Source organism: Jannaschia sp. M317 (assembly GCF_025141175.1).
Classification (GTDB): Bacteria; Pseudomonadota; Alphaproteobacteria; order Rhodobacterales; family Rhodobacteraceae; genus Jannaschia.
On record NZ_CP081155.1, the window covers coordinates 109,672 to 164,708 of the forward strand.

Sequence of the window (55,037 nt, forward strand, 5' to 3'; positions counted from 1 at the left end):
AGGTCGGGTCCGACATCCAGACCGTCGCCTCGGGCGCGGCCATCTGGATCAGCTCCAGCCCCTGACGGATCGCACCGGTGCCGCCCGGTGTGGCCACGGCGGCCAGCCGATCCGCAGGCCGGGCCGCGCCCAGCACGAGCGACGACAGCGTCTCGGCAAAGGCCGGATCGCCCGCCAGCCCGGTATAAACCTTGGTGTCCTGGGTCTCGACCAGCTGCCGCTCGGCGGCTTTGACGGCGCGCATCACCGGCGTCAGGCCAGAGGCATCCTTGTAGACGCCGACACCCAGGTCGATCTTGCCGTCGCGGGTGTCCTCCTTGAAGGCGGCCATCAGGGCCAGGATCTTGTCGGGGGCTTGGGGGGTCAGGGCGTTCAGCATCACGCGTCTCCGGTGGCGATCTTCAGGTCGGGATACATGCCCCACTCGGCCCAGGAACCGTCGTAGAGCGCATGGTCGGCATGGCCCAGACGGGCCAGCGCAAGGTTCAGGATCGCGGCGGTGACGCCCGATCCGCAGGTGGTGATCACGGGTCGGTCCAGATCGACGCCTGCCGTCTGAAAGGCGGCGCGCAGGCCAGAGGCCGGTTTCATCGTGCCGTCCTTGTTCAACAACTGCCCGAACGGCAGGCTGCGCGCGCCGGGGATGTGGCCCGCGCGCAGGCCCGGACGCGGTTCGGCCGCATCGCCGCGGAACCGTGCGGCGGCGCGGGCATCGACGATCTCGGCCTGGCCCAGCTTGGCGATCTGCGCCACTTCGGTGACGTCGCGCATCAGGTGCGGCTGGGGGGCGGGCGTCATGTGGCGGTCGCGGATCTGCGGCAGGTCGGCGGTCACGGGCCGTCCCTCGGCCACCCATTTGGGCAGGCCCCCGTCCAGCACCGCGGCGCGCTGCCCGAACAGGCGGAACAGCCACCACAACCGGGCGGCTGAAAACAGGCCGGCACCGTCGTAGATCACCACCATATGCCCATCGCCCACGCCGATCCGGCGCATCCGGGACATGAACTTTTCCAGCGGAGGGGCCATATGCGGCAAGGCAGAGCGTCCGTCGCTCACCTCATCCAGTGCGACGAAACGCGCCCCCGGAATGTGCGCGTCGCCGTAGTCCGCCAGCGGGTCGCGTCCAGCATCCGGCAAATACCAGGACGCATCCAGCACGCGCAGGTCGGGCGACGTCAGACGGGCGGCAAGCCAATCGGTCGATACCAGCGTCGCCGGATCGTCACCCTCGGGGATCGTCATCTCTGCCATTCGCGCCTCCTCCGTCATGCCGGGCCCACGCCACGGGGTGGCGGTCGCCCCCATCGGGGCGCGCCGTCGGATCGGGGCTTAGCCCCAAGGGCGCGCGGTGTCCATGAAAGGACGGCCCGAATCCATGCAAACAGGGTTGCCAGCGTGCCATCCGAGGCCTAAGAGGCGGCCTTCAACGCGGGCGGACACCCTTGGAGGCCGCCCCTCTTTACATATTGGAGAATTGACATGGCTGGTGAGATTCCGGATCTCGTAGCTCTGGCACGGACGGGGACAGGCAAGGGGGCCGCTCGTCAAGCACGCCGTGATGGCATGGTTCCTGGCGTCGTTTATGGCGGCGGCGCGGACCCGATGCCCATCCAGGTGCCGTTCAACGACCTGCTGAAGAAACTGCGCGCAGGCCGCTTCCGCGCGACCCTGTGGAACCTGAAGATCGAAGGCCAGGAAGACGTCCGCGTCATCTGCCGCGACGTTCAGCGCGACGTGGTCAAGGACCTGCCGACGCACCTGGACCTGATGCGCCTGCGCCGCACGTCCAAGGTGAACCTGTTCATCCCCGTGGAATTCGAAGGCGTCGACGGCTCGCCGGGCGACAAGAAGGGCGGCGTCCTGACGGTCGTGCGTCCCGAAGTGGAACTGCGCGTCACCGCCGGCGACATCCCCGAGAAGATCGTCGTAGATTGCTCGTCCATCGAGATCGGCGACACGATCACGATCTCTGCGGTCACGCTGCCGTCGGGTGCGACGTCGGTCATCGACCGTGACTTCGTTCTGGCCAACATGCAGGCCCCGTCGGGCCTGGCCTCGCAGTCGGACGACGACGAGGTGACCGAGACCGAAGTGATCAACCAGACCGACGACACCGTCGAAGGCTGATCCCTCCGGATTGCAATGCAGGGTGCCGCGACCAAGGGTTGCGGCGCCCTTTTTTGTGGCCCCTGTTCCGCCAGCCAAATCCTTCAAAGGATTTGGTCAAAGTCTTCGAAGACTTTGATCCCCGGTCGCGTTGTCGCCGATCCCCGCCTCCCCTAGGCTCGAACATTGAGGGAGGATCATCATGTTCGAAGGTTTCGACGACCAACGCATCGCGCTCGACACCGGGGTCTCGGTCCGGGTGCGCACGGCGGGTGATGGCCCGCCGATCCTGCTGCTGCACGGCTACCCGCAGACCCACACCTGCTGGCACAAGGTCGCCCCGCATCTCGTGGCCGATGGCTTTCGCGTGATCCTGCCGGATTTGCGCGGCTACGGCGATTCGGACAAACCAGACAGCACGGCCGACCACGCCCCCTATTCGAAACGCGCGATGGCCGCAGACCAGGCCGCGTTGATGACGGCACTGGGCCACGACCGGTTTGCCGTGGCAGGCCATGACCGTGGTGGCCGCGTCGCGCACCGTCTGGCACGCGACCATGGCGCGCGGGTCGCGGCGGTCAGCGTTCTCGACATCGCGCCCACGCTCCACATGTACACCCAGACAGAGATGAGGTTCGCCACCGGCTACTACCATTGGTTTTTCCTGATCCAACCCGCGCCCCTGCCCGAACGCATGATCGGTGCCGACCCGGAATTCTACATCCGCAAAAAGATGTCCGGCTGGAGCAAGGGCAACACGCTGGCGTTTTCCGACGAGGGCATGGCCGAATACATCCGCTGCTTTTCGGACCCGGCCTGTATCCACGCCACTTGCGAGGATTACCGCGCCGCAGCCACCATCGACCTGGACCACGATCACGCCGATGCCGGGCGCAAGCTGGCGATGCCCGTGCAGGCGCTCTGGGGTGAAAAGGGTCTGGTCGGACAGCTTTACGACGTGCCCGCCGTCTGGCGCGATCATGCCGAAACGGTCGAGGGCGCGGCTCTGCCCTGCGGCCATTTCCTGCCGGAGGAAGAGCCGGAGCGCACCGCCGGGGCGCTCTCCGACTTCTTCCGTCGCACCGCCACCTAGACGGCGGGCCGCCCCCCCGCCTTGGCGTAGGCCATGTCGATGACCCGTTGGGTGCCCGCCGCATCCTCCAACGTCCAGGGAAAGGCCTTTTCGCCGCGCAGCGCGGCCCCGAAGGCTTCTACCTGCATCACGTATTGGTTCAGCCCCGGCCAGCTGCGCCGGTGGGTGACGAAATCGGTGCCGCGCCATTCGACGACGGCCTCTCCGAACTTGGCCGCGTTGAACGGCGCCGTCAGTCGGATCAGCCCCTTGTCGCCGTGAAACAGCATGAACTGTTCCGGCAGCAGGCGCATGGAGTTGACCCAGTGGGCAGTGAAATCCGGGAACCGGGCCGAAACCCGCGCCAGCACGTCGCAGCCGTCCTCCCATTCGATATCCGTATGGGTGATCGCCTCCGGCTCCGCGCCCGTGGCCCAGCGCGTGCAGCCGTAGGTATAGACGCCGATGTCAGGCAGGGCCCCGCCTCCGGTCGCCGCCGAATTGCGGATGTTCCCGGGATCGGCGGAGTTGTCGTAGGTAAAGACCCCTTCGACATGCCGCAGCCGGCCGATGGCGCCGTCGGCGATCAATTCGCGGACGCAATCCCACTGCGGATGATGGACGATCATATAGGCCTCGGCCGCCAGCAACCCGGTCCGGTCGCGCGCTGCAATCAACGGGGCGATCTCTGCCTCGGACATGGCGACGGGTTTTTCGATCAACACCGGCTTGCCCGCGTCCAGCGCCTTGATCCCCCATTCCACATGCATGGTATGCGGCAAGGGCACATAGACCGCATCAATTTCGGGATCGGCCAACATGGCATCATAGCTGTCGTGAACCCGCAGCCCCGGCGCAAGCGCGGCAAAAGGCGCGGCCTTATCCGGTGACCGTGTGGCCAATGCCGCCAGAACGTGGCCGGAGGCGGCGTGAATGGCGGGGGCCATGGACCGGCGCGCAAAGTCGGAGGCACCCAGCACCCCCCATCGAATTGGATTTGTCATCTGCATACTCCCTTTCGGGAGACCAAAATCTGAATTTCAGATTTTGACCAGAGTTTTATCTAAAACTCTGGCGCGGCTATTTCAGCTGACTGTCCTTGCTGCCACGTCGGTTGATGCCGCCGCGCGGCCGGGCGGCCCGGTCGCGGTCCATGGCGCAGTCGACACACAGCTTCACGCCCGGCAGGGCCGCGCGGCGGGCCTCCGGGATCGGCTCCTCGCAGTCGGCGCAATGGGTCAGGCTTTCGCCCAGTGGCGCCCGCCGGGCCCTCAGCCGTGCCAGTTCATCGTTGATCGAGGCTTCGATCTGTTCGCCTACCGCACCGTCGCGCGCCCATCCGCCTGCCATGTCATCCTCCATCGTTGGGACCTCAACCCGGCCCCCCCCACCTTGGTTTCATGCCTCCAGCTTCAGAACCGCGTCAAAGCCGCCATAGATCATGCGTTTCCCGTCAAAGGGCATCTCCATCATGTCGGGCGCGAAATCCGGTGACATCATCCGGGCGTTCGCCGCCTCGTAGGTCGCCTTGTCCGGCCATTCGATCCAGGAAAACACCACCACTTCGCCCTCCTCCGCCTTTACCGCCATCGGAAAGGACGTCACCTCGCCGTCGGGGACATCGTCGCCCCAGGTTTCGACCTGTGACAACGCCCCCATCGGCTTGAAGATCACCTCCCAGGAGTCGCGCGCATGGGCGATGAAGGCGTCTTTCCTGTCGGCGGGCACAGCGGCGAGAAAACCGGCGTAATAGGACATGACCTTAACCTCCTGGTTGCGTGCCAGCCTGCGATGGCCGCCTGAGTCGGTTCAACGAAAAAGGCCGCGCCCGGATCGGGCACGGCCTGTTGTATCGCCTGGACGTCGGGGCTCAGGCCGGGACCATGCCCTTTTCCTTGGCCAGTTCGCGCACACGCTTTTGCAGCTTTTCAAAGGCGCGGACCTCGATCTGTCGGATACGCTCGCGGCTGACCCCGTACTTGGCCGACAGATCCTCCAGCGTCACCGTTTCTTCGGACAGGCGGCGTTGGGCCAAGATGTCCTTTTCCCGGTCGTTCAGCACATCCATCGCGTCGGTCATCAGACCGATCCGGGCATCATACTCGTCCCGTTCGGCAAAATCCCCGGCCTGATCGGCGTCATCGTCCGCCAACCAATCCTGCCACTGGGTCGACGAATCCCCGTCCGAGCCGACCATGACGTTCAGCGAGGCATCGCCCCCCGACATCCGTCGGTTCATCGAGGTGACTTCCTTTTCGGTCACGCCGAGGTCAGTTGCGATCCGGGTCACGTTCTCGGGGCGCAGATCGCCTTCTTCCAGGGCACCGATGCGGTTCTTGGCCTTGCGCAGGTTGAAGAACAGTTTTTTCTGCGCGGATGTCGTGCCCAGTTTGACCATCGACCAAGACCGCAGAACGTATTCCTGGATCGCGGCGCGGATCCACCACATCGCATAGGTCGCCAGGCGGAAACCCTTCTCGGGGTCGAATTTCTTGACGGCCTGCATCAGGCCCACGTTGGCTTCGGAAATCACCTCGGCCTGCGGCAGGCCATAGCCGCGGTAGCCCATGGCGATCTTGGCCGCCAGGCGCAGGTGCGACGTCACCATCTGGTGCGCGGCGTCCGTGTCCTCTTCCTCGACCCAGCGCTTGGCGAGCATGTATTCCTGCTCCGGCTCCAGCATGGGGAATTTACGGATTTCCTGAAGATAGCGGTTGAGGCCCTGCTCGGGAGACGGGGCCGGAAGGTTGGCGTAGCTGGCCATGTGTTGCACTCCCTCATGTTAATGGGCTTAACACCCGTTGAAGTCGATGTGGGCACCACCAACCCCGGTTTCAAGTAACATTTGTTACGACACCGGCGCGGCAGCGGTCGGAAACCTGTTTATCCCCTGCACCCTCGCAACGAAACGGCCCGTTTGGCGGGAAACCTGCGCAAAAACGCACGCAACTCCCGACGATGTACGCTCAGGAAACGCAATGCCCGCCGAAAGGTTTCAATTTCGTCAAGACGCCGCCCGCAGGTTGGCCAGCAGCGCCGCCATATCGTCAGGCATCTGCGCATCGAACGACAACTCGACCCCGCTGACCGGATGCACAAAGCCAAGCGTGGCGGCATGCAGCGCCTGACGCGGAAAACCGGCGACCGCCTCCACCGCCGCGTGGCCACGCGGCAAACGCCGGTGCCCGCCATAGGTCGGGTCGCCGATCAGCGCGTGACCGGCATAGGCCATGTGCACCCGGATCTGATGCGTGCGCCCCGTCTCCAGCCGGCATTCCAACAAGGCCGCAACGCCCAGATCCTCCAGGCGCCGGGCGCGGGTGACCGCATGACGCCCTCCGGTCCAGAAAACCGCCTGTTTCTGGCGGTCGGTCCGGTGGCGATCCAGACGGGTCGTGATCTTGAGCGTATCGCCCGCCTCCCAGCTGATCCCGCGCAGGCCGCGCAGGCGGGGATCGCCCGCGTCGGGCACGCCGTGGCAAATCGCGAGATAGCGCCGCTGCGCGGTATGCGCCTCGAACTGCGCGGCCAGCCCGTGATGCGCCGCGTCCGACTTGGCCACCACCAACAGGCCGGACGTCTCCTTGTCGATGCGGTGCACGATGCCGGGGCGGCGTTCGCCCCCCACCCCGGACAGCGCCCCGCCGAAATGGTGCAACAGCGCGTTCACAAGCGTCCCCCCCGGCGAGCCGGGCGCCGGGTGCACCACCATGCCCGCAGGTTTGTCGATGACGATCAGGTCGGCGTCTTCGTGCACGATGCTCAGGGGGATGTCCTCGGCCCGCGTCTCGGGGTCTTCGGCGACCGGAACACGCACGGCGATCGCGCCCCCCTCGGCCACCTTGTCGCGGGCGCCCGCGACGGTGCCATCGACGGTCACGCGCCCCTCTTCCAGCAGGCGGGCCAGGCGCGACCGGCTCAGGTGCGCCTCTGCTGGCACGTCGCGGGCGATTGCCTTATCCAGACGCGACGGCGGTTCCGCCCCGATAACAAAGGTGACGATGGTGTCTGAGGACATGGATGAGGTTCCCGAACCGACCAACCTGCGATTTCTGCGCATTCTGGTCACGGTGCTGACGGCGGTGATGATCGTGGGGCTGTTAACGGTCGTGACGCTGCTTGTCACCCGCTTGCGCGCACCTGCCCCCGTCGCGGCAGAGGCATTGGCCCTGCCCGACGGCATTCAGGTCCACGCGGTCACCCAGACCCCGACCCGCTGGCTGGTCACGACCACGGATGACCGCCTGCTGATCTTCGCCCCCGACGGCACCCTGCAGCGCGAAGTCCCCCTGACCCCCTAGCCCAGCAGCGGCGCGACCGACGGCCACAGGCTGGCCACCAACAGCCCCGCCATGGTCCAGTTGAACGCCTGCAACCGCGCGGGCGAGGTCAGGAACCGTCGCATCTGCACCCCCAGCAGCAGCCAGAAACACATGGCCGGAAACCCGATGACCACAAAGGTCAGGGCCACCGGCACCACGGCCCAGGTGCCCCCGGTGGTGTAAAGCGTCACCGCCGTCAGGGCCATCGTCCAGGCCTTGGGGTTCACCCATTGAAACGCCACCGCCTGCAGGAACGTCATCGGGCGCCCGTCTGTCGCGGCCTGCGCCGGGGGCGCGGCATGGGCGATTTTCCAGGCCAGCCACAGCAGATACAGCACGGACACGACCGCCAACGCGGGCTTCAACACCGGCACGGCGTCGAACACCTGGGCCAGTCCCAGGCCCACCAGCACGATCATCGCGCCAAATCCGCCGGTGATCCCCATCAGATGCGGCAAGGAGCGGGCCACACCGAAATTCGCCCCCGAAGCCATGATCATCAGGTTGTTGGGCCCCGGCGTGATCGACGAGACAAAGGCGAAAACGGCGAAGGCCAGCAGCAAGTCATATGTCATGGCGCAAGGTTTACGCGGCTCTTGGGGGCATGTCCTTGCAAAGATCCGCCTGAAAAAGATAATATCGCAAGATATGACGCAGATTGACGACATTGACCGCAATATCTTGCAAGTTCTGTCCACGGACGGTCGCCTGACCAATCAGGCGCTCTCGGCGCGCGTCGGCCTGTCGCCCTCGGCCACCCTGCGGCGCGTGCAGGCGTTGGAGGCGTCGGGCGTCATCACCGGCTACCGCGCGGTTCTCGACCCGGATCGCATGGGCCTGGGGTTCACCGCCTACATCACGGTCGGCCTGAACGATCATTCCAAAAACGGGCAGGATGCGTTCGAGCGCGCCATCGCCAGCGCGCCCGAGGTCCGGGAATGTCACAACATCACCGGTGCCGTGGAATACCTGCTGCGGGTCGAGGCCCGTGACCTCGCCGCCTACAAACACTTTCACACCGATGTGCTGGGCGTGCTGCCCCAGGTCGCGACCCTGCAGACCTATGTTGTCATGGGCAGCCCCAAGGACGAACGGGCCTGATCCCTGTCGGTCAGGCCACGTCCCACGTCATGATCTCGAAGCTGGTTTCCGTGGACACCTCCAGCCGGATCTGACCGGCGGCGAAATCCTCGAACTGGGCGACCATGTTGTTATCCCGCACCAGAATGACGGAGGCCACGTCAGAGTTTTCGTCGCCCGCGACAACCCGTTGGACCACCAGATCGAAGCTTGCAGCCAGATCCTGCGCCGAGCCGCTTTCGCGATAGAACAAAAGCGTGTCGCCAGCGTCGGCATCAAAATCCATCAACCGGGTCACGGCCGAAAACTCATCGGCAAGCAGGAACGTATCGGCCCCCGCACCGCCCCAGACCCGGTTCGAGAACCCGAGCCCACCAAACAGGAAGTCGTCGCCGCCGCCCCCGAACATCCGGTCGTCGCCGGCCCCGCCTGAAAGGGTGTCGTTACCGGACTGACCCGCGATCACATCGACGCCGGTGCCGCCCATCAGCACGTCGTTGCCGCCCATGCCGTTGATTTCACCGTTGCCATTGACCGTATCGTTGCCCGCCCCGGCAAAGACCCGGACCGGACCGCCCGTGCCGTCGATGACGTCATCGCCATTGCCGCCGTTGATCGTATCCACGCCAGAGGCGAATTCACCCGCCCGGATGACATCCTGGCCGGGACCGCCGTCGATCCGGTCGACGCCCGGACCGCCGTCGATGCTGTCATCGCCTTCGCCGCCGATCAGGGTATCGCGCCCTGCGCCACCGTCCAGCGTGTCATTTCCGGCCTCGCCGCGGATGTCATCGTTGCCATCCCCGCCGGACAGGTCGTCGGCCCCTTCGCCGCCGGTCAGCGTATCCTGGCCTGCGTCGCCCGTGGCCGTGTCGTCGCCAAGCCCGCCGCTGATGGCGTCATTGCCATCCCCGCCGGTCAGGCTGTCGTTGCCTTCGCCACCATCCAGCGTGTCGGGACCGGCCAGACCGTCCAGCGTATCGTCCCCGCCCATCCCGGACAGAAAATCGGAACCGGGGGTGCCCGTGCGTGTTTCGGCGGTGTCGTCGCCGACCAGGCGCGGCAGGTCGATCTCGAAGGTGACAGTCGCGGTGTCGCTGTCACCCGCGCCATCGGACACCGTGTAGTCAAAGCTGTCCTGCTGCCCGGTCAGCGCCAGCAGATCCAGCGCAGAACCATCGTAGGTGATCGTGCCATCCGCGCCCAGCGTCACAACCGCCCCCAGAGCCGACGTGGCCGAAACCCCGGTAATGCTCAGGGTCGCCCCGGCGTCGCCGGTGTCGTTGGCCAGCAACCGCTCTGCCGCGATGGTCAACGTTCCCGCGGCCACATCCGTCACGCCCAGCGCCGGGTCGGACAGGAAGGACACGAAGTTTTCGGCATACCTCTGGAAATTGGCATTGATCCCTGCCGCCGCGTCGATCGGCTCCAGGTAGAAATCGAGCGGGATCGAAGAGTAATAGACCGTCCCCGCGCCCAGACCGTAGCTGAAGGTCACGATCTCATCGGGATTGGTGCGGGTCAGAAAGGTCTCCGCCCCCTCCGGCAGGCTGCCGCGTGGGGTAAAGCCGTGGGTGCTCGAACTGCCTTGGTCGAGCGACGCATCCGTCAGACCGGTCGCCAGGGGGTGCCCGTCGTCCTCGAACTCGATGGAACGTTCGTCGGAAAAATCCCGGACGAAACCGATCCCGCCCGTCTCCGGCAGGGCTCCGGCTGTGCCGTTTCCGATGCCGCGGTCATGAAAGACCAAGATCAACCCCGCTTCGATCGCCGCCTGCAAGGCCGGCAGGCCGTCCCGCCATTCAGTACCGTAGCCGTTGTTGTCCTGGTTGTTCACCATCAGCACGTCGATGCCCATCAGGCTGTCGGCGGTGATCTCGGTCAGTTGTTGTCCGGTGGCCCCGGCATCAGCGATGATGTCGGCCTGCTCGCCCCGGCCTGCACCGCGCAGATCGTAGTATCCAACCGTATTGGCTTGGGGGATGTCATCTATCGCAGTTACGGGCATGGTAGGGCCTTTCGAGGCAAATTCTGAAATTTGAATACGATAGCCCAACGGTGCGGGCCGCTCACGGATCTGTCAATCGACCACGGCAGGTGATCCGGCAAGATGGCGCGACTTCGGTGGAAATCCGCCGTCGCCGGGCCGGGACCGGCCTGTCACACAGTCGTCACCAGCCTGTCACCAACCTGAAATCCGCGCGCCCTACCCGACCCGAAGGAGATCGGCCGCCCCGATCCCATCTGACCTTTTCCGCAGGAGAGCCCCATGAAAAACCTCGATCACCTCAGCGCCGATGACTGGGACGAACTGCACTCGCCCCGCCCTGAACAGACCCAATTCGACGATGTGGTCGCCAGCGCCGTGTCGCGCCGCGGCTTTCTGCGCGGCGTTTTGGCCGTGGGGTCGGGTGCGGCGGTCATGGGCACCGGCGTTTCGGCGCTGATGTCGTCGACCTCGGCCGCGCGCGCCGACGGCCATGCCCGTTTCGCCTTCGACGCGATCCCCGCGCAGACCGACTATACCGTCCACGTGCCCGAGGGCTACGAATGGGACGTGCTGGCCCGCTGGGGCGACGCGCTGTTCTCGGACGCCGAAGCCTTCGATCCGCAGACCGGCATCACCGTCGCGTCGTCTGACCGCGTCTTTGGCGAAAACACCGACGGCATGGAGGCCTTCGTGGTCGACGGCCGTCAGCTGATCGCCGTGAACCACGAATATGCCAACGTGAAGACGAACCTGCCCTGGAAAGGTGACGCGGAATTCACCGCCGACGACGTCACCATCCTGCAGAACATCCAGGGCGTCACCGTCATGGAAATCGCCGAGGGTGCGAACGGCTGGGAAATCGTCGTCGACAGCCCCTTCAACCGCCGCATCCACCACAACACGCCGATGACCATCGCCGGTCCTGCGGCCGGTCACGAGATGCTGCGCACCTCTGCCGACCCCGAAGGCACCGTGGCGCTGGGCACGCTGAACAACTGCGGCGCGGGCAAGACGCCCTGGGGCACCTATCTGACCTGCGAAGAGAACTTCAACGGCTACTTCGGCGCCTCTGACGAGGCCTCCGTCGACACCCCGGCGTTCAACCGCTACGGCGTCAACGCCAAGGGTCGCTACGGCTATGAACTGCACCAGGCCCGCTTCGACGTCACGCAGGAGCCGAACGAGCCCAACCGCTTCGGCTGGATCGTGGAAATCGACCCCGCCAACCCCGACAGCCAGCCGGTCAAACGCACCGCACTGGGCCGCTTCAAGCACGAAAACGCGGCCTGTGTGATCGCCGAGACCGGTCAGGTCGTGGTCTACCTGGGCGACGACGAGCGGGGCGAATACCTCTACAAATACGTCTCCAACGGCACCTACGTCGAAGGCGGGCCGACCGATGGCCTGCTCGATGACGGCACGCTCTATGTGGCCAAGTTCCAGGACGACATGACCGGCCGCTGGGTCGAGCTGTCGCCGGAAAACACCGGCATGGACGCGGGTCAAATCCTGATCCACACCCGCATGGCCGCCTCGGCGGTGGACGCGACCACCATGGACCGCCCGGAATGGGTGGCCGTGAACCCGGTCTCGGCCCAGGCCTATTGCGCGCTCACCAACAACCGCAACCGCGCGGTCAAGCCCAACGCCGGAGGCGATCCGACCCCGGTCAACGGCCCGAACCCGCGCGCCGAAAACAACTACGGTCAGATCGTGCGCTGGCTGCCCGATGGGGACGATCACGCCGCCCAGGGCTTCCGCTGGGACCTCTATGTCATGGCCGGCAACCCGATCGTGGGTCAGGCCGACTACAAGGGATCGGACAACATCGACGAGGGGAACCTGTTCAACTCGCCCGACGGGATGCAGTTCGACACGACCGGCACGCTCTGGATCCAGACCGATGGCGACGATTCGAACGAAGGCGCCTACACCGGCATGGGCAACAACCAGATGCTGGCAGGCGACCCGGAAACCGGCGAGATCCGCCGCTTCCTGACCGGGCCGAATGGCTCTGAGGTGACCGGCCTGACCTGGTCGGCGGACCTCAAGACGATGTTCCTGGGCATCCAGCACCCCTCCGCCCCGTTCCCCGACGGCGAAGGCGCCCTGCCCCGCTCGGCCATCGTGACGGTCAAACGCACGGACGGCGCCGTGGTCGGCTGATCAGCCCACCACAGGATCACGCGTCGGGGCACCTTCAGGTGCCCCGTTCGCGTTCGGGCCCATTCGTGTTCTGGCCCGTTGCTTGACAGGTGCCGCATCAGCGACACAGCATGACCGCCGGACAACGGAGCCCGCCATGTGGACGCACCTGAAGACCCTTTTGCAGATCGACCGCCCAATCCTTTCGGCCCCGATGGGCGGGGCGGCGGGCCCGGATCTGGTGGCCGCCGTCTGCAACGCGGGCGGCTTCGGGGTGATCCCCCTCTGGTCGCAGCCCCTGCCAGAGGTGCGCGCGGGCATCGCCGCGATCCGCGCGCAGACGGACCGGGGCTTTGCTGTCAACCTGAACCTTGGCTTCGACTGGCAAGATCGGTTGCAGGTCTGCATCGACGAAGGCGTCGCCGCCGTCTCGCTGTTCTGGGGGCATGACCCCCGCGCCATCGAGACCGCGAAATCCGCCGGGGTGCTGGTCTTGTCGTCCGTCGGGACCGCCGCCGAGGCGCGCCAGGCCGCAGACGCCGGGGCCGACATCATCGTGGCCCAAGGCTGGGAGGCCGGGGGCCACGTCTGGGGTCAGGTCGCCACCATGGCGCTGATCCCGGCGGTGGTGGATGCGGTCGATGTGCCGGTGATCGCGGCGGGCGGCATCGCCGACGGACGCGGGCTGGCGGCTGCGCTGATGCTGGGGGCCTCGGCGGGGTGGGTCGGCACCCGGTTTCTGGCCAGCCAGGAGGCGGCGATCCATCAGACCTACCGCGAACGGGTGCTGAAGGCGGGCGAGGACGGGACGACCTGGGCGCATGACCTTTACGACCTGTCCTGGCCCGACGCCCCGCACCGCGTGCTGACCAATTCGACGACCCGCCAATGGCAGGACGCGGGCAGCCCCGCGCCCGGCCTGCGCCCGCAGGAAGGCGAGGTCCTGGGCCACCGTCCGAACGGCGACCCGGTCACCCGGTATCAAAGCTATACGCCGATCGACGGCACCACCGGCACGGTCGAGGCGATGTCGCTCTGGGCCGGTCAGGGCGTCGGGCTTGCCCGCCATATCCAGCGCGCAGCCGAAATCGTCGAGGAACTGGATCGCGACGCCCGCCGCATCATCGCCGCCGGTGCCGCGACCTTCGGCTAGCGCGCGCCCATCGCCGCCACGGGATCACACCGGTGGCACCCGGTCACATGGTCGTTGACCATGCCAACGGCCTGCATCCAGGCATAGACGATGGTCGGCCCACAGAACTTGAACCCGGCCTTTTTCAGGTCCTTCGACATCTGCCGCGACAGGGGCGTTTCCGCCGGGACCTCCGCCAGGGACGCGGGGCGCATCTGCAACGGCGCACCGTCGACGTAATCCCAGCACCAGGCCGAGAAATCCGTGATCTCCAGATAGGCGCGGGCGTTGCCGATGGTCGCTTCGATCTTGCCCCGGTGACGCACGATCCCCGGATCGGCCAGTAGGCGCGTCACCTCCGCCTCGCCCCAGCCTGCGATCACCTCCGGCTCGAACCCCTCAAAGGCGGCGCGGAAATTCTCGCGCTTCTTCAGGATCGTGATCCAGCTCAGCCCGGCCTGAAACCCGTCCAGGATCAGCTTTTCCCACAGGGCCCGGCTGTCCCATTCCGGCACGCCCCAGTCGGTGTCGTGATACGCCTCGTACAAGGGATCCGCCCCGACCCAACCGCATCTTTCCATCACGTCACCTCTTCGGAACCTCGGCCGGACCCTGCCCGTTGAGGGCCCGAACCGCAATTGACGAAGGAGGCAGACATGCCCGCCATGACCGACGCCAAGATCCTGATCCTCTCTACCCATGGGTTTGAACAATCCGAGCTGGAAAAACCCCGCGACGATCTGCGTGCCAAGGGCGCGACCGTTCACGTGGCCACGCCCGACGGCCAGGCGATCAAGGGCTGGGACGGGGACAATTGGGGCGATGAGGCCGCGGCCGACCTGGCCCTTTCGGATGTAAAGATGTCCGACTACGACGCCATCGTGCTGCCCGGCGGCCAGATCAATCCCGACCTGTTGCGCGCCAACAAGGACGCCGTGGACCTGATCCGCGATTTCGTCGACGCGGGCCGCATCGTCGCCGCCGTCTGCCACGCGCCCTGGCTGTTGATCGAGGCGGGCGTGGTCGAAGGGCGCGAGATGACCGCCTATCCCTCGATCCGCACCGACCTGAAAAACGCCGGTGCCCATGTCGTCGACAAGCCCGTCGCCATTTCCAACGGCATCATCACCAGCCGGAACCCGGACGATTTGAACGATTTCGTGGCCAAGATCGTCGAAGAGGTCGAAGAAGGCCGCCACGAACGCCGCGCCGCTTAACGGCCCGGTAACGACCTGCATGGCACCTTGGCCCCACTCAGAGCCCGAGGTGCCATGCCCCGCAGAACCTTTGCCGACGTGGTCCCCGACGACCCGCTGACCTACGCCGTCACGGAACGCGACCGCGACATCCTGAACATGGTGCGTGGCGCGCTGACGTCGGGTGAGGTTATCCTGGCCTTTCAACCGGTGGTCAGCGCCGAAACCGGGGCCCCGGTGTTCTACGAGGGGCTGATCAGGTTGCTCGATGAGACGGGCCGCATCATCCCCGCCGGCCAGTTCATCGACGTGATCGAGGCGGAGGAGCTGGGCCGTCAGATCGATTGCGTCGCCCTCAATGCCGGCTTCGACGCCCTGTCCCGGCAACCCGACCTGCGCCTGTCCATCAACATGTCTGCCAGGTCCATCGGCTATCCCCGCTGGATGCAGATCCTGCACCACTGGATCGACCGCGACCCGACCGTGGCCGAACGCTTGATCCTGGAGGTAACGGAAAGTTCCGCAATGCTCGTCCCGGAACTGGTCAAAAGCTTCATGGCCGAGCTTCAGGACAAGGGCATCACCTTTGCGCTCGACGATTTCGGGGCGGGTCAGACGTCGTTCCGCTATCTCAAGGAATTCTACTTCGACATTCTCAAGATCGACGGCAGTTTCATTCACGATTGCCACAAGGACCCCGACAATCAATGCCTTCTCAAGGCGCTGATCATGATCGGACAGCAGTTCGACATGTTCACGGTGGCCGAATCGGTGGAAACCAAGGCCGATGCGCAATTCCTGGTGGATGCGGGAATCGATTGTCTTCAGGGCTACTACTACGGCGCACCGTTGGTCCGCCCCCCCTGGGAAGGTGACAGGCCCGCGCTGCAACCGGCCCCGGCCCGCCGCCAGGGGTGATCGTCGCGATAGCGCCAACAGCCGTTGTGGCACATGCAGTTGCGCCAGCCATGCCGGGGACGCAAGGCCGCTTTTCCATCTGTTGCTGTCGCAAACCGCCCGGAATGTTTGCGAATTTTGCCCGCAACCGCTAAGGCAGGCGCATATTCGTGCGCCGGGGGACCCCACCGAATCCGGGGCCGATGCCCTGACCCTGCGGCGCAAGGAAAGGACGTCCTCTATGACCAACGTTGTGATCGCCTCTGCCGCCCGCACACCCGTGGGCAGTTTCCTAGGCTCCTTCGCCACCACGCCCGCCCACGAACTGGGCCGCGCCGTGATCGAAGAGGTCGTCGCCCGCGCGGGTGTCGACAAGGCCGACGTCTCCGAGACGATCCTGGGTCAGGTCCTGACCGCCGGCCAGGGTCAGAACCCCGCCCGTCAGGCCCACATCAACGCCGGTCTCCCGCAGGAAGCCGCCGCTTGGGGCCTCAACCAGGTCTGCGGTTCGGGCCTGCGCGCCGTGGCGCTGGGCGCACAGCACATCATGCTGGGCGATGCCGCGATCGTCGTCGCGGGCGGACAGGAAAGCATGTCCCTCTCGCCCCATGCCCAGGCGATGCGTGCCGGGCAAAAGATGGGCGACATGAAATTGGTCGACACGATGATCAAGGACGGCCTGTGGGACGCGTTCAACAACTACCACATGGGCACCACCGCCGAAAACGTTGCCGAAAAATGGCAGATCTCCCGCGAGCAGCAGGACGAATTCGCCGTCGCCTCGCAGAACAAGGCCGAGGCCGCCCAAAAGGCCGGCAAGTTCGACGATGAGATCGCCGCCTATACCGTCAAGACCCGCAAGGGCGACATCATCGTCGACAAGGACGAATACATCCGCCACGGCGCGACCATGGAAGCGATGCAGAAACTGCGCCCCGCATTCTCCAAGGACGGTTCGGTCACCGCGGCCAATGCCTCCGGCCTCAACGACGGCGCCGCCGCCACGCTTCTGATGTCCGCCGATGACGCGGAAAAGCGCGGGATCGAGCCGCTGGCCCGCATCGCCTCCTACGCGACCGCCGGTCTGGACCCGTCGATCATGGGCGTGGGCCCGATCTACGCCTCGCGCAAGGCGCTGGACAAGGCGGGTTGGTCCGTCGACGACCTGGACCTGGTCGAGGCGAACGAAGCCTTCGCCGCCCAGGCCTGCGCCGTGAACAAGGAAATGGGCTGGGATCCGGCGATCGTGAACGTCAACGGTGGTGCCATCGCCATCGGTCACCCGATCGGTGCCTCCGGCTGCCGCGTGCTCAACACGCTGTTGTTCGAGATGCAGCGCCGCGGTGCCAAAAAGGGTCTCGCCACGCTGTGCATCGGCGGCGGCATGGGCGTCGCGCTCTGCGTTGAGCGGCCGTAAGCCTCGGCATCACGGACCAAGGGGCGGGCGACCGCCCCTTTTTTTCACGCGCAGGCGCTTTGCGGGTCGACAGGCCCGAAGCCGGACGCGAAACTAAATATCAAATCATCGTCTGAGGAGGACACTTCATGACTCGCACTGCACTCGTCACCGGCGGCAGCCGCGGCATCGGCGCCGCAATTGCCAAGGCGCTTCAGGAACAGGGCGCTCAGGTCGCCGCGACCTACGCCGGCAACGACGAACGGGCGAAGCAATTCACCGAAGAAACCGGCATCAAGACCTACAAGTGGGACGTGGCCGACTACGATGCCTGCCAGGCGGGCATCGCCCAGGTCGAGGCCGATCTGGGCCCCGTCGACATTCTGGTCAACAACGCGGGCATCACCCGCGACGCGCCGTTCCACAAGATGACGCCGCAGCACTGGAAAGAGGTCATCGACACCAACCTGAACGGTGTCTTCAACATGACCCACAACGTCTGGGGCGGCATGCGCGAGCGTAAGTTCGGCCGCATCGTCACGATCAGCTCGATCAACGGCCAAAAGGGTCAGTTCGCCCAGGCCAACTATGCCGCGACCAAGGCCGGTGACATCGGCTTTACCAAGGCCCTGGCCCAGGAAGGTGCGCGCGCCAACATCACGGTGAACGTGGTGGCCCCTGGCTACATCAACACCGACATGATGAGCACGATTCCCGAAAAGGTCATGGACGTCATCGTCGGCGCCATTCCGGTCGGCCGCCTGGGCGAAGCAGAGGAGATCGCGCGCTGCGTGGCCTTCCTGACGTCGGACGATGCGGGCTTCATCACCGGCTCGACCATCAGCGCGAATGGCGGACAGTACCTGGCCTGAGGCTTTTGTACAAAACGGGGCAGACCCCCTGCGGGATCTGCCCCAAAACGTGAATACCTGGCCCGACCCCTTCCGCCGAAGGGGTCGGGCCTTTTCTTCAGGCGTGGCGGGGGGACCGCCCCAGCATGAAGCTCGGCAGACGGAAGGTCAGCAGCGCGCGAAAGGCGGCGGCACGCTCGGCGCGGGCACGGGCAAAGGCTTCGTCATAGGTGCGGGTGGTATGCGTCTCGAACATAACGGGTATTCCTTGAGTTCAATGTTTCTGTGTCTGAACTCAATATGACGGCGATCATTACTCATAACAAACGAGACTTTCCAATGCCTCGGTTAAGTTATACTTAAGCGTCATGCCCGAACGCCTGCCCCCTCTCACCGCCCTCCGTGCCTTTGAGGCCGCCGCCCGTCACCTGTCATTCCAGGACGCAGCAGCGGAGCTGTCGGTCACCCCCGCCGCCCTCTCGTTCCAGATCAAATCGCTGGAGGAACACCTGGGCGCCCCCCTCTTCCGCAGGCTCAACCGGCGGGTCGAACTGACCGAGGCAGGTCGCGCCCTGACGGAGCCTGCAACCCAAGGATTTCAGACACTTGCGGGCGGCTGGCGCGCGGCCAAGCGAACCCTGGACAGCGGCATCCTGACGGTCACCGCAGGACCTGCCTTCACCGCCAAATGGCTCGCCCCGCGGCTGTTCCACTTTGCGCAGAAACACCCGGAGATCGAGCTTCGCTTTGCTGCCACGCTACGGATGCTCGACTTTTCCACCGACGACATCGACATCGCCATTCGCTTTGGCCCCAGCGACAGCAAGGCCGACGCCGGGCTGCACCTGGCGATGCAGATTGGTGAATGGCTGACCCCCATGATGCACCCGGATCTGGTCGCCAAATACCCCACGCCCGAAAGCCTGCTGGAGGCACCGATCATTTTCGACGATTCGATTGCTTTCTTGCAGAATTCAGTCTCTTGGGCGGACTGGTTCGGTGCCAACGGCATCCGCGCAGACGACCTGCACGGCCCCCATTTCAGCCAGGCCGATCACGCAATCGACGCCGCGCAATCGGGGGCAGGCGTGGTGCTGGGGCGTTTGTCCCTGGCCGAAAGTTCCCTGCGCAAGGGCCAGTTGATCGCGCCCTTCGAACTGGCGCTTGTTCCGCGCGCATTCTTTAGCGTGCTGACGCCAAAGGGTGCCGAGACGCGGCCCAACACGCGCGCCTTTCTCGATTGGCTGGCCGCCGAGGTGGCACGCATGGACGATCACACCAAGGGGCGCCGGATGATTGATGCAGGCAGCCTGGAGCCCATGAAAAAGGCCCGCTGAAAGCGGGCCTACGGTTCATCTTGTGGGGGCGCGGTCAGTGCGTGGCCGCGCTGGAAAGCTTCTCGATCTGTTGCTTGATCGCCAGCTTGCGTTTCTTCATCTCGCTGAGTGCGACACTGTCGGAGCCCGGACTCCGTTGTTCCTCTTCCACCTGCCGGGAGAGTGTCTCGTGCTTCTTCCGCAGTTCTTGAAGGTGCGAGGTAAGCGACATGGCAGTCTCCTTTGATGTTGATGTCCTTGCAGTGCAGCACGACCGTCACGTATCTGTCACGAAAAATCGAAACGCTGCGGCGGATTGTTGCAAGGCATTCGATCTATCGCAGGGACAATGGGCCCATGTTTCGCAGGATCTCTTCCGCCTCTGGTGCGTAGCCGTCGCTGCCGTCTGCTGCATGCAGATTGAGCGGCGCGCACAAACGCAGGGCGGCGCGGGATCCCTTCACCCCCTGCACGATGACGCGTTTGGCGGGGGTTCCGGGGCGGGCGGCGACCGGTTGGACCACCAGCCCACCCAGGGCCGCGGCCATCGGCGTCACCAGATCCGCCAACCTGTCCGCGCGGGCAATCAGCGTCACGCTGCCCTTGGGGGCCGCGCGCTTGCAGGCGATTTCGACCCAGCGGCGCAGGTCCCCCGGTCGCGCCTCGCGCAGGCCGGCTTCGCGCGCGGGCGCATGGGCCGGCGACCCGGCGGAGGCCCCAAAATAGGGCGGGTTCGACACGACGTGATCCCACTGCCTGTTGCGCAGATCGGGCGGCAGGGTCAGCACATCCGCCTCTGCCACCTCGGCGGTGCCGTTGGCACGGGCCAGGGCGGCGGCGACGGGTTCTGTCTCCAGGCCCGTCAAGGTCAGACCGGGCACCCGCGTGCCCAGGCAATACATCACGGCCCCCACACCGCAGCCCAGATCCAGCACGCTTTGCCCCGCACGGGCCGGCACGGCGGCGGCCAGCAACACGGCGTCGGATCCGGCACGGAACCCTGTCACCGTTTGCCGCAGCACCAGCCGCCCGCCAAGGAACGCATCCCGCGTCTGGGTCATTCGGACACGGCGACCCCGTTGTCGGACATCGTGGCGCGCGCCAGGAACAGATCCCGGTCCGCCACCATCATCCGGCGCGGCAATATGCCGATGGATCCCTCCAACACCGACGTGTTGGCGTCCAGAACGAAGCAGTCTATACCCTCGCCGTCCAGAAGGGCGGAAGCAAATGCGATGATCGTCGGGTCGTTGGTGCGCAGAAGTTCTTTCATGGCAAACAGCTATGGGCCCGCGCGGCCCTTGTCGAGATAGGGACCCCATGACCGACGCCAAACCGATCAAACCGCACGAACGTCTTGCAGCCGCCTGCGCCGCCGAGATGGAGTCGGTGAATGCGGTCATCCGGGGACGCATGGCCTCGGAGCACGCGCCGCGGATTCCCGAGGTGACGGCCCATCTGGTCGAGGCGGGCGGCAAACGGGTCCGCCCCCTGCTGACCGTGGCCTGTGCCAAGATGTGCGGTGTCCAGGGCGACGACCACATCAAGCTGGCCGCGACGGTAGAGTTCATCCACACCGCCACCCTGCTGCACGACGACGTCGTCGACGAAAGCGATCAGCGCCGCGGGCGGCCCACGGCGAACCTGCTGTGGGACAACCAGTCCAGCGTCCTGGTCGGCGACTATCTGTTCGCCCGCTCGTTCCAGTTGATGGTCGAGACGGGCAGCCTGCGGGTGCTCGACATCCTGTCGGGCGCGGCGGCCACGATCGCCGAGGGCGAGGTCCTGCAACTGACCGCCGCGCGCAATCTGGCAACCACGGAGGCAACCTATCTGCAGGTGGTGCGCGGCAAGACGGCGGCGCTGTTCGAAGCGGCGGCCAAGGTTGGCGGCGTGGTTGCAGGGGCCCCCGAAGACCAGGTGGAGGCCCTGGCGGAGTTTGGCGACGCGCTGGGGGTCAGCTTTCAGATCGTGGATGACTGGCTGGACTATGGCGGCGCCGGCGACAGTATCGGCAAGAACCTGGGCGATGACTTCCGCGAGGGCAAGCTGACCCTGCCGGTGATCCGCGCCCTGGCCCGTGGCGACGACGCGGAACGGGCGTTCTGGAAGGCCGCGCTTGAACAGGGCAAGGCCGACGACCTGGACCGCGCCCGCGCCATCCTGGCCCGACACGGCACGCTGGACGAAACCCGGCTGGAGGCACTGGCCTGGCGCGACCGCGCCAAGGCGGCGCTGACCCGCCTGCCGCCATCCGATCTGCGCGATATGCTGGGCGATCTGGCCGATTACGTGGTGGCCCGCGCGCATTGACGGGTCAGGCGGCCTGAAGCCCGCCCTACGGCCTTATGATTGCTGGCGGTTGCGTTCACACGTCGGCCGCCCGGCGATCCAGTCAGGACAGGCGCGTCGCGCGCACCCACCATCCCGGCCGCGCAAGGTGGCGGGCGGCGCGGGCGGCGGCGGCTTGGGTGGGATACAGACCAAAGCAGGTTGCCCCCGATCCCGACATCCGCACGACGCCGGCATCCGTCTGATGCAGGGCCGTGCGAACCTCGTCGATGCCGGGGGCCACGGCCATCGCCGGGTTTTCAAGGTCGTTGCGCTGTCGCCGCAGCCAATGGATCAACGCCTCTGCATCGTGCCAGCGCGGCAGGTCCCCGTGGCCCATGTTGTCGGGCGAGGCCAGCCCTGCGAACACCGCACCCGTCGGCACCGCAAGGCCGGGATTGACCAACACCGCGTGCACCTTTGGCATCGACACCGCCGCAACCCGATCCCCGATCCCCCGCATGTGCGCTGCGCGCCCAAGCGTGCAAACCGGCAGATCGGCCCCCAACGTCAAAAGCTGCGCCACGCCGGGGTCCGCCCCCACCCCCCGCAGCGCGGCGGCGGCATCGGCGGAGCCACCGCCGATGCCCGCCGGATGGGGCAGCTGCTTGTCCAGGGTAACGGCCCGCGGCTGTCCGACCAGGGTCAGCGCGCGACGGATCAGGTTTCGGTCGTCGGTGGGCACGCCTTTGGCAAAGGGCCCCGTGACCCGTAGGTGGTCGCCTGGCGCCAACACCAGACGATCCCCCACATCCGCAAAGGCCACCAGCGAGTCGAGCAGGTGGTATCCATCCGCCCGCCGTCCCGTCACATGCAGCGTCAGGTTGATCTTGGCGGCGGCAAAGACCTCTTCGGTCCCGGAGGCCGGCATATCAGTCCTGCGCGGCCTTCAGGGGGCCGGCACCGCCTTCCTCTTCGAGGACGACATCCAGACCGACCTCCAGCTTGCGGCGGATGCGGACGGCCTCGTCTTCTTCGGGGTCGAGCGACAGCGCGCGGTGCCACTGAAACTCCGCCTCTCGCTTGCGGCCAACAGTCCAGAGAACGTCACCCAGGTGATCGTTGATGATCGGGTCGAGCGGTTCAAGTTGGGCCGCCCGCTCCATCGGGGCCACCGCCTCCTCATAGCGGCCCAGGCGGTAGTAGACCCAGCCAAGCGAATCCGTGATGTAGCCATCGTCCGGCCGGGCGGCGACGGCCCGTTCGATCATGTCCAGCGCCTCGGCCAGTTTCACCCGCTTTTCCACCAGGCCATACCCGAGGTAGTTCAGAACCTGCGGCTGATCCGGGTTCAGTTCCAGCGCCTTGCGGAAATCTGCCTCTGCCGCGTCCCAAAGGTCCTGTCGTTCCTGGGTGATCCCGCGCACGTAGTGCAGATACCAATCGCGGCGGCTCTCCTCTTCGATCATGGAGATGGCCTGACCATAGGCAGATGTGCTTTCGGCAAAGCGGTCCAACCGGCGCAGGGTATCGCCATAAGCGGCCCAGACTTCCCGCCGTTCGGGGTTGGATTTGGTCAGGGCCGACAGCACTTCGACTGCCGCGTCTTCCTTGCCCGAGGCCAGCAGAACCTCTGCGCGGGTGATTTCCGCCCCGAAAAAGGCCGGGTGATTGCGCGGCACGCGGTTGAGCACCTCGTTGGCGAGATCGTATTGGCCCTGCTCTTCGAGCAGCTCGGCGGTCAGGACCAAGGCTTCCATGTGGCTGGGGCGCAAGGCATTGGCAGCGCGCGCCGACAACAGCGTGAACGTCGGCGATGTCTCTCCGGCGAAGATGGCGGCCAGGGTAAAGTAGGCCTCGGCCATGCCGTCGGGTGCCTGGGTGATAAAATTCCAGCCGATGTCTTGACCGGCTTCTACGCGGGCGGCCAGATCCTGCAGGGCCGGGCTGTTGGTCGCATCGTTGGCCTGGGCCAGCATTTCCAGGGCGTCATCGCTCCGATCCAGTTGCAACAGGATCTGCGCATGAGCCTCGACCCCCCGGCTGGACACACCGATCGGGCCAAAGGCCCGGCCAGACAGGATCTCATCCGCGCCAGCGAAATCGCCCGACCAGGCAAGCACATAGGCACGGTGCAGATGCGCGATGGGCGCAAACCCTTCGGTCGTGGCCAGCGCGTCCAGCGCGGCCAGCGCGTCCTCGGTCCGGCCCTGCCCCACGGCAATCCAACCACGCAGCAGCCCATCCAGCAGCGCCCCCGCCACGCCGCGTTCGTCGATCAGCGCCAGCGCCGCGTCATAGTCCCCCTCGCGCAGGAAGTTCACCAGTTCGGCACCATCCGCGAACTGGCTGGGCGTGTTGGATGCGCGCAGCAGACCCGCCGCCCGCGCGGCCCGGTCGAAATCGCCCACGGCGGAATAGATCACGACGGCATTTTCCAGGATGCGCGGGTTCGCGGCACCGCGCGCGATCAGCGCGTCGTAATAGGTCGCGGCATTGTCGTAGTCGTTGGAATAGCCTGCGATCCGGGCCGCCAGATAGGGACCGGACAGGCCCTGCGCCTGCACCGCCGCCCCCAGGGGCGCGATCAGCAGGGTGGAGGCCACAAGCAGGGAACGAAACAGCATCGACGCAATCCTCGAACAGGGGGTTCGCGCCACGCTAGGGGGCCGCCGCGACCGGCGCAAGCGGACCGAGGTCTGCACGGGGGCCATGGGCGGCCCACCGCGTTCACAGGTTCGTGGGGTGGGTTACATGTTCGGGTAATTCGGCCCGTCACCGCCCTGTGGCACGGTCCAGACGATGTTCTGCGCCGGATCCTTGATGTCGCAGGTCTTGCAGTGGACGCAGTTCTGGAAGTTGATCACGAACTTCACATCCGGCTCTTCGCCCACGAATTCGTAGACGCCCGCCGGGCAGTAGCGCTGCGAAGGACCGGCATATTGCCGATAGTCGACCTGCACCGGCACCATCGGATCCTTCAGCGTCAGGTGCGCGGGCTGGCTTTCTTCGTGGTTGGTCGCGGCAAAAGCCACGTTGGTCAGCCGGTCGAAAGACAGCTTGCCGTCAGGTTTGGGGTAGTCGATCGGCTCGTGCAGGGTGGCGAGCTGGGTGGACTCCGCGTCGGACTTGCCATGTTTCGCGGTAAAGGGCGACCAGCCGACCAGGTTGTTCATCCACATAGATGCGCCACCGACGGTCAGTGACGCCATGAGGCCGTAGTTCGACCACAGCGGCTTGACGTTGCGCACCCGCTTCAGGTCCTTGCCGATAGGGCCCTGTCGGACCTCGGCGTTGTAGTCGTCCAGGGTGTCCGATGCACGGCCCGCCTCGATGGCGGCATGGGCGGCCTCGGCCGCGGCCTTGCCCGACAGCATGGCGTTGTGGTTGCCCTTGATGCGCGGCACGTTGACCATGCCCGCCGCACAGCCCAGCAGCGTGCCGCCCGGAAAGGCCGTCTTGGGCAGCGACTGCCAGCCGCCCTCGGTGATGGCGCGCGCGCCATAGGCCACGCGCTTGCCGCCTTCCAGCAGCTCGGCCACCATCGGGTGATGCTTGAACCGCTGAAATTCCATGTAGGGGAAGACGTAGGGGTTCTTGTAGTTCAGGTGCACGACAAAGCCGACATAGACTTGGTTGTTGTCCAGGTGATAGATGAACGACCCGCCGCCCGCATTGGACCCCAGGGGCCAGCCCATGGTGTGCACGACCTTGCCGGGCTGATGCTTGGCGGGGTCGATTTCCCAGATTTCCTTCATGCCGAGGCCGTATTTCTGCACGTCCGCGTCGGCGGCCAGATCGAACTTTTCGATAACCTGTTTCGACAGCGAACCGCGCACGCCTTCGCCCAGCATCACGTATTTGCCGTGCAGCTCCATCCCCGGCTCATAGCCGTCGCCCCTGGACCCATCGGCGGCCTTGCCGAATTCGCCAGCGACGACGCCCTTCACCGCGCCGCTGTCGTCATAGACCAGCTCCGAACAGGCCATGCCCGGAAAGATCTCGACGCCCAGCTCCTCGGCCTGTTCGGCCATCCAGCGACAGACGTTGCCCATGGAAACGACGTAGTTGCCGTGGTTGTTCATCAGCGGCGGCATGGCAAAATTGGGCACCCGCGCGCGCCCTTCCGGGCCCAGCAGATAGAAGCTGTCGGAGGTGACGGGCACGTTCAGGGGGGCGCCCTTTTCCTTCCAGTCGGGGATCAGCGCGTTCAGGCCCGAAGGGTCGAGAACCGCCCCAGACAGGATATGCGCCCCCACTTCGGACCCCTTTTCCAACACGACGACCGACCGGTCCGGGTCCAGCTGCTTGAGCCGGATCGCCGCCGACAGGCCCGCAGGCCCTGCACCGACGATGACGACGTCGTATTCCATGCTTTCGCGCTCAATGGTGTCGGACATGGCTCGGCTCCCTGGAAAACTGTTGGCGTGGGTATGAGGCGGGCGCGCCAGAGGGTCAATCGAGACGCAGCGACGCGCAACATCATGTCGCAAAGAAAGTCGCACCTGCAGCGCAGGCAGGCGTTGCGGATCGGAAACGCGGCAGGTTTCTTCTTGGCCCAAACACAGCCGCCGAAGGCACCGAGTGTTCCCCCGCCCGCGCGCCTCCGCTAAGGGGGCGCAACCCGCCCGCGTTCCCCGGAGACTGCCATGACCCCGTTTCGCATCGTGATGCTGATCCTCTGCGTTCTGGGCGTCGTGTTGCCGATGCGGTATTTTCTGCCCTGGCTGTCGGCCAACGACTGGGACCTGGGCGCGATGGTCGATGCCTGGCACGTCAATGACGCGTCGTCGGGGCTGGTCTGGGATCTGACCGTGGCCGCCGTGACCCTGACGGTCTGGATCATCTGGGAATGTGTTCGCAAACGCGACTGGCTGGGCCTGATCGCCATTCCCGCCACCTATTTCGTGGGCGTCTCGCTGGGCCTGCCCCTTTATCTCTATCTGCGGAGCCGTTGATCCATGGACCATTTTCTTTACCGCGACGGCACCCTCCATGCCGAAGACGTGCCCCTGACCGACATCGCGCGCACCGTCGGCACACCGGCCTACGTCTATTCCGCCGCCACCTTGCTGCGGCACTACGCCCTGTTCGACGACGCGCTGGCCTGGGGGCCGCATCTGGTCTGCTATGCGGTCAAGGCGGCGTCCAACGTGGCGATCCTGAAGCTGCTGGGCGATGCGGGGGCGGGGATGGATGTCGTCTCCGAAGGCGAATACCGCCGCGCGCGGGCCGCAGGCGTGCCCGGTGACCGGATCGTCTTTTCCGGCGTGGGCAAGACCGAGGGCGAAATGCGCTACGTGCTGACCCACGGCATCCGCCAGATCAACCTGGAGAGCGAGCCGGAGTACCGCCTGCTGAGCCGTGTCGCGACCGAGTTGGGCGTCGAGGTGCCCGTAACCGTGCGCGTGAACCCCGACGTGGACGCCAAGACCCACGAAAAGATCGCCACCGGCAAATCCGACAACAAGTTCGGCATCCCCATCGCCCGTGCCCGCGACGTCTATGCGGAAATCGCGGCGCTGCCCGGTCTGCGGATCGTGGGAATCGACGTGCACATCGGGTCGCAACTGGTCGATCTGGACCCGTTCCGGCTGGCCTATCGCAAGGTGGCGCAGTTGACCGAGGCCCTGCGCGCGGACGGCCACAGCATTGAACGGCTGGATCTGGGGGGCGGGCTGGGCATTCCTTACGCCCGGTCCAACCTGGCCCCTCCGGTGCCGATGGAATACGGTCAGGTCATTCGCGACGAAGTCGGCCACCTGGGCTGCGAAATCGAGATCGAGCCGGGCCGCCTGATCGCGGGCAACGCGGGCATCCTGCTGACGCAGACGATCTTTGTGAAGGAAGGCGAGGGCCGCGATTTCCTGATCGTCGACGCCGCCATGAACGACCTGATCCGCCCGGCCATGTACGGCGCGCACCACGACATCGTCCCGGTGATCGAACCGGCCCCCGGCACCGATCAGCGTCCCTATGACATCGTCGGTCCGATCTGCGAGAGCGGCGATACCTTTGCCAAGGGCCGCGACATGGTGCCGCTGTCGGCGGGCGACCTGATCGCCTTTCGCAGCGCCGGGGCCTACGGCGCGGTCATGTCCAGCGAGTATAATTCGCGCCCCCTGATCCCCGAAGTGCTGGTCCAGGGTGATCACTACGCGGTGATCCGCGCACGTCCGACCTTTGACGAGATGATTTCCCGCGATACCATTCCCGAATGGCTTGGCGACGACTAGGTACAAGCCAACCCCCAGCGGGAGAGACGGGTGGCCGACGCTAAGGACGATCAGACCTTCACCAACCTGCAAGGCCAACTTCGGCTGACCCGCGCGGGCCTTTGGGCCGAGCGTCTGACACGGGCGTTCTGGCCCGCCTGGTCCGTGGCCTTTGTCGCGCTCGCCGTCTGGTCCGCCGAAATGATCCCCCCGTTTTGGACCAATGGCCTGTTGGTCGCCCTGGCGGGTCTTTGCCTCGTGCTGGTGGTCCTCGGCGTGCGCGCCTTTCGGGTGCCGACCGCGGCCGAGGCGCGGGATCGGCTGGACGCCACCCTGCCCGGTCGGCCCCTGGCGACGCTGGACGACGATCAGGCGATCGGCGCGGCAGACCCGGCGTCGGCCGCGGTCTGGGCCGCGCACCGCCGCCGTATGGCCGCCCGGCTGTCCGGTGCCCGCGCCGTCGCCCCCGACCTGAAGGTCGCCAGCCGCGACCCCTACGCGCTGCGCTACATGGCGGTTCTGCTGGCCGCACTCGGCCTGCTGTTCGGCACGATCCTGCGGGTGCCGGAGGCACCTGTTCTGTCGGGCCCCGGCCAACAGCTCGCCACCGGCCCCGCCTGGGAAGGCTGGCTGGAACCGCCACGCCACACCGGTCTGCCGACGCTTGCCCTGTCGGAACTCCCCACCGGAGAGGTCGAGATCCCCGAAGGCACCCGTGTCACCCTGCGGCTCTATGGCGAGGTTGGAGCGCTGTCGGTGGCCGAGACCGTCTCTGGCCGTGCCGAGACGGGCCCGACCGAGCCGATCCAGGACTTTACGGTCACCCGATCCGGCACCCTCACGATCGAGGGCCCCGAAAACGCGCCCAGTTGGTCGCTGATCGCCACCCCCGACGCCGCCCCCGAGATTTCCATCGACGGCGCGCCGGGGTTTGAGCATCCCGACCTGGTCACCCTGCCCTGGCGCGCGTCTGACGACTTTGGCGTGGTGGCCGCGCAGATCACACTGGCGCTGGATGGCAACGCCGCCGACCGCCGCCACGGCCTGATGGTCGAGCCGGAGCCGCGCGACGCCCTGACCCTGGACATGTCGTTGCCGATCTCTGGCGACCGCTCCGAAATCGTCGAAATCTTCCGGGCGGATCTGACCAAACATCCGCTGGCGGGCATGCCGGTCACCGCAACCCTGGTGGCCGAAGACGCCGCCGGTCAACTGGGCGACAGCCTTCACGCGATCATCCTGCCGGGGCGCGCGTTTTACGACAAGACCGCTGCCGCCCTGATCGAACAGCGCCGCGACCTGTTCTGGGCACGGGCCAATCAGCGACGCGTGACGCAGATCCTGAAGGCCGTCACCTGGAAGGCGGACGATCTGTTTACCAATCCCTCCGCCTATCTGATCACGCGGATGGCCATCCGCCGGCTGGAAGGCGGACCGCTTACGCAACAGACGCGGGACGAGGTGGCAGAGATGCTCTGGCAGGCGGCTGTGCGGCTGGAGGAAAACTCTCTCGACAGCGCGCGCGAACGTCTGGAACAGGCGCAGGAACGTTTGTCCGAAGCCATCCGCCAGAACGCCCCGCCCGAGGAAATCGCACGCCTGATGCAGGAAATGCGCGAGGCGATGGACGATTACACCCGCCAGTTGGCGCAGCAGCAGGGCCAGGAGGGACAGCAAGGGCAACAGCAGGCCCAGGGCGAGATGCAGGAAGTCACGCCGGACATGCTGGACCAGATGATGCAGCGCATCGAAGAGCTGATGGAACAGGGCCGCACCGCCGAGGCGCAGGAATTGCTGCGTCAGCTTCAGGAAATGATGGAAAACATGCAGGTCACCCAGGGCCAGCCCGGTCAGGGCGGCGAGGGGCAGCAGGGCGAAGGCCAGCAAGCCATGGAAGACCTGCGCGACCAGCTGCGTGAACAACAGGGCCTGTCGGACGAGGCGTTCCGCGAGTTGCAGGAACAATTCAATCCCAACGCCCAGGCCGGTGAAAGCGCCGAGAACGAGGGCCGCAATGGCGGTCAGGGGCGCGGGACCGAGCATTCGCAGCAAGGCCAGGGCGGCGAGGGGCAGCAGGCGCAGGAACCGGGTGCCGGGTCCGAGGGCCAGCAGCAGGGACAAAGCCAGGGGGGCAGCGGCGAGCAGAGCCTCGCCCAGCGCCAGGAACAGCTGCGCCGCCAGTTGGAACAACTGCGCGGCAACCTGCCCGGTGCCGGAACCGAGGCCGGCGACGCCGCCCGCGATGCCCTGGGCCGTGCCGAACGCGCCATGCGCGAGGCCGAACGGGATCTGGAAAACGGCAACCTGGGCGGGGCGCTCGACGATCAGGCACAGGCGATGGACGCGCTGCGCGACGGCATGCAGGAACTGGGCCGTGCCATGGCCGAGGATCGCCAGAACGGACAGGGCCAGAACCAGGGCCAGGCCGCCACGCGCGAAGGCGACGGCTTTACCCGCGACCCGCTGGGCCGTCAAAGCGGCGAGGGCGGGCAGCTGGGCACGGATGAACAATTCCTGGGCGGAGCCGAAGCCGCCCGCCGGGCGCGTGACCTGATGGATGAGATCCGCAAACGGTCGGGGGAACGGGACCGGCCCAAGATCGAGCTGGACTACCTCAAACGCCTGTTGGAGCGGTTCTAGCCCTCAGCCTTCGGGCGGCAGCAAACGCGTGGTCAGCGCGTCGATGCTGACCTCCAGCGCGATCCTCTGGGCGTCGACCCAGTTGACATAGCCTGCGAGCGTATCGCCCAGGGCGGGCACCGCAGCAGCGATGGGCTGGGCAAAGACATAGGCCCCGACCAGCAGCAGCACGAGCGCCCCGATCGCCAGAAACCCGACCCGGAACCCCGAAGAGGTCGCCGGATCCGTCTCTTCGGCGGCGATCCCTGCCTCCTCGGCCTCCAGCGCGCGTTCATCGGGTCGCAGCGAAGAATTGATCTCTTCGATGTCCGGCAGCAGGTCGCGGCGCGAGGCCCGTGTGGTGCTGGCTTCGACCTGCACATCGTCATCCATGGGGGGCGCGTCCCCATCTAGATGCGACACCTCGGCGTCGCGCAAGGCGAGTGCGATGGCGTCCTGAACCTCGTCCCGGTCTTCTGCCTTGGGGGGCGCGGGCGCGACCTCGGGCTCCGTAGGCTCCGGCTCTCTTGGGGGCTCCACCGCGTCGCGGGCGCGCGCAACCGATGCCGCAGCAGCCATGCGGGCGCGTTCAGCGGCGGCGGCGGCGCGGGGGTCCGGCTCGACCGGATCACGGTCTTCTGGTTCTGGGGCTGGCGGGGCCTGCTCCTCTTCGCTGGTCTCACCCGCAGACTTGCGGCGGCGTTCGATGGCCCGACGACGGGCCTCGTGCGCGCGTTCCTGGCGCAGAATGTCCAGCGTTTCCTGGTCGGCCAACGGTCTTCTCGGGGCGGCTGCGGGAGCCGCGGCCACCTCCTCTTCGGGGGTGTCGTCTTCGTCGATTTCTTCGATGGGGTCGGCCACCGGTTCGGCCCCGCGCGGGGGCTGGAACCAGGTCGTGCCACAGTTGGAGCACTGCACATCCCGTCCGTCCGCCGGGATCATATCCACGGCGACTTCGTACTGAGCACTGCAATTGGGGCAGATAAGGCGCATGTCAGGTCTGCTATATCCCTTGGGACAGGATGAACAATCCTTGTTACCGCGCCTGATCGTTGCCGCAGTGTCAACCCCTTGGGCCCCGGCACGCCCCCCGAACGTGACCGGTTCGCAAGATTGCGTCGAAACTGTGGCTGGGGCAAAAGGTGCGCAAAGCCACCCCCGGAGAGCAGGCATATCGTGATCGAGTTGAAGCGCGCGGGCTATTCCTACGGCGGCGGCGGCATCCTGTCGGGGCTGGACCTGGTGTTGCAGCCGGGATCCTTCCATTTCCTGACGGGCCCCAGCGGTGCCGGCAAGACGACCCTGCTGAAGCTCTGCTATGGCGAGTTGAAACCGTCCGAGGGCGTCGTCGAGCTGTTCGGACGCGACAGCCGCAGCCTGACCCGCGACGGTCTGGCGCGCCTGCGCCAGAGGGTCGGCGTCGTGCACCAGGATTGTCTGTTTCTGGATCATCTGCCGATCTCCGAGAACATCGCCCTGCCCCTGACCGTCGCCGGACGCGACGTCGCCTCCGAGGCCGAAAGCCTGAGCCAGCTGATCACCTGGGTCGGCTTGTCCCACCGCGCCGAGGCCCGCCCACCAGAGCTGTCGGGCGGGGAACGCCAACGCGCGGCCCTGGCACGCGCCATCATCATGGACCCCGACGTCATCATCGCGGACGAGCCGACCGGCAACATCGACTGGGACATGTCCCAGCGCCTGCTGACCCTGCTGGTCGAGCTGAACCGCCTGGGCAAGACCATCCTGATCGCAACCCATGACCTGGCCCTGATCCGGGCGGCCAAGTCGCAGGTGTCGGCCCGCGTGTTGCGCCTGGCGGGCGGGCAAGTGATGGCCGCGGGGGCCGAGTTGTGAGCGCGCTGGCCGACCGATTGAGCGGGATTGCCGCGCTGGCCATTGGCGACCGGCAGGCCGACCGCGTGGTGCCGCCCACGGGGTTCACCGTCTGGCTGACCGTCCTCACCTCGGCGGCGATGGCCTTTCTCGCGGTCTTTGCCCTGGCGCTGACGCTGGCGACAGGGCGGCTGGCCGATCGGTGGTCCGACAGTCTGGCGCAGGCCATGACCATCCGCATTTCCGCCCCCGCCGAACAGGCGCAGGCCCAGACCGATGCGGTGCTGGCGATTCTGGACGGCACGCCGGGTGTTGCATCTGCCCGAGCGCTGGATGCCGCCGAACAGGCCGCCCTGCTGGAGCCGTGGCTGGGCCCCGACCTGCCGCTGGACCGTCTGCCCCTGCCCCGCCTGATCGAAGTCGTGGGCGACGCCCTGGACGCGCGGGGCCTGCGCCTGCGCCTGGCCGCCGAGGTGCCCGGTGCCGTGCTGGACGATCACACCCGCTGGCGCGCACCCCTGGTCGAGGCGGCGGGACGCCTGCGCCTGCTGGGCTGGACCGCACTGCTGCTGATTGCGGGGGTTCTGGGGGCCATGGTGACCCTGGGCGCGCAGGCGGCGCTCGCCGCCAATGCAGCGGTCATTCGCGTGCTGCGCCTTGTGGGGGCCCGCGACACCTATGTCGCCCGCGCCTTTACCCGGCGGTTCACCCTGCGTGCCTTGACCGGGGCGGTTCTGGGCACGGGCCTGGGCATGGCTGCGATTGCCGCCCTGCCCAGCACCGAGGCGGCGGGCGGTTTCCTGACCGGACTGGCCTTTGCCGGATGGGGCTGGGTGCTACCGCTGGTCATCCCGCCCTTTGCAGCCACGGTCGCGTTCGCGGCCACCCGCCGCGCGGCCTTTCGCGCGCTCACCCGTTTCGAGTAAGGTCGCCCGATGCAACTGATCCGATCCCTCGCGTTCAACGCGTCCATGTATGTCTGGATGGCCATTGTGGGCATCGCCTTTGCCCCCTGGGCCATCGCCTCGCCCGAGGGCGCGCGCGCCGGGTGCAGCTATTACGCGTCCTCGGTGCGCAAGATGCTGGCCGCGATGACGGGCCTGCGCACCGAAGTGCGGGGGCCGATCCCGTCGGGCGAAGTCCTGGTCGCGGCCAAGCACCAGTCGTTCCTCGACATCATCGTGATCTGGGATGCGCTGTCGCGGCCATTCTTCATCATGAAGGCCATCCTGCGGTTTGCCCCGTTCCTGGGCCAATACGCCCTGCGCCTGGGGTGCATCCCGGTGCATCGCGGCAAACGCACCGAAGCGATCAAGATGATGCTGGCCGAGGTCCGGTCCGGGAAACGGGCGGGCGGGCAATTGCTGATCTATCCGCAAGGCACCCGCGTCGCGCCCGGGGTCAAACGGCCCTACAAGATCGGGACCTTTGCGCTTTATGACCAGATGAAGCAGCCCTGCGTGCCAGTCGCGACCAATGTGGGGGTGTTCTGGCCCAAGCGCGGCGCGTTGCGCAAACCGGGCCTGGGGGTCGTCGAGTTCCTGGAACCGATCCCGCCAGGCCTGGACCGCGCGACGTTCATGGCGCTGCTGGAAGAGCGGATCGAAACGGCGTCGAACCGTCTGCTGCAAGAAGCAGGCTTTCCAGTCGCGCCCGGCGTGGCCCCCCTATCTGATCCCGCCGCGATCCCACCGGAGGAGATCACCGACAAGCGGTGATCTCAGGGTGCTCGCCCCCCGGCCTTCGGCAGAGGCATTTAGGGCCAAGTAGCAAGGGCACCGCGCTGTCGACGGGCATCCGGGCGGCCTTGCGGTCTGCGGCCCGCTCCGAAAAGAGGGCAGCGGGCGTGGTCGGGTTTGACAGGAAGGCGGAGCAGCAATGACACGGGCGATCATGGTGCAGGGCGCGGGCTCCAACGTGGGCAAGTCGATGCTGGTCGCGGGACTGTGTCGCCACTTTGCGCGCCAAGGCCTGCGGGTCCGGCCCTTCAAGCCGCAGAACATGTCCAACAACGCCGCCGTCACCGCCGATGGTGGCGAGATCGGGCGGGCGCAGGCCTTGCAAGCGCTGGCCTGCGGGGTGCCCCCCGTGGTGGACATGAACCCCGTCCTGCTGAAGCCCGAAACGGAGACCGGCTCTCAGGTCATCGTGCAGGGGCAGCGGTTGGCCACCGTCAAGGCGCGGGACTATGCGGCCCTGAAACCGCAGTTGCTGGCGGCCTGCCTGGACAGCTTTCATCGTCTGGCACGGGACGCCGATCTGGTGATCGTGGAGGGGGCGGGCAGCCCAGCAGAGATCAACCTGCGCGCGGGCGACATCGCCAACATGGGCTTTGCCGAGGCGGCGGACGTGCCGGTCATCCTGGCCGGCGACATCGACCGGGGCGGCGTGATCGCGCAACTGGTGGGCACCAAGGCGGTTCTGGACCCGCGCGATGCCGCGCGGATCAAGGGGTTTCTGGTCAACAAGTTCCGGGGCGATGTCACCCTGTTCGACGAGGGCATGACCCAGATCGCCGCGCGCACCGATTGGGCGGCTCTGGGGGTCGTTCCCTGGTTCACAGAGGCCCACCGCCTGCCCGCCGAAGACATCCTCGACATCCGCAGCACCCCGCGCGCGGGGGCCTTTCGCATCGCCGTGCCGCGCCTGACGCGGATCGCGAACTTCGACGATCTGGACCCGCTCAGCGCGGATCCCGCGCTGTCGGTCGAGGTCATCTCGCCGGGCCGTCCCCTGCCGGTTTGCGACCTGGTGCTGATCCCGGGATCGAAAACGACGATCGCGGATCTGGCGGCCTTTCGCGCCGAAGGCTGGGATATCGACCTGGCCGCGCATGTCCGGCGGGGCGGTCACGTTCTGGGCATTTGCGGCGGCTACCAGATGCTTGGCCAGACCATTTCCGACCCCGACGGATTGGAAGGCCCGCCCCGAACGGTGCCGGGCCTGGGGCTGTTGGATGTGGCGACCGTGATGCGACCGCAGAAGCACCTGAGCCGCGTCACCGCGCGCGACCTGGCGTCGGACACCCCCGTTACCGGCTACGAGATCCACCTGGGCGACACCACCGGCCCCGACACGGCGCGCGGCTGGTTGGAGCGGGCGGGCACACGGATCGGAGCCGAAGACCCCAGCGGGCGGGTGCGCGGATGCTACCTGCACGGGCTGTTTTCGGGCGACGCCTTTCGCGCGGCCTACCTCCGGCGACTGGGCGCGCAGGCGACCGAAGGCGACTATGGCGCGGGGGTCGAGGCGGTGCTGGACCAGTTGGCCGGGCACCTTGACGGATCGCTCGATCTGCCGCTGATTCTGTCGATGTCGGGGCCGGTTATCCCATAACGATTGCCGCAGGGGCGGCGCGTGTTATCCTTCTGCCCGATAGTGAAGCAAGCATTTCGGAGCCCTGCATGTCCAAACGCCCCTTTCTCAAGACGCTCGCCGTTCTTTTGACCCTTGGTGCCGCGCCCGCCATGGCGGCACAATGCATCACCAGCCAGAACCAGTTCGGCGCCTACAAAGCCGGTCTGGCGCAGGATGCGGCGGCCGCAGGCGTGGGGCAGCGCGGGCTGCAAGCCCTTCAGGGTGCGACACTTTCCGGGATCACCTGGCGGTTCGAATCGAACCCGGCCAGTCAAAGCGGCGTGTCGCAGGGCGATCCGGCGACGTTCCTGGCAAAACGGTCCGGCAGCTCGGCGCAGAGCTTCGTCAACCGCGTCCAGCAAAAGGTAAACGCCAACGCCAACACCTTTGCCGCGTTGGAGCGGTCCTACGGCGTGCCCGGTTCGATCCTGGCGACGATCTGGGGCTTGGAGACATCCTGGGGGGGCTACACGGGCCGGACGCCGATCGTGGACGGGGCCGTGACGCTGGCGTCCTACTGCCGTCGTCACCCACGGTTCGAAAGCCATGCGATCGCGGCGCTGAAGCTTGCGGATCAAGGGGTTATCAACCAAGGCACCCAGGGCGGGCCATCGGGCGAACTGGGCCACATGCAGTTTCTGGCGGGCAACTGGGCGCGGTTCGGCGTAGATGCCACGGGCGACGGGCGGGCCGATCCCTATAACGCGGTGGATGCCTTGGCGTCGGCTGCGAACATGTTGCGCGCAAACGGCTGGCGCGCCGGGCAGCCGTTCGGCGAGGGGACCGCGAACTTCCGCGTTTTGTCCGCCTGGAACGACAGCGGCAATTACCAGCGCGCGATTGCCTATTCGGCTGAACGGGTTCGGTAACGGGGGATTCCCCCGTTTTGGGGGACCTTTCCCAGGCCATTTGTACGTTTTGGGGGAAACGAGCGGGACGCGGTTTTGATCAACCAGCGGTCCGCTCGTCAGATGATCCTGAAATGACCGTCACCGTTTGGTGGGGCGTCAGACTGTCCCTTTGTGACAGGCGACGTGTGCGGGTGGCGGGACTCGAACCCGCACGGGCGATGCCCTTCAGATTTTAAGTCTGATGTGTCTACCATTCCACCACACCCGCATGACCCCGCTTTAGGCAGGGGGGCCGGGCCTTGGCAAGTCAGAGATCGATGGCGCGGTCTTCGGGATCGACGGCGAGGTCGAGGAACCGCCGTTCGCTGAGCCAGGGGTTCAGCGCCATTGCGGCGCGAATGGCGGCCTGTCCGTCGGCCACACGATCCAGCGCGATCAGCGTCAGCCCCCTGCCCGCAATCGCCGCCACGTGGCGCGGGCGCAACTCGATGGCGCGGTCCAGATCCACAAGGGCCGCCTCGTAATCTTCGCGGATGAAGTTGGCAAAGGCGCGCTGGTTGTAGCCCTCGGCGTAGCGCGGGCAGTAGGCGATCAAGGCGTCGAAGGCGATGACCGCGCCCGTCAGATCGAAGGCCTGTCGCCGTTGCATTCCTTCGTCCAGAAGTTCCTGCGCGCGGAGGTCGGGGGCCTTGACCCACTCCTCCCACATGCGGGCGGATACGCCGCGCGCGGCCTGTTCGCTGCCGACCTGCTGCACCTCGGCCAGGAGGGCGTCCATCCGGGCGGAAATGTCGGGCGCGGGCGGGCAGTCGGCCCAGCCGGGTCCGGTCAGAGCGAGGAGGCAGGCAAAGGCGACACGGGTAAGCATGGCCTGAATGGTGCCACGATCCGGCGATCCGTCAAGTCACAAGGCGGTGCGCCCGCCCTGCCCCAGTCAGTTGCGCGCGGTTTCCACCGCCGAGACGGTCTTACCCACCGGGGCAAAGGCTGGTGTGCGGGCAAATTCCGAGATCAGGGCGTCCAGCTCCCCTTCCATCACAGCGGCCAGGGCGACGGGGCGTCCCTCCCACTCGGCCTTGGCGGAAATGACCGAGACGACGCGGACTTCGCCGTTGTAGGTCGCGAACACCGGTGCCCCGGAGGAGCCGAATTCGACCGAGCAGGACAACACCAGAACGTCGTCGTCGCGGGTCAGGATAGAGCAGTCGTTTTCATGGGCCGGGGCTTCGGCGCGGTTCTTGCCGTAGCTGACGACCTGCACGCTTTGACCGGCATGCACGCGGACCTGGGTGCGGAAGGGTTGAACGTAGCCGTTGCGCACGGGCCGGTCGAGTTCCAGAAGCGCGATATCGGCCCCCACGCGGCCCAGCCGGTCGGGATCATAGAAGTCGTATTCCGGGTGGATCACAACCCGACGGATCCCGCGATAGGCCTCGGCCCGGCCAAAGCGAAGCCCGGCCTGAAACTCGATCTCTTCTACCGGAACGGGTTCGTTGGTGACCTTGTCATAAAGGCAATGCGCCGCCGTCAGCACCACATCCGCCGTCACCAGCGCCGCCGTGCAAAAACCGGTGTCGCCAAAGTTGAGGCGGCCCACCGCCTCCCAGCCGCGGTTGTCGTCGGCGGTCCGCAGGGTTTGCAGGTTGGTCTCGTCCGCCAGGCCCGGCAGGGTGGCGGCAAGGCCGAGGATCGCGGCTGCGACAGTCTTGCGCAATGTGGTCATCATCGAAGGCACCCCAATTTATCTGACCCCGGAATAGGGGGCGAAGGCGGCAACCTCGGGTCCGGATTGTTGCCGGAACGGGAAAAGATAAGGGTGATTTTAGGCGTATTGTGTCAGTTTTCGGGCCTGACAAAGCGGATTGTCCCGCTGCGCGCCGCCCCTGGGCGCAATGTTTTGCGCACCGGCGGCAGGGCCGGATTGCGGGCAAACGCGCGGGTCAGGGCATCCAGCCCCGCCTCGACCGGGACGGCCAGGGCCACCTTCTGCCCAGACAGCCGCGACATGGCCGAGATCAGCGCCACGATGCGCAGGCCCTGGGGCGTGGCCACGAAAACGGGCGAACCGGAGGCCCCGAAATCCACATCACAGGTCAGCACGAGCAACCGCGCGTCCCGGTCCAGAACGGTGCAGCCATCTTCGTGCGAGGGGGCCTCGGACCGGCCGCGGGCGTAGCTGATGACCTGAACGGCCGCGCCGCGCGCCAGGCGGCCATGGGCGGGAAACGGCTGGATGCCGGGTGTATCGAGCGCGCGGTCAAGCTCCAACAAGGCGACATCGGCGGCGATGGCCGCGCCGCTGGCCCCATTGCCGTGGCGATAGTCGGGATGAATCACCATGCGACGCACCCGGCGGATGGCGGCGGCCTGCCCCGCGTTAAGCCCCGCACGGAAGGTCATCGTATCGATCTGCGCAGGCGTGTTGGTGTCGGCAAACAGGCAATGCGCGGCGGTCAGCACCAGCCGTGGCGAAACCAGCGCCCCGGTGCAGAACGCCCGCGTGCCGATATCGAGGCGTCCCACCGCCTCGACCCCGCGCATCTGATCCGAGGAAAGCGCGCGCAGCCCCTGGGCCCCGGCGGGCAGAGCGAACAGGCAGAGCAGAAGCAGAAGGCGCATGGCGGATCCCCGGTCGTGTCGGTCCCATGTCGCAACGGGGTGCGGCGAAACCGGGGCACACCTGCGGCAACGGTCGGGACACGCGCAGGGGGCCGGGGGACGCCCCCCGGACCCCCGTGGGCCAACAACAGCGCATCGCCTTGGCTGGGTCGTCGGGGGGCCAGCGTGGAAGGCCCCCGTCCGTATCAACGCAGCTTTGGCGGCTCCGGCTTGCGGGGGCCGGGTTCGAAGGTCTCGATCGCCGGGGGGACAGGGCCACCGGTCGCCCAGTCCAGCAATTCGACCGTGTGGACGATCGGGACCGATGCCGCGCTGCCGATCTGCATCATGCAGCCGATGTTGCCTGCCGCGATGACGTCGGGCTGCCGCGCCTCGAGGGTGGCAACCTTGCGGCGTTTCAGCTCTTGGCTGATCTCGGGCTGCATCAGGTTGTAGGTGCCCGCCGAGCCGCAGCACAGGTGGGGATCCTTGGGTTCGAGCACGGTAAAGCCCGCGCGCTTCAACAGATCCTTGGGCGCACCCTTGATCTGCTGCCCGTGCTGCAGAGAACAGGCGGCGTGGTAGGCGACCTGCATCGGGCCGGTCCCCGTGTCCGCGGGCGTGCGGTCGGTGGGGATGCCACCTACGCCATCGCGGGCCGGGCGCGGCGGGGTTTGAAAGGGGTGATCCCTGGGCATCAGGTCAAGCAGCACCTCGGAGACGTCGCGGGCGAGCGCGCTGACCCGCGCCGCGTCCTGGGCCAGGGGACCGTTGCGGAACATATGGCCATAGTCCTTGACCGTCGTGCCGCAGCCCGAGGTGTTGATCACGATCGCATCCAGCCCCAGGCCGTCGGCCTCGCGCACCCAGGCCTTGATGTTGCGCGCGGCGAAGCCATGGCTTTCCTCGGTCTTGCCCATGTGATGGGTTAGCGCCCCGCAGCAGCCGGCCCCCTCGGGCACCACGACTTCGGCCCCCAGGCGGGTCAACAGGCGGATGGTGGCGTCGTTGATATCGGTGTTCAGCGCCTTTTGCGCACAGCCGGTCATCAGGGCGACGCGCATCTTCTTTTCGCGCGCCGGAAAGGTCTGTGGGTCGTCGTTGCGGCTGACGGGCGGGATGGTCTTGGGGGCCATCGCAAGCATCGCCTTGAGCCGGGCGTCGGGCATCAGAAAGGCAAAGGGCTTGCCGATCTTGGCCCCCAGAAGGGCCAGCCGGAAGCGGGTGGGATAGGGCAGAATCTGCGCCAGGGTCCAACGCAGCAGGCGATCCATGAGCGGGCGCTTGTAGGTCTTTTCGATATGTTCGCGCGCGTGATCGACCAGATGCATGTAATGCACGCCCGAGGGGCAGGTCGTCATGCAGGCCAGGCAGGACAGGCAGCGGTCGATGTGCTTGACCGTCTTGGCGTCTGCGGGCCGGTCGTTTTCCAGCATGTCCTTGATCAGGTAGATGCGGCCACGCGGGCTGTCCAACTCATCGCCCAGCACCTGATAGGTCGGGCAGGTCGCCGTACAGAACCCGCAGTGGACGCAGGACCGCAGGATCTCGTTCGAGCGGGCGGTGGCCGGATCGGCCAGTTGTTCGGGGGTGAAAGTGGTCTGCATGGCTCAGCCCTCCGCAGTCTGAAACAGGCCGCGGGGGTCGAAGCGGTCGCGGATTCCCCGCGTGATCGCGGCCAGCGCCGGGGCCTCGGGCGGCAGGGCGCCGGGACCGGTGCCGCGCAGGCGGGTGGCGTGGCCGTCGAAGGACCCCAGCCGCGCGCGCAGGTCGATCCCACCTTGCGCGCGCAGCCAGAGCAGCCCGCCGCCCCAGTCGAGCAGGGCCGCCTCTGCCCCGGCCCTTGCCACGAGGTCGGGGGCCAGGCTGGGCCGGGTCGAGACGCGCCAGAGGTCGCCCTCCCCTGCGACGCTCCGGGCATCTCGTACGGCCGCCCAGAAGGCAGCGGACCCGTCCGGGTCCAGCCGCCCGGTCGCGCCGAAGGGGGCGAGGGTCGTCGCCAACGCCCCGGCGCGGTAGTCAACGGAGCCTTCCAGCCCCTCGATCCGCAGCGCGGTCACCCCGGTCGCGGGATCGTGGGCCGCCCCCGTCACCTCAAAGGGGGAGGACAGGCCCGCGGCCAAGGCGCGCACCGCCTGGGCCACGGTCAGCCCCTGCAGCGTCAGGGTCGCCTGGGTCTGGGCAGCGGGCAGCACCTTGAAGGCCACCTCGGTCAGAACCCCGAGCCGCCCGGCGGATCCCGCCAGCAGCTTGACCAAGTCGTAGCCGGTGACGTTCTTCATCACCCGCCCCCCGTTCTTGATCACGGCCCCGGTCCCGTCGACGAAACGCACACCGATCAAGCTGTCGCGGCAGGCCCCGACGGCGACCCGGCGCGGGCCGGAGACGTTCATGGCCACGGCTCCGCCGATGGTCGGCGTGCCCTCGGACCCCAACACGGCGCGGTGGTCCATCGGCTCGAACGGCAGGCGCTGATTCTCGGCAGCCAATGTCGCTTCGATCTCGGCCATGGGCGTGCCCGCACGGGCCACTAGGGTCAGCGCGCCAGGTTCATAGAGCGTGACACCGGTGAGGCCCGCGGTGGTCAGCGCCGCGCCCTGCCCCGGCCTGTGCCGGGTGCCGCCGCCGCGCAACGACAAGGGGCCGCTTGCCCCCCGGACGATGTCGGCCAGATGCTCTTCGGTTTCAGGTGTCAGCACGGAGCTCTCCTTCGGTAGACAAGATTTTCGCAAAAATCTTGGCCAGAATTTTAGCTAAAATTCTGGGCCCGGCGGGCCTCAGTGGTGGCGAGGGGGAAGACCTTGGCCGGGTTCAGCAGCCATTTGGGGTCCATGACATCCTTGATGCGCAGCTGCGCCTCCATGTCCTCGGGGGTGAACTGGTGATGCATGAGGTCGCGTTTCTCGATGCCGACACCGTGTTCCCCCGTCAGACAGCCGCCGACCTCGACGCAGAGCTTGAGGATCTCGGCCCCCAGCTCTTCGCAGATCTCCAGGTCGCCGGGCTTGTTGGCGTTGTACATGATCAGGGGGTGCATGTTGCCGTCACCCGCATGAAAGACGTTGCCGACGCGCAGGCCGTACTTGTCCGACAGCGCCGAAATCCCCGCCAGGACGCGGGGCAGTTCGCTGACCGGGATGGTCCCGTCCAGGCACATGTAGTCGGAGATGCGGCCCGTCGCCCCGAAGGCCGATTTGCGGCCCAGCCAGATCTTGGCCGCCTCGTCGGAGGATTGCGATTGACGCAGTTCCACCGGGTCGTGACGGCGGGCGATGTCTTCGATCAGGGCCAGTTGTTCGTCGATTTCCGCGTCGGAGCCTTCGACCTCGACGATCAGCAGAGCCTCGCAATCAGGGTAACCGGCATGGGCGTAATCCTCGACGATGCCGATGATGATACGGTCCATGAATTCGATCGCAACGGGCAGGACGCCGGCCTTGATGATGTCGGCCACGCAGGCCCCTGCCACCTCCAGCGAGTCGAAGCCGATCAGGACCGGGCGCGCGCCTTCGGGCTTGGGCAGGATGCGCAGGGTCGCCTCGGTCACCACGCCAAGCTGCCCCTCGGAGCCGCAGACGACGCCCAACAGGTCGAGACCGCCCGCATCCATGTGAGCCCCGCCGATTTCAACCACGGTGCCGTCCATCTGCACCAGTGTCACGCCCAGCAGGTTGTTGGTGGTGACGCCATATTTCAGGCAATGCGCCCCGCCGGAATTCATCGCGATGTTGCCCGCGATGGCACAGGCCAGCTGGCTGCTGGGATCGGGGGCGTAGAAGAACCCATCGCCTTCGACGGCGCCGGTGACCGACAGGTTCGTGCGCCCGGTCTGCACGCGGATGATGCGGTCGTCGTAGTCGACCTCCAACACCTCGGTCAGGCGGGCGACGCCCAGGATCACGCTGTCCGCGGTGGGCAGCGCCCCGCCCGCCAGCGATGTGCCGGACCCGCGGGGCACCACGGGCACGTTCATGTCGTGACAGATCCTGAGGACGGCCGCGACCTCGGCGGTGGAGGATGGCAGGACGGCGGCCAGAGGCGGGCAGCGATACGCGCTGAGCGCGTCGCATTCGTAGGCGCGCGTTTCTTCGAGTTCGTGGATCACGGCCTCGTCCGGCAGGACGGTCAGCAAACGGGACACCAGTTCCGCCTTGCGGTCGAGCACGAAGGGATCGGGCTTGGGCATTTCCATGGCGGGTCCTCTGGCGTTTCGAAGAATTGGTAAAGTTATATAACCAATTTCCGAAATGACAAGCCCGGAGTCACCGTCGTCGCCTTGACGACCGCAATCCGGAACCGCGAGGTGACAGACAGACCGGAGAGTGAACAGATGCCGAACCGCACCGACGCCCTTGTCGCCGTCTATGAAGCAGCCTTTGCAGCGTCGGACGGCGCGGACGAAGGTCGGCTTGTCGGAACGCTTGCCCGTGGCCTGCTGACGCGGGTGGAACAGGCGGACCTGCGTGTCCAGGCCACCTGGGACGGGGACGTGGCGACCGGCTGCATCATCTGGACACGTCTTCGGTTCATAGCAGAGGGGCCGGTCGTCTATCTTTTGTCGCCGGTCGCGGTCGCGCCGGGTCATCAGGGGCAGGGCCTGGGTCAGGAATTGATCCGCCGCGGGTTGGACGCGCTCCGGGGGGAAGGGGTTGCGATGGCTGTCACCTATGGCAGCCCCGACTATTATGGGCGCGTCGGCTTTCGGCCTGTCGCGCCGTCGGACGTCGCTCCGCCGCATCCCTTGTCGCAGCCGGAGGGCTGGCTGGCACGTTCGTTGGACGCAACGGCGCCGACCTCGCTGCGCGGTGCGTCCCGATGTGTCGGGCCGCTCGACGATCCGGCCTATTGGTAGGGCACCGGATGACCGCGCGCCGCGTGCCGGGCGCGCCCGACCGTTGACCAGATGGAGCGTTGCCGGGCGGGAGGAACCGGTGCCGTCAGCGGGTTCGTCCGAGTGACAGGGACCGCGAACCCGCACCGAGGGGTGCACACTCGGGCATCGCCCCCTCCCGCCCGTTTGGGACACACGGTGCCAACTGGCAGACGGGCACCGTGCATGGGCCGTCAGGCCCGTTCCCAGCTTTCGACGATATCACAGCCCGCTTCGCGCAAGATGACGGAAACGGGGCATTTTTCGGCCACCGTATCGCGCAGTTGGGCGATCTGTTCGTCGGTGGCGTCGGTCGTCAGGATCACCCGCAACTCGATCTTGGGAAAGGGTTTGCGCACCTCGGCCTTGCCGAAGACGCCGCGGGTATCGAAGTGGCCGGTCAGCTCGAACTGCATGTCGGTCAGCTTGATCTTCATCAGACCGGCGACGTAGCTGGTGATGACATTGGTGCAGCCCAGGAACGACGACAGCATCGTTTCCAGCGGGGTGGCATGCAGATCGGTGCCCCCCCTTTCCTTGGGCTCATCGGTGATGACCTGGTGGCCGCGTGCCGTGAGGACGGTCTTTGCCGCCGTCTCGGAGCCGCCGCCCACGTGGATCTTGAACAGGTCGGGCATGACATGCGCCATTGCGTGTCTCCTTGAAATCAGACGGTAAGGTAGCGTTTCACGAGGTCGGGATCGTCCCGCACCTCTTGCGGTTTGCCCTCGAATTTCACCTCGCCCTTTTCCAGGATGTAGACCCGGTCCGAGAGCGACAGGACGAATTCGAGGTTCTGTTCGGCCAGGACCAGCGACAGCCCCCCCGCCTTGAGCGAGGCAATCTGGTCGCGCAGCTTGTCGACGACCAGCGGGGCCAGCCCCTCGGACGGCTCGTCCAGCAGCAGGATGTCGGGGTTGCCCATGAGCGACCGCGCGATGGTCAGCATCTGTTGCTGCCCGCCGGACAGATAACCGCCCTTGCGCTCCTTGAAGGTCTCCAACTCCGGGAAGAGGGCATAGACCTTGGCCTCGTCCCATTCGTCGGCCTTGCCGCGCGACCGGCGTGCGATGTCGAGGTTTTCCCAAACCGTGAGTTCGGGAAAGACGCGGCGGTCTTCGGGGACGAACCCGATGCCGAGGCGGGCGATATCGTAGGTTTCCATCCCCAGGGTTTCCTGCCCCTTCCACTTGACCGACCCGGAATGCGGCGGCGTCAGCCCGTTGATGGACCGCATGGTGGTGGATTTGCCCACGCCGTTGCGGCCCAGCAGGCCCACGCATTCGCCGTCTTCGACCCTGATCGAGATGCCGAAAAGGACTTCGGAAATGCCGTAGGCAGTGTGGATTCCTGATACGTCAAGCAGCGTCATCGGCGTGCCCCCCCAGATAGATCCGGCGGACCTCTGCGTTGTTGCGCACCTCTTCGGGGCTGCCGGTTGCGATCAGCTCTCCGTGGTGCAGGACGGACATGCGGTCGGCGATGGCAAAGACCACCTGCATGTCGTGTTCGGTGAACAGAAGCGTCAGCTTGCGGCGCGAGGCGATGTCCCCGATCAGCTTGATCGATTCCAGCGTTTCCTGCGGCGACATGCCCGCCGTCGGCTCGTCCAGCAGCAGCAGGTCCGGCTCGGACGACAGGGCGATGGCCAGTTCCAGCTGCTTCTGCTTGCCGTAGGACATGAGGCCGGCGGTGGTGTCCGCCTCTTCGGTCAGGCGCACGAGATCCAGCATGCGGGCGGTTTCCTCGCGGAACAGGGTCGCCCCCGGAGACCACAGGTTGAACATCAGGTTCTTGTCCGCAATCAACGCGACCTGCACGTTTTCGAACACCGACAGCTTGGGATAGATGTTGATGCGCTGAAACGACCGCGCGATCCCCATCTTGACGATCCGACTGGGGGATTTGCCCGTGATCAGCTCGCCCTTGTAGTGGACCTTGCCCGCAGTGGGCATCAACTGCCCGGTGATCGAGTTGAAGAAGGTCGTCTTGCCCGCCCCGTTGGGGCCGAGGATCGCGTGTTTCTCGCCCTCCTCCAGGTCCAGGTGAATGCCGTTGAGCGCCTGGAACCCGGAGAAATTCATGCCGAGGTCTTTGATCGACAACATGCTCATTTCTTCTTCTCCGCGCGCTTGGTGGTGACGCCCATGATCCCGTCGGGCATGAAGAACAGCACCAGCAAAAGGATGATCCCCAGAACGGTCGGCCAGTAGATCGTGATTTCGGTGATGAAGCGGTCCAGAAGGATCAGCACCGCCGCCCCCACCGCCGGGCCGACAAAGGACCCGAAGCCGCCAAGGATGGTCATGATCATCACTTCGGCCGATTGCGTCCACCAGGCGGATTCCACGAACACCGCGTGGTTGAACATGGTGAACAGCGCCCCGGCCAGTCCGGCAAAGGTCCCCGCCAGAACAAAGGCGACCAATTGGATGCGCCGCACATCGACGCCGATGAATTCGGCCCGGTTGCGGTTTTCGCGGGTCGCGACCAGCGTGAAGCCATAGGCCGAGTTCACGATCCGCCACATGACCCAGGCGCACAGGCCCAGCATGAACAACGTGAAGTAGAAGAACCGCACGGGTTCATCCAGCCAGGTCGGCACGGCCACGCCAATGAACCCGGTGTCGCCATTGGTCACCGCGACCCATTTGAACGCCACGGCCCAGACCAGCATCCCGAAAGCCAGCGTCAGCATCGAGAAGTAGATTTCTGTCAGCTTGACGCAGAAATAGCCGATCACGAGGGCACAGACGCCCGACAGCAGGACCGAGGCCGGGAAGGCCAGGATGAAGGGCCAACCCAGCGTGGTCAGCAAGACCGCGCAGGCATAGGCCCCGATCGCGAAGTAGGCGGCATGGCCGAAAGAGATCAGGCCGCCATAGCCCAGCAGGATATTGAAGCTGAGCGCGAAGAGCGCGAAAATCATGATCTCGGTCGTCAGGTAGACCAGGAACAGACCGCCAAACAGGGGCACCAGCGCCAGCGCGGCTGCGACCGCGGCCAGAATGATAAGGTTACGTTTCGTGATCATGTCACTTCGCCTCCGGCTTGCCGAGAATGCCCCAGGGGCGGACCATCAGAACGACGACCATCACCAGGTAGACCAGCACGATTTCGAAGTCGGGCAGCAGCATCACTCCGAAGGAGTTCAGCAGCCCGAGGATGAGGGCACCGAGGAAGGCACCGCCGAGGCTGCCCAGACCGCCGATGATGACGATGATGAAGCACTGCACGATGATTTCCGCATCCATGCCCGCCGAGAGCGAGATGGCCGGTGCCGCAAGCGCCCCGCCGAAGCCCGCAAGGGCCGATCCGGCGACGAAGACCAGCAGATAGATGCGGCCCACATTGATCCCGAGGCTTTCGAGCATCTCACGATCCTGCGTCGCGGCGCGCACGAAACGGCCTGCGCGGGTGCGGTTGACGAAATACCACATGGTCAGGGCCACAACGACGCCGATGACGCACAGCAGAAGGCGATAGGTGGGATACCAGGCAATCCCCAGATCGGTGGCCCCGGTAAAGCCGGGCGGCAACGATACCGACAGAACCTGCGTGCCCCAGGTGACCTTGACCAGGTCCCCGATGATCATCACCAGCGCGAAGGTAAACAGCAGCTGATAGAGATGGTCGCGGTCATAGAGATGGCGCAGCATCGTGCGCTCTACCCCGTAGGCAAAGACGGCCAGCGCCGCAGCCGAGCCGAGCACCGCGAACCAGAAGCCGCCCGGAAAGCCCGAAAGCCAGCCCACCAGCGAAAAGCAGACGTAGCCGCCCAGCATGTAGAACGCGCCATGGGCAAAGTTCAGCACGCGCAGCACGCCAAGGATAAGTGTCAGTCCGGCTGCAATGATGAACAGGCTCATCCCGAGGGAGACGCCGTTGAGCAGCTGGATGAAGAGAAGCATTGGATTGTTGAACATTCACCTGGTCCCGTGTTTCCAAAAAAGTCGGCCGACCGGGGAACGCGCCCGGAGCAGATGCCCCGGACGCACGGCCGGCCGAAGGGAGGAACAGTCAGTCCATGATGTCGTCGGCGGGGATGTACTCGACCGGGTCCATGCGCCGGTACGGGTAGGCCGCATCGCTCGACTGGACCATCTTGCCCCAGAACTGGCCACGGTTGGCCTGGTGATCAGAGGCGCGCATGTGCTGCGGCCCGATCGGGGTGTCGATGGTCAGCCCTTCGAGGGCTGCAATCACGGCGTCCGTCTCGTCGGTGCCCGCCTTGGCGATGGCCTCGGTCAGGAACTTGGCCGAGACATAGCCGGTCACCGGCCAGGACGGGGCGTGATCGACGCCCAGGCGTTCGTTCACGGCGGCGGTGAATTCCAGGTGCTCGGGCGTTTCCGGGAAATAGAACACCTCGTAGGAGTTGGCCCAGATGCCTTCGGGCATGTCGGCACCCATCTGCTCGGCGATTTCGGGCGAACCGACTTCACCGGCGGTGATGTATTCGACCTGCTGGAAGAAACCGAAGGGTGCCGCCTGCTTGGCGAAGGCCGGGAACAGGCCGCCCCAGATGCCCGAGAACACGCCGTCACAGCCGGCGGCCATCAGGTTGGTGATATGCGCCGTATAGTCGGTCGTGCCGTTCTTGGGCCATTCCTGGGCGACGATTTCCGCACCCGGACGGATCTGGGCGATATGGGCCGAGAACGCCTCGTCCAGGGAGTGGCCGTAGGAATAATCCATCAGGATCGTGCAGATCCGGTCCAGACCCAGACGGTCGGCCAGGATCGCGGCGGACTTACCTTCGGTGTTGGTGTTGGCCGCGGCGCGGAACACGTACTTGTGGAAGTTCTCGGCGTTGGTGATCTGCGTCGTCTTGGGAATGGCGGCGATGTAGATCGTCTCTTCCTGCTTGGCGACGGCGGAAATCGCCTGTCCCTCGGACGAGCTGACGCCGCCGATCAGGAAGTCGACCTCTTCGCGGGCGATCAATTCGCGCGCCATGGCGGTCGCCTCGGAGGGGTCGCATTTGGAATCGCGGTGCACCAGCACGACCGGCTTGCCGTTCAGGCCGCCATTGGCATTGATGCCTTCGACCAGCATTTCGGTGCCTTCCAGAGCGAAACTGCCAAAGATCTGGCAGGGGCCCGACGTCGGATAGAGCAGGCCGATGCGGACCTCGCTGTCGTCGGCCATCGCGAACGTCGGGACCAGCGCGGTGGTCGTCAGCGCGGCAACCGCACCGAGGGTGGTAAGTTTCTTAGACATTTCATGTCCTCCCATGGGTTTGTGTATCGGGCTCCGGCGGGTCCTCCTCCGCCGGTCCGATCAGAACAGCGGCAGCCCCGCCGTCCTGGTCTTCGTCCGGTAGAGCGAGGTGGATGACGTGAAGAACATCTCCTTCAGGTCGTCGCCGCCCCAGGCGAAATTCGCGGTGAACTCTTCCATCTCGATCACGCCGAGACAGGTCTTGTCGGGGGTGACCACATGCACCCCGCCCGGCCCCGTGCAGTAGAGATTGCCGGCGCTGTCGATCTTCATGCCGTCGGGATGCCCGGGCTTGTCGCCGGTCAGTTCCGTCCAGACGTCGCCGCCCGTGACACCGCCATCTGCGGCCACGTCGAAGCAGCGGATGTGCTTGTGCTCGGTGTCGTTGACGAACAGCCTGGAGTGGTCGAGCGAGAAGCAAAGACCATTCGGCTGCCCGAAATCATCGGCCAGGCAGGTCAGCGTTTCGCCGTCCGGGGTCACGACATAGACGCCCTGGTAATCCAGCTCGCAGTCCCGTTCGACCCCGTAGTAATCAAGCCGTCCGTAGGTCGGATCGGTGAAATAGATCAACCCGTCGCGCCGCACGACGATGTCGTTGGGGCTGTTCAGCTCCTTGCCGTTGTAGTGGCTGGCCAGCACGGTGATCGTGCCGTCCTGTTCGGTCCGGGTCACACGGCTGGTGGCGTGTTCGCAGGTCACCATGCGGCCCTGCGCATCGTAGGTATTGCCGTTGGCCATGTCGGACGGCTTGCGGAATGTCTCGATCCGGCCATCGGGGTGCCAGCGGCGGATGTGATTGCCGGGCATATCCGAAAAGGTCAGGTGCTTTTCGACCGGGTGCCAGATCGGACCTTCGGTGAAGTCGAAACCGGTGCCCAGCTTTTCCAGAACGCAATCGTCACCGATGACATCCCGAAACCGTTCGTCGCGGATTTCGACGCTCATGACTCGGCCCGAAGCTCTTTGACGCGGACGCCGCCGGCGAACCAGTCGGTCTCGGCGACCTCTTCGAAGACGACCCAGACGTTTTCCCTGGGGATGCCCGCCGCGTCGCTGATCGCATCGGTGACGGCGGTATTCACCTTGGCTTTGATGCCCTCGGGGTCATGGGCAATGACCTCCTTGACGATGCGAATGTTTACGAATGGCATCTCAGTTCTCTCCCTTGTCTCGCACCTGGTCCGCCATGGCGGGGCCGGGTGGTTGATCGAAGGCTAGGCGAGCGGTGCGGCCACGTATCCGTGACAATGCGCAAAGCCTGAGCGGTGCCCCGCATTAACCTTGCGGGTTCCCGCAAGGCTTTGTCGTAAAATGATTATACCGCTGTCTGTCGCCCCATCCAGCTTTGCAGACGCTCCTCCTCCTGCTTGATGGCGTTGGTATTGAGCAGTCCGCGCGACAGCGCGATGGACAACGCGCGGGTGCGCGAGTTGTAGCTGGGCCCCCACGCATGACGGGGGATATCGCCCTTATCGAGGCCGAGTTTCAGGTATAGCTGCTGAAGCCTGCTTTGCGCCCCGCGCAGCGACACGTTGCGGCGCGCAGCGATAGCCTTGTCGGTCAGGCCAAGGCTGAGATCGATCAGCGCCTCATATTCCATATCCGTCAGCGAGGTGACGCGGTCGCTGGCGCGTTGCTGCACGCCGCGGACTTCGCGGTCGATGACGCATTGGTCGGACAGGAACACGCCCTGGATCGCCAGTTTCAGCCGGTCTTCGGGCGCGGATTTCAACACGTAGCCATAGACGCTGTCGATCGGGACGATCTTGGTGATGCCCCGGATATAGGCCTCTTCGGCGTAGTTCGACCAGAACAGGATGCGGGTTTTCGGGCTGCGCGACCAGATCGCCTTGGCGGCGTCGACCCCGGTCACATGGGGCATCTGCAAATCAAGGATGACCGAATCGAACGGATCCTGGGAGAAAAGCTCCAACGCGCGGGCCCCGTCCGCTGCCTCTTCCAACTGGGTCAGGTCCGGCAGGACGCCCTTTGTCACGGTCTTGAGAAAGGACCGGTGCAGACTGTCGTCTTCAGCGATGAGCAGGCGCATGGCGGGTGTCTCCGGTCAGGGGGGCGGCGGCGAGACTGGGCTCGACCGCGGCCGCATAGGGCATAAGGATGCGCAGGATGGTGCCGGATTCCGGGCTGCGCGACTGGATCGTCACATCGGCCGAGATCAGGCTGGCGCGGGTCCGGATCGTGCCGATGCCACTGGCCGATTGCAGGTCGTCATCGCTGATCCCGCTGCCGTTGTCGGTGATCGTGATCTGCAGCCAAAGCGGATTGCTGTCGATGTCGATGTCGATGCAACTGGCACCGCTGTGCTTGAAGGCGTTGTTCACGCCTTCCTGCACGATACGGAAAACCGCGGTGCGCACGGTGTCGGGCAGGCTGTCGATCTGGCCGTCGGTCCGATCGGTCACCCGAGTTCTGAAGCGGCGGGCCATGTTGGCGAGGGCCCGTTGCAGATGCGCCTCCACCGCTTCGGTGAAGCCGAACAGCTGCAGCACGCCGGGGCGCATATCCTCCACGATGTGCCGCACGTCGTCGAGCGAGGTCTCCAACTCCGCTTCGATGGCCCGCAGCTCATCCTCGCTGCCCTCAGGCAGGGTCGCGGCGATGCGCGACAGGCGGCGTTTGATCCGGGCCAGGTCGGCCAGCGTCTGATCGTGCAGATCCATCCCCAGACGCTGCCGCTCCCGCTCCATGCCTTCGGTCAGGCGCAGGGCCCCAAGGCGAAGCGCCTCTTCGCGGCCCCGCGCCTCGCTTTCGGCGACGGCGGCGTCGCGCGCCTCCTTGCCGCGTTCCAGCGCGAACAGATAGGCGGAGACAAGGTCGGCGGCCCCCTGAGCGAGCACAACCAGATCCTGATCGTAAACGCCGATCTGGTGGCTGGAAATCGCCATGGAACCGGTGATTTCCCCCTGCACGCGCAGGGGAACGACGATCCGGCTGTGCAGATTGGCATCGAACAGCGGTTTGCTGTCGGAACCGGGAAAGTGGAATCGCGCGTCGGTCCAGGCGTCGTCGGTCAACATGAAGGGCAGATCGCCACGCAGGACGGCCCGGATCGGGCTGCGTTCGGTGGCGATGGAGGGGCTGTCCTCACGGCTCCAGTTGGTGTGCAGACGCGCCTCGTAGCAGATCTGCGTCCCGGAGGGGTGCAACAGGACAATGTCGAGGTGATCATGCGAGATCAGACCGCGCAGGCGGGCGGCGAAGTTTTCCAGCACGAGCTCATAGTCGGTCGGACCGGCAATCGCGCGGGCGATCGACAGGAAACAGGTCAGTGTTTCGTCGGGGCTGGGCATCGGGGTACGATAGGCTCCTGCGGGGTTGGGCGGTGTCTTTCTCTCTGTCTTGTCCACGTGCCACCCCTGCCTTCGAAGTAAGGGGACATTGCTAACCCCCTGACCACAGGGGCCGAAGCGGGAAACACGCAGATCATCTGCGGGAACCCGCAAGACGGGGTCCCGCAGGGTTTCTCATGCCGGGGCGACTTCGCCGCGGGCGGGGTAGTTGGCGGCCATGGCACCATCGACCGCCGTCAGCAGATCCTTGAAGCTGGGCCGCACGAACGGCATCGACTGGATCGACACATAGTAGAGCGCGCGGTTCGGCTGCACGAGGAAAATTCCCGGTTCTGCGAAGAGCGCCGGTTCTTCTATCCCGAGCGAGGATTTGCCCCGCGAGGTCGAAACATACAGGCCCCAGTCCCGCGCCTCTTCGATGGACAGGCCATAGCCCAGCCGCAGGCTGTTGCGCCCGATCTTGTCGGCCATGGCCTCGGCCCGGTCCTGCGGGTCGGTGGACAGCGCGACGGTGCCGATGCCGCGTTCGGCATAGTCGGGGGTCAGACGCTCCAACTCCTTGAGGTAGGTGGCGCAGAGCGGACAGTGCAGGCCGCGATAGACGCAGACCAGGGTGCCTCGGGCGTTCTGCTCCTGCGACAGGGTAAAGGACCCGCCCCCCACGAGGGAAACGGTCAGGTCAGGTGTCTGCTTGCGGGGTAGGATCATCTTTGTCTCCGGTATGGGGGCTTTGTGCCTCAGGCGGATTGGCTGAGGGCAACATCGGGGCGGATTTCGCCGCGTTTGATCATCGCCTCGACCTGCAAGGCCGTATGGGCCGAGGTGTCGAAGGTTGTTTCCAGCGCCGCCATCGCGGCGGCTTCGTCGCCTGCGGCAATCGCCTCGGCCAGGGCCGAGTGGGTGGCGACCGCCTCTCCGGGGCCGCGCCCCTTCTTGATGGCGAACAGGTATCCGATCCGGCGCGAGATCGCGTGCAACGGGAACACCATCTTGCAGGCAATGTCATGACGCGCGGCCTGCGCCACCTGTCCGTTCAATTCCCGGTCGAGACGCATGAATTCAAAGGTATCGCCGGTCTCGGCCGTTGCCTGCATCCGTTCGGACAAATCGCGGAAGCGCCATTTCTGGACCTCCTCGGCGTATTGCACGGCGCGCGCGGTCAGGAACGGCTCCAACCGGCGACGCACGTCCAGGGTCATAAGCGCGCGCTGCGCGTCGACAGGTTCGATCAGGACGCCGCGCCGGGGGATGACCGAGACGATCAGGTCCCTTTCCAGCTTTTGCACGGCTTCGCGCACCGGGGTGCGCCCGAAACCGCTGATTGTGCACAGCTCCTGCTCGGTCACCATCTGTCCCGCCCCGATCTGGAGCGTGACGATCTTTTCCTCCAGCTCCTTGTAGGCGCTGTCGGAGTGTTTGCCCGTCCCCGCGCTCATGCGGCCGGTGCCCGGCGTTTGCGCACCGCGCCCCAGATCAGCGGCACGACGACCAATGACAGGGTTACGGCCCCCAGTGATCCAGCCAGCGGGCGAGAGAAGAATTCCATGTAGTTCCCCTGTGCTTTGGCCAAGGACGTCAGAAAGGTCGATTCCAGGATCGGCCCAAGAACAACGCCCAGAATGGCGGGCGCAAGGGGGATGCCGTTTTCTTCCATGTAGAAGCCCAGCAAACCCGCCCCCAGCATCACCAGGACGGCAAAGGTGGTGTTTTCAACCGCAAAGGCACCAACGATGCAGGCCAGGACAACCAGCGACATCACCACACCCGGCGGGGCCGACAGGATCCGGCGGAACAGCGCGATGGCCCCGAAGCCGAAGGGCACCATGATGATATTGGCCAGAAGAAACGCGAAGAAGATCGCATAAAGCAGCGTCGGCTGCATGATGAAGACGGTTGGCCCGGGGTTCAGCCCCTTCATGTAGAGCACACCGATGATCACCGCCGTCAGGCTGTCGCCGGGAATGCCGAAGACCGTCGCGGGGATCAGTGCACCACCGACAGAGGCGTTGTTGGCCGCCGTCGCAGGCGCGATGCCATCCACCGTGCCGGTGCCGAATTTCGAGCCGTTGGGCGACAGTTTGCGTGCTACCGCATAGGAGATATAGGCCGCGATATCGGCCCCCGCCCCGGGGATCGCGCCGACGATCGCGCCGATGCCGGCCCCGCGTCCGATGGACCATTTCAGCCGCCGAACGTGCCCCCAGATGCCCCGGAACATCGAGCCGACCTTCATCGGCAACATTTCAGGGCGGCCAACCGGTTCGATGCCGTATCGCAGCGCCTCGGACACCGCGAACAGACCGATGAGCACCGGAATGAAGCCCAGCCCCCCGATCAGGTCGGACGAGCCGAAGGTAAACCTTTGCTGCCCCATGACCGGGTC

58 protein-coding genes and 1 tRNA gene (2 of these 59 only partly in view) are annotated in these 55,037 nt (G+C 66.0%); 21 read left to right on the plus strand and 38 right to left on the minus strand.

The annotated features are described in order from the left end of the window. A protein-coding gene (locus tag K3551_RS00600; protein ID WP_259916744.1) for an amino acid aminotransferase crosses the window boundary here: on the minus strand, positions 1–379 show its 5' end (the start). It extends 806 nt beyond the left edge of the window; only the first 379 of its 1,185 coding nucleotides appear in the window; it begins with the start codon at positions 377–379; the stop codon falls past the left edge of the window. Further along, complete coding sequence (gene sseA, locus K3551_RS00605; RefSeq protein WP_409197435.1) at positions 379–1,242, minus strand: 3-mercaptopyruvate sulfurtransferase; 864 nt, start codon at positions 1,240–1,242, stop codon at positions 379–381. Before sseA ends, K3551_RS00600 begins: the two co-directional genes overlap by 1 nt. Before the next feature lie 237 nt (positions 1,243–1,479). On the opposite strand from sseA, the gene K3551_RS00610 reads away from it, so the two are divergent. Next, positions 1,480–2,127, plus strand: coding sequence for a 50S ribosomal protein L25/general stress protein Ctc (locus tag K3551_RS00610; RefSeq protein ID WP_259916748.1), 648 nt, complete (start codon positions 1,480–1,482; stop codon positions 2,125–2,127). A 181-nt stretch (positions 2,128–2,308) separates the two neighbouring features. Next, a complete protein-coding gene (locus tag K3551_RS00615; RefSeq protein ID WP_259916750.1) occupies positions 2,309–3,199 on the plus strand; it encodes an alpha/beta fold hydrolase in 891 nt (296 codons plus the stop codon). Here the strand turns inward: K3551_RS00615 and K3551_RS00620 are convergent. The 5 genes from K3551_RS00620 to K3551_RS00640 form a co-directional block, all read right to left on the minus strand. Next, positions 3,196–4,182 (minus strand): Gfo/Idh/MocA family protein, encoded by a 987-nt coding sequence (locus tag K3551_RS00620; RefSeq protein ID WP_259916752.1) that lies wholly within the window; start codon positions 4,180–4,182, stop codon positions 3,196–3,198. The two genes, K3551_RS00615 and K3551_RS00620, sit on opposite strands and share 4 nt — an antisense overlap. A gap of 76 nt (positions 4,183–4,258) precedes the next feature. Further along, positions 4,259–4,528 (minus strand): DksA/TraR family C4-type zinc finger protein, encoded by a 270-nt coding sequence (locus K3551_RS00625; RefSeq protein WP_259916754.1) that lies wholly within the window; start codon positions 4,526–4,528, stop codon positions 4,259–4,261. A 48-nt stretch (positions 4,529–4,576) separates the two neighbouring features. Beyond that, on the minus strand, positions 4,577–4,936 hold the full coding sequence (locus K3551_RS00630; RefSeq protein ID WP_259916757.1) for a DUF1428 domain-containing protein: 360 nt from the start codon (positions 4,934–4,936) through the stop codon (positions 4,577–4,579). A gap of 112 nt (positions 4,937–5,048) precedes the next feature. Next, on the minus strand, positions 5,049–5,942 hold the full coding sequence (rpoH, locus tag K3551_RS00635; RefSeq protein WP_259916759.1) for an RNA polymerase sigma factor RpoH: 894 nt from the start codon (positions 5,940–5,942) through the stop codon (positions 5,049–5,051). Between the two features lie 240 nt (positions 5,943–6,182). After that, positions 6,183–7,196 carry an RluA family pseudouridine synthase gene (locus K3551_RS00640; RefSeq protein WP_259916762.1) on the minus strand — a complete coding sequence of 338 codons (1,014 nt, stop codon included), beginning with the start codon at positions 7,194–7,196 and terminating at the stop codon, positions 6,183–6,185. On the opposite strand from K3551_RS00640, the gene K3551_RS00645 reads away from it, so the two are divergent. Then, the gene (locus K3551_RS00645; protein WP_259916764.1) at positions 7,180–7,479 is read left to right on the plus strand and encodes a DUF6476 family protein; all 300 of its coding nucleotides are present in this window, start codon (positions 7,180–7,182) and stop codon (positions 7,477–7,479) included. The two genes, K3551_RS00640 and K3551_RS00645, sit on opposite strands and share 17 nt — an antisense overlap. Here the strand turns inward: K3551_RS00645 and K3551_RS00650 are convergent. After that, entirely contained in the window at positions 7,476–8,075 is a 600-nt protein-coding gene (locus K3551_RS00650; RefSeq protein ID WP_259916766.1) for a LysE family translocator, read from the minus strand. The two genes, K3551_RS00645 and K3551_RS00650, sit on opposite strands and share 4 nt — an antisense overlap. Before the next feature lie 73 nt (positions 8,076–8,148). Between K3551_RS00650 and K3551_RS00655 the strand changes: the two genes are divergently transcribed. Continuing rightward, the gene (locus K3551_RS00655) at positions 8,149–8,601 is read left to right on the plus strand and encodes an Lrp/AsnC family transcriptional regulator (protein WP_259916767.1); all 453 of its coding nucleotides are present in this window, start codon (positions 8,149–8,151) and stop codon (positions 8,599–8,601) included. A gap of 10 nt (positions 8,602–8,611) precedes the next feature. Here K3551_RS00655 and K3551_RS00660 read toward each other — a convergent pair whose 3' ends face one another. After that, positions 8,612–10,588, minus strand: a complete 1,977-nt coding sequence (locus tag K3551_RS00660; protein ID WP_259916769.1) for an Ig-like domain-containing protein — start codon at positions 10,586–10,588, stop codon at positions 8,612–8,614. Positions 10,589–10,849: 261 nt separating this feature from the next. Here K3551_RS00660 and K3551_RS00665 point away from each other — a divergent pair, with 261 nt between their 5' ends. Further along, positions 10,850–12,736: a PhoX family phosphatase gene (locus K3551_RS00665; RefSeq protein WP_259916772.1), complete on the plus strand. Its 1,887-nt coding sequence runs from the start codon at positions 10,850–10,852 to the stop codon at positions 12,734–12,736. 136 nt (positions 12,737–12,872) lie between these two features. Further along, on the plus strand, positions 12,873–13,868 hold the full coding sequence (locus tag K3551_RS00670; protein WP_259916775.1) for a nitronate monooxygenase family protein: 996 nt from the start codon (positions 12,873–12,875) through the stop codon (positions 13,866–13,868). On the opposite strand, the gene K3551_RS00675 is transcribed toward K3551_RS00670, so the two are convergent. Then, entirely contained in the window at positions 13,865–14,428 is a 564-nt protein-coding gene (locus tag K3551_RS00675; protein ID WP_259916777.1) for a DNA-3-methyladenine glycosylase I, read from the minus strand. The genes K3551_RS00670 and K3551_RS00675 overlap by 4 nt on opposite strands. A gap of 75 nt (positions 14,429–14,503) precedes the next feature. Here K3551_RS00675 and K3551_RS00680 point away from each other — a divergent pair, with 75 nt between their 5' ends. From K3551_RS00680 to phbB, 4 genes are all read left to right on the plus strand, one after another. Continuing rightward, positions 14,504–15,064 (plus strand): type 1 glutamine amidotransferase domain-containing protein, encoded by a 561-nt coding sequence (locus K3551_RS00680; RefSeq protein ID WP_259916779.1) that lies wholly within the window; start codon positions 14,504–14,506, stop codon positions 15,062–15,064. A 54-nt stretch (positions 15,065–15,118) separates the two neighbouring features. Further along, complete coding sequence (locus tag K3551_RS00685; protein ID WP_259916780.1) at positions 15,119–15,961, plus strand: EAL domain-containing protein; 843 nt, start codon at positions 15,119–15,121, stop codon at positions 15,959–15,961. A 220-nt stretch (positions 15,962–16,181) separates the two neighbouring features. Further along, positions 16,182–17,357, plus strand: coding sequence for an acetyl-CoA C-acetyltransferase (locus K3551_RS00690; RefSeq protein WP_259916781.1), 1,176 nt, complete (start codon positions 16,182–16,184; stop codon positions 17,355–17,357). A 128-nt stretch (positions 17,358–17,485) separates the two neighbouring features. Next, positions 17,486–18,208, plus strand: coding sequence for an acetoacetyl-CoA reductase (phbB, locus tag K3551_RS00695; RefSeq protein ID WP_259916784.1), 723 nt, complete (start codon positions 17,486–17,488; stop codon positions 18,206–18,208). Between the two features lie 97 nt (positions 18,209–18,305). Here phbB and K3551_RS00700 read toward each other — a convergent pair whose 3' ends face one another. After that, positions 18,306–18,443, minus strand: a complete 138-nt coding sequence (locus K3551_RS00700) for a hypothetical protein (protein WP_259916787.1) — start codon at positions 18,441–18,443, stop codon at positions 18,306–18,308. 112 nt (positions 18,444–18,555) lie between these two features. Here K3551_RS00700 and gcvA point away from each other — a divergent pair, with 112 nt between their 5' ends. Then, positions 18,556–19,524, plus strand: coding sequence for a transcriptional regulator GcvA (gcvA, locus tag K3551_RS00705; RefSeq protein ID WP_259916789.1), 969 nt, complete (start codon positions 18,556–18,558; stop codon positions 19,522–19,524). A gap of 34 nt (positions 19,525–19,558) precedes the next feature. On the opposite strand, the gene K3551_RS00710 is transcribed toward gcvA, so the two are convergent. The 3 genes from K3551_RS00710 to K3551_RS00720 all read right to left on the minus strand — a co-directional run bounded on the left by K3551_RS00710 (position 19,559) and on the right by K3551_RS00720 (position 20,776). Further along, the gene (locus K3551_RS00710) at positions 19,559–19,735 is read right to left on the minus strand and encodes a YdcH family protein (protein ID WP_259916791.1); all 177 of its coding nucleotides are present in this window, start codon (positions 19,733–19,735) and stop codon (positions 19,559–19,561) included. 103 nt (positions 19,736–19,838) lie between these two features. After that, positions 19,839–20,564 carry a tRNA1(Val) (adenine(37)-N6)-methyltransferase gene (locus K3551_RS00715; RefSeq protein ID WP_259916793.1) on the minus strand — a complete coding sequence of 242 codons (726 nt, stop codon included), beginning with the start codon at positions 20,562–20,564 and terminating at the stop codon, positions 19,839–19,841. Beyond that, positions 20,561–20,776 (minus strand): DUF2007 domain-containing protein, encoded by a 216-nt coding sequence (locus tag K3551_RS00720; RefSeq protein ID WP_259916795.1) that lies wholly within the window; start codon positions 20,774–20,776, stop codon positions 20,561–20,563. The genes K3551_RS00715 and K3551_RS00720 overlap by 4 nt, the downstream gene beginning before the upstream one ends. 47 nt (positions 20,777–20,823) lie before the next feature. Here K3551_RS00720 and K3551_RS00725 point away from each other — a divergent pair, with 47 nt between their 5' ends. Continuing rightward, positions 20,824–21,816: a polyprenyl synthetase family protein gene (locus K3551_RS00725; protein WP_259916796.1), complete on the plus strand. Its 993-nt coding sequence runs from the start codon at positions 20,824–20,826 to the stop codon at positions 21,814–21,816. Positions 21,817–21,898: 82 nt separating this feature from the next. Here K3551_RS00725 and K3551_RS00730 read toward each other — a convergent pair whose 3' ends face one another. The 3 genes from K3551_RS00730 to K3551_RS00740 all read right to left on the minus strand — a co-directional run bounded on the left by K3551_RS00730 (position 21,899) and on the right by K3551_RS00740 (position 26,174). Continuing rightward, entirely contained in the window at positions 21,899–22,705 is an 807-nt protein-coding gene (locus K3551_RS00730) for a 4-(cytidine 5'-diphospho)-2-C-methyl-D-erythritol kinase (protein WP_259916798.1), read from the minus strand. A 1-nt stretch (position 22,706) separates the two neighbouring features. Beyond that, a complete protein-coding gene (locus K3551_RS00735) occupies positions 22,707–24,401 on the minus strand; it encodes a tetratricopeptide repeat protein (RefSeq protein WP_259916799.1) in 1,695 nt (564 codons plus the stop codon). A 123-nt stretch (positions 24,402–24,524) separates the two neighbouring features. Beyond that, positions 24,525–26,174 carry an electron transfer flavoprotein-ubiquinone oxidoreductase gene (locus tag K3551_RS00740; RefSeq protein WP_259916800.1) on the minus strand — a complete coding sequence of 550 codons (1,650 nt, stop codon included), beginning with the start codon at positions 26,172–26,174 and terminating at the stop codon, positions 24,525–24,527. 249 nt (positions 26,175–26,423) lie between these two features. Between K3551_RS00740 and K3551_RS00745 the strand changes: the two genes are divergently transcribed. The 3 genes from K3551_RS00745 to K3551_RS00755 are packed head-to-tail and all read left to right on the plus strand — an operon-like array spanning position 26,424 to position 30,629. Beyond that, entirely contained in the window at positions 26,424–26,732 is a 309-nt protein-coding gene (locus K3551_RS00745) for a DUF2834 domain-containing protein (protein ID WP_259916802.1), read from the plus strand. 3 nt (positions 26,733–26,735) lie between these two features. Continuing rightward, positions 26,736–28,010: a diaminopimelate decarboxylase gene (gene lysA / locus K3551_RS00750; protein ID WP_259916804.1), complete on the plus strand. Its 1,275-nt coding sequence runs from the start codon at positions 26,736–26,738 to the stop codon at positions 28,008–28,010. A 30-nt stretch (positions 28,011–28,040) separates the two neighbouring features. Next, positions 28,041–30,629: a DUF4175 domain-containing protein gene (locus K3551_RS00755; RefSeq protein WP_259916807.1), complete on the plus strand. Its 2,589-nt coding sequence runs from the start codon at positions 28,041–28,043 to the stop codon at positions 30,627–30,629. A gap of 3 nt (positions 30,630–30,632) precedes the next feature. On the opposite strand, the gene K3551_RS00760 is transcribed toward K3551_RS00755, so the two are convergent. Further along, positions 30,633–31,601, minus strand: a complete 969-nt coding sequence (locus tag K3551_RS00760) for a zinc-ribbon domain-containing protein (protein WP_259916810.1) — start codon at positions 31,599–31,601, stop codon at positions 30,633–30,635. A 183-nt stretch (positions 31,602–31,784) separates the two neighbouring features. Here K3551_RS00760 and K3551_RS00765 point away from each other — a divergent pair, with 183 nt between their 5' ends. The 5 genes from K3551_RS00765 to K3551_RS00785 all read left to right on the plus strand — a co-directional run bounded on the left by K3551_RS00765 (position 31,785) and on the right by K3551_RS00785 (position 36,667). Next, positions 31,785–32,462 carry a cell division ATP-binding protein FtsE gene (locus tag K3551_RS00765; RefSeq protein WP_259916812.1) on the plus strand — a complete coding sequence of 226 codons (678 nt, stop codon included), beginning with the start codon at positions 31,785–31,787 and terminating at the stop codon, positions 32,460–32,462. Beyond that, entirely contained in the window at positions 32,459–33,367 is a 909-nt protein-coding gene (locus K3551_RS00770) for a cell division protein FtsX (RefSeq protein ID WP_409197392.1), read from the plus strand. Before K3551_RS00765 ends, K3551_RS00770 begins: the two co-directional genes overlap by 4 nt. Positions 33,368–33,376: 9 nt before the next feature. After that, positions 33,377–34,159: a 1-acyl-sn-glycerol-3-phosphate acyltransferase gene (locus K3551_RS00775; protein ID WP_259916814.1), complete on the plus strand. Its 783-nt coding sequence runs from the start codon at positions 33,377–33,379 to the stop codon at positions 34,157–34,159. A 160-nt stretch (positions 34,160–34,319) separates the two neighbouring features. Further along, positions 34,320–35,777, plus strand: coding sequence for a cobyric acid synthase (locus K3551_RS00780; protein ID WP_259916817.1), 1,458 nt, complete (start codon positions 34,320–34,322; stop codon positions 35,775–35,777). A gap of 68 nt (positions 35,778–35,845) precedes the next feature. Beyond that, positions 35,846–36,667, plus strand: coding sequence for a lytic transglycosylase domain-containing protein (locus K3551_RS00785; RefSeq protein WP_259916819.1), 822 nt, complete (start codon positions 35,846–35,848; stop codon positions 36,665–36,667). Between the two features lie 168 nt (positions 36,668–36,835). On the opposite strand, the gene K3551_RS00790 is transcribed toward K3551_RS00785, so the two are convergent. The 7 genes from K3551_RS00790 to K3551_RS00820 form a co-directional block, all read right to left on the minus strand. Continuing rightward, positions 36,836–36,917, minus strand: a tRNA-Leu gene (locus K3551_RS00790). Between the two features lie 39 nt (positions 36,918–36,956). Then, the gene (locus K3551_RS00795; RefSeq protein ID WP_259916821.1) at positions 36,957–37,517 is read right to left on the minus strand and encodes a hypothetical protein; all 561 of its coding nucleotides are present in this window, start codon (positions 37,515–37,517) and stop codon (positions 36,957–36,959) included. Positions 37,518–37,583: 66 nt separating this feature from the next. Next, positions 37,584–38,375, minus strand: coding sequence for a serine protease (locus K3551_RS00800; protein WP_259916823.1), 792 nt, complete (start codon positions 38,373–38,375; stop codon positions 37,584–37,586). 110 nt (positions 38,376–38,485) lie between these two features. Continuing rightward, positions 38,486–39,268, minus strand: coding sequence for a serine protease (locus K3551_RS00805; RefSeq protein WP_259916825.1), 783 nt, complete (start codon positions 39,266–39,268; stop codon positions 38,486–38,488). A 185-nt stretch (positions 39,269–39,453) separates the two neighbouring features. After that, positions 39,454–40,854: a glycolate oxidase subunit GlcF gene (glcF, locus tag K3551_RS00810; protein WP_259916827.1), complete on the minus strand. Its 1,401-nt coding sequence runs from the start codon at positions 40,852–40,854 to the stop codon at positions 39,454–39,456. Between the two features lie 3 nt (positions 40,855–40,857). Further along, complete coding sequence (locus K3551_RS00815) at positions 40,858–41,943, minus strand: FAD-binding protein (RefSeq protein WP_259919698.1); 1,086 nt, start codon at positions 41,941–41,943, stop codon at positions 40,858–40,860. 53 nt (positions 41,944–41,996) lie between these two features. Continuing rightward, positions 41,997–43,439, minus strand: coding sequence for an FAD-linked oxidase C-terminal domain-containing protein (locus tag K3551_RS00820; RefSeq protein ID WP_259916829.1), 1,443 nt, complete (start codon positions 43,437–43,439; stop codon positions 41,997–41,999). A 138-nt stretch (positions 43,440–43,577) separates the two neighbouring features. Here K3551_RS00820 and K3551_RS00825 point away from each other — a divergent pair, with 138 nt between their 5' ends. Continuing rightward, positions 43,578–44,099, plus strand: coding sequence for a GNAT family N-acetyltransferase (locus K3551_RS00825; protein ID WP_259916830.1), 522 nt, complete (start codon positions 43,578–43,580; stop codon positions 44,097–44,099). A 212-nt stretch (positions 44,100–44,311) separates the two neighbouring features. On the opposite strand, the gene K3551_RS00830 is transcribed toward K3551_RS00825, so the two are convergent. The 13 genes from K3551_RS00830 to K3551_RS00890 all read right to left on the minus strand — a co-directional run. Then, a complete protein-coding gene (locus K3551_RS00830; RefSeq protein WP_259916831.1) occupies positions 44,312–44,767 on the minus strand; it encodes an OsmC family protein in 456 nt (151 codons plus the stop codon). 17 nt (positions 44,768–44,784) lie between these two features. Further along, positions 44,785–45,489, minus strand: a complete 705-nt coding sequence (locus K3551_RS00835; protein ID WP_259916832.1) for an ABC transporter ATP-binding protein — start codon at positions 45,487–45,489, stop codon at positions 44,785–44,787. After that, the gene (locus K3551_RS00840) at positions 45,476–46,225 is read right to left on the minus strand and encodes an ABC transporter ATP-binding protein (RefSeq protein WP_259916834.1); all 750 of its coding nucleotides are present in this window, start codon (positions 46,223–46,225) and stop codon (positions 45,476–45,478) included. Before K3551_RS00840 ends, K3551_RS00835 begins: the two co-directional genes overlap by 14 nt. A gap of 2 nt (positions 46,226–46,227) precedes the next feature. Further along, complete coding sequence (locus K3551_RS00845) at positions 46,228–47,151, minus strand: branched-chain amino acid ABC transporter permease (RefSeq protein WP_259916836.1); 924 nt, start codon at positions 47,149–47,151, stop codon at positions 46,228–46,230. Position 47,152: 1 nt separating this feature from the next. Continuing rightward, a complete protein-coding gene (locus K3551_RS00850; protein WP_259916837.1) occupies positions 47,153–48,043 on the minus strand; it encodes a branched-chain amino acid ABC transporter permease in 891 nt (296 codons plus the stop codon). A 94-nt stretch (positions 48,044–48,137) separates the two neighbouring features. Further along, the gene (locus K3551_RS00855) at positions 48,138–49,340 is read right to left on the minus strand and encodes an ABC transporter substrate-binding protein (protein ID WP_259916839.1); all 1,203 of its coding nucleotides are present in this window, start codon (positions 49,338–49,340) and stop codon (positions 48,138–48,140) included. Between the two features lie 60 nt (positions 49,341–49,400). Beyond that, complete coding sequence (locus K3551_RS00860) at positions 49,401–50,288, minus strand: SMP-30/gluconolactonase/LRE family protein (protein ID WP_259916841.1); 888 nt, start codon at positions 50,286–50,288, stop codon at positions 49,401–49,403. Further along, the gene (locus K3551_RS00865; protein WP_259916844.1) at positions 50,285–50,494 is read right to left on the minus strand and encodes a 4-oxalocrotonate tautomerase family protein; all 210 of its coding nucleotides are present in this window, start codon (positions 50,492–50,494) and stop codon (positions 50,285–50,287) included. The genes K3551_RS00860 and K3551_RS00865 overlap by 4 nt, the downstream gene beginning before the upstream one ends. A 164-nt stretch (positions 50,495–50,658) precedes the next feature. After that, positions 50,659–51,393: a response regulator transcription factor gene (locus K3551_RS00870; protein ID WP_259916847.1), complete on the minus strand. Its 735-nt coding sequence runs from the start codon at positions 51,391–51,393 to the stop codon at positions 50,659–50,661. Then, a complete protein-coding gene (locus K3551_RS00875) occupies positions 51,374–52,654 on the minus strand; it encodes a sensor histidine kinase (protein ID WP_259916850.1) in 1,281 nt (426 codons plus the stop codon). The genes K3551_RS00870 and K3551_RS00875 overlap by 20 nt, the downstream gene beginning before the upstream one ends. Positions 52,655–52,828: 174 nt before the next feature. Then, complete coding sequence (locus K3551_RS00880) at positions 52,829–53,362, minus strand: peroxiredoxin-like family protein (RefSeq protein ID WP_259916852.1); 534 nt, start codon at positions 53,360–53,362, stop codon at positions 52,829–52,831. 29 nt (positions 53,363–53,391) lie between these two features. Beyond that, positions 53,392–54,090, minus strand: coding sequence for a GntR family transcriptional regulator (locus tag K3551_RS00885; RefSeq protein WP_259916857.1), 699 nt, complete (start codon positions 54,088–54,090; stop codon positions 53,392–53,394). Next, positions 54,087–55,037, minus strand: the 3' portion of a protein-coding gene (locus tag K3551_RS00890; RefSeq protein ID WP_259916860.1) for a tripartite tricarboxylate transporter permease. It continues 540 nt past the right edge of the window; the window shows 951 of its 1,491 coding nt (coding positions 541–1,491); its start codon lies beyond the right edge, outside the window; the stop codon is at positions 54,087–54,089. The genes K3551_RS00885 and K3551_RS00890 overlap by 4 nt, the downstream gene beginning before the upstream one ends.

Coding starts and splice junctions, on each gene's coding strand:
- sseA (WP_409197435.1), bottom strand. CDS start 1,242: ATGACGATCCCCGAGGGTGACGATCCGGCGACGCTGGTATCGACCGAT.
- K3551_RS00610 (WP_259916748.1), top strand. CDS start 1,480: ATGGCTGGTGAGATTCCGGATCTCGTAGCTCTGGCACGGACGGGGACA.
- K3551_RS00615 (WP_259916750.1), top strand. CDS start 2,309: ATGTTCGAAGGTTTCGACGACCAACGCATCGCGCTCGACACCGGGGTC.
- K3551_RS00620 (WP_259916752.1), bottom strand. CDS start 4,182: ATGACAAATCCAATTCGATGGGGGGTGCTGGGTGCCTCCGACTTTGCG.
- K3551_RS00625 (WP_259916754.1), bottom strand. CDS start 4,528: ATGGCAGGCGGATGGGCGCGCGACGGTGCGGTAGGCGAACAGATCGAA.
- K3551_RS00630 (WP_259916757.1), bottom strand. CDS start 4,936: ATGTCCTATTACGCCGGTTTTCTCGCCGCTGTGCCCGCCGACAGGAAA.
- rpoH (WP_259916759.1), bottom strand. CDS start 5,942: ATGGCCAGCTACGCCAACCTTCCGGCCCCGTCTCCCGAGCAGGGCCTC.
- K3551_RS00645 (WP_259916764.1), top strand. CDS start 7,180: ATGGTGTCTGAGGACATGGATGAGGTTCCCGAACCGACCAACCTGCGA.
- K3551_RS00640 (WP_259916762.1), bottom strand. CDS start 7,196: ATGTCCTCAGACACCATCGTCACCTTTGTTATCGGGGCGGAACCGCCG.
- K3551_RS00650 (WP_259916766.1), bottom strand. CDS start 8,075: ATGACATATGACTTGCTGCTGGCCTTCGCCGTTTTCGCCTTTGTCTCG.
- K3551_RS00655 (WP_259916767.1), top strand. CDS start 8,149: ATGACGCAGATTGACGACATTGACCGCAATATCTTGCAAGTTCTGTCC.
- K3551_RS00660 (WP_259916769.1), bottom strand. CDS start 10,588: ATGCCCGTAACTGCGATAGATGACATCCCCCAAGCCAATACGGTTGGA.
- K3551_RS00665 (WP_259916772.1), top strand. CDS start 10,850: ATGAAAAACCTCGATCACCTCAGCGCCGATGACTGGGACGAACTGCAC.
- K3551_RS00670 (WP_259916775.1), top strand. CDS start 12,873: ATGTGGACGCACCTGAAGACCCTTTTGCAGATCGACCGCCCAATCCTT.
- K3551_RS00675 (WP_259916777.1), bottom strand. CDS start 14,428: ATGGAAAGATGCGGTTGGGTCGGGGCGGATCCCTTGTACGAGGCGTAT.
- K3551_RS00680 (WP_259916779.1), top strand. CDS start 14,504: ATGCCCGCCATGACCGACGCCAAGATCCTGATCCTCTCTACCCATGGG.
- K3551_RS00685 (WP_259916780.1), top strand. CDS start 15,119: ATGCCCCGCAGAACCTTTGCCGACGTGGTCCCCGACGACCCGCTGACC.
- K3551_RS00690 (WP_259916781.1), top strand. CDS start 16,182: ATGACCAACGTTGTGATCGCCTCTGCCGCCCGCACACCCGTGGGCAGT.
- phbB (WP_259916784.1), top strand. CDS start 17,486: ATGACTCGCACTGCACTCGTCACCGGCGGCAGCCGCGGCATCGGCGCC.
- K3551_RS00700 (WP_259916787.1), bottom strand. CDS start 18,443: ATGTTCGAGACGCATACCACCCGCACCTATGACGAAGCCTTTGCCCGT.
- gcvA (WP_259916789.1), top strand. CDS start 18,556: ATGCCCGAACGCCTGCCCCCTCTCACCGCCCTCCGTGCCTTTGAGGCC.
- K3551_RS00710 (WP_259916791.1), bottom strand. CDS start 19,735: ATGTCGCTTACCTCGCACCTTCAAGAACTGCGGAAGAAGCACGAGACA.
- K3551_RS00715 (WP_259916793.1), bottom strand. CDS start 20,564: ATGACCCAGACGCGGGATGCGTTCCTTGGCGGGCGGCTGGTGCTGCGG.
- K3551_RS00720 (WP_259916795.1), bottom strand. CDS start 20,776: ATGAAAGAACTTCTGCGCACCAACGACCCGACGATCATCGCATTTGCT.
- K3551_RS00725 (WP_259916796.1), top strand. CDS start 20,824: ATGACCGACGCCAAACCGATCAAACCGCACGAACGTCTTGCAGCCGCC.
- K3551_RS00730 (WP_259916798.1), bottom strand. CDS start 22,705: ATGCCGGCCTCCGGGACCGAAGAGGTCTTTGCCGCCGCCAAGATCAAC.
- K3551_RS00735 (WP_259916799.1), bottom strand. CDS start 24,401: ATGCTGTTTCGTTCCCTGCTTGTGGCCTCCACCCTGCTGATCGCGCCC.
- K3551_RS00740 (WP_259916800.1), bottom strand. CDS start 26,174: ATGTCCGACACCATTGAGCGCGAAAGCATGGAATACGACGTCGTCATC.
- K3551_RS00745 (WP_259916802.1), top strand. CDS start 26,424: ATGACCCCGTTTCGCATCGTGATGCTGATCCTCTGCGTTCTGGGCGTC.
- lysA (WP_259916804.1), top strand. CDS start 26,736: ATGGACCATTTTCTTTACCGCGACGGCACCCTCCATGCCGAAGACGTG.
- K3551_RS00760 (WP_259916810.1), bottom strand. CDS start 31,601: ATGCGCCTTATCTGCCCCAATTGCAGTGCTCAGTACGAAGTCGCCGTG.
- K3551_RS00775 (WP_259916814.1), top strand. CDS start 33,377: ATGCAACTGATCCGATCCCTCGCGTTCAACGCGTCCATGTATGTCTGG.
- K3551_RS00780 (WP_259916817.1), top strand. CDS start 34,320: ATGACACGGGCGATCATGGTGCAGGGCGCGGGCTCCAACGTGGGCAAG.
- K3551_RS00785 (WP_259916819.1), top strand. CDS start 35,846: ATGTCCAAACGCCCCTTTCTCAAGACGCTCGCCGTTCTTTTGACCCTT.
- K3551_RS00795 (WP_259916821.1), bottom strand. CDS start 37,517: ATGCTTACCCGTGTCGCCTTTGCCTGCCTCCTCGCTCTGACCGGACCC.
- K3551_RS00800 (WP_259916823.1), bottom strand. CDS start 38,375: ATGATGACCACATTGCGCAAGACTGTCGCAGCCGCGATCCTCGGCCTT.
- K3551_RS00805 (WP_259916825.1), bottom strand. CDS start 39,268: ATGCGCCTTCTGCTTCTGCTCTGCCTGTTCGCTCTGCCCGCCGGGGCC.
- glcF (WP_259916827.1), bottom strand. CDS start 40,854: ATGCAGACCACTTTCACCCCCGAACAACTGGCCGATCCGGCCACCGCC.
- K3551_RS00820 (WP_259916829.1), bottom strand. CDS start 43,439: ATGGAAATGCCCAAGCCCGATCCCTTCGTGCTCGACCGCAAGGCGGAA.
- K3551_RS00825 (WP_259916830.1), top strand. CDS start 43,578: ATGCCGAACCGCACCGACGCCCTTGTCGCCGTCTATGAAGCAGCCTTT.
- K3551_RS00830 (WP_259916831.1), bottom strand. CDS start 44,767: ATGGCGCATGTCATGCCCGACCTGTTCAAGATCCACGTGGGCGGCGGC.
- K3551_RS00835 (WP_259916832.1), bottom strand. CDS start 45,489: ATGACGCTGCTTGACGTATCAGGAATCCACACTGCCTACGGCATTTCC.
- K3551_RS00840 (WP_259916834.1), bottom strand. CDS start 46,225: ATGTTGTCGATCAAAGACCTCGGCATGAATTTCTCCGGGTTCCAGGCG.
- K3551_RS00845 (WP_259916836.1), bottom strand. CDS start 47,151: ATGATCACGAAACGTAACCTTATCATTCTGGCCGCGGTCGCAGCCGCG.
- K3551_RS00850 (WP_259916837.1), bottom strand. CDS start 48,043: ATGTTCAACAATCCAATGCTTCTCTTCATCCAGCTGCTCAACGGCGTC.
- K3551_RS00855 (WP_259916839.1), bottom strand. CDS start 49,340: ATGTCTAAGAAACTTACCACCCTCGGTGCGGTTGCCGCGCTGACGACC.
- K3551_RS00860 (WP_259916841.1), bottom strand. CDS start 50,288: ATGAGCGTCGAAATCCGCGACGAACGGTTTCGGGATGTCATCGGTGAC.
- K3551_RS00865 (WP_259916844.1), bottom strand. CDS start 50,494: ATGCCATTCGTAAACATTCGCATCGTCAAGGAGGTCATTGCCCATGAC.
- K3551_RS00870 (WP_259916847.1), bottom strand. CDS start 51,393: ATGCGCCTGCTCATCGCTGAAGACGACAGTCTGCACCGGTCCTTTCTC.
- K3551_RS00875 (WP_259916850.1), bottom strand. CDS start 52,654: ATGCCCAGCCCCGACGAAACACTGACCTGTTTCCTGTCGATCGCCCGC.
- K3551_RS00880 (WP_259916852.1), bottom strand. CDS start 53,362: ATGATCCTACCCCGCAAGCAGACACCTGACCTGACCGTTTCCCTCGTG.
- K3551_RS00885 (WP_259916857.1), bottom strand. CDS start 54,090: ATGAGCGCGGGGACGGGCAAACACTCCGACAGCGCCTACAAGGAGCTG.